This is a genomic window from Legionella sp. ST3F1 (assembly GCF_048553315.1).
In the GTDB taxonomy this organism is placed as follows: Bacteria; Pseudomonadota; Gammaproteobacteria; order Legionellales; family Legionellaceae; genus Tatlockia; species Tatlockia donaldsonii.
In genome coordinates this window covers 1-57,671 of sequence record NZ_JBLZIO010000003.1, presented here as the reverse complement: position 1 = coordinate 57,671, position 57,671 = coordinate 1, and the positions used below count along the sequence as shown (strand labels likewise).

Below are 57,671 nucleotides of genomic sequence, written 5' to 3'. Positions count from 1 at the left end.
ATTCGCGCTACTTCCTGCCATTGCACGGGTTCAATATAGGTTGCATCAGCAAGTTCAGGGTCGGTCATGATCGTTGCTGGATTAGAATTCACCAAAATGACTCTATATCCCTCTTCTCTCAACGCCCTGACGGCTTGTGTCCCTGAATAATCAAATTCACAAGCTTGGCCAATGACTATCGGACCAGCACCAAGAATGAGGACGGATTGAATATCAGTACGTTTTGGCATATTAACTACAAAATGGATTAAAGTGGCTTATTTTACCGATTTTTGCTTAAAGTTTATACCCATGCATTGCGATTTTTCCTCTAATCCGCCATGAAATCGCGCTCGTTGAAATAACTTTTAGTTGCAGTGAGCCGTTAATCATTATCAATGACGTTATGAATTGTATCGATTGAAAGAACGATCATGGGGATTACAACATCCGTTTGGAAAAGTTGTATTCTGTTGTCTTTCCAATCATTTTATTTGTAATCACCATGTAGTTTTGCCCATAAGCGCCCTAACAGTTCGTGCATGGCAATACTTAAATAAAAAAGATTATGCGGGTTAGGCAAATAGGTTTTCCCCCAACGCTCATCATTCCAATAAAAAGTAAAATCAGTCGGCGCTGCGATAGGATGCATGCCTCTCGCCTGGCAAAGCGCCATTGCGCGTGGCATATGAATAGCAGAAGTGACTAAATAAAATGGTTCTTCATGGACGATTTTTTTAATTGCCTTAACTTGATCAGCAGTATTTATGGAGGCTTTTTCTAAAACAATATGACCAGCGGGAATTGTGCACCAAGACGCTAACTCTGCCATACGCATTGCCTCAGGCAGCTCAAAACCATACCCCCCACCTGAGAGTAATAATTTTGCTTGCGGTAATTGTTTATAGAGCCTTACTCCTTCTAACAATCGCTTGATGCTGGCTGAATATAACAAGCTGTTTACTGCTTGTCCTGGCATTTCTGATTGCCCCCCGCTAAAGACCACCACCCAATGAATGGCAGGATCAACCTGGGTAATAACAGGATACTGATCTTCCAATTGACGGGTAACCGCTTGAGGTATCCAGCCCGTACTGCATAATAAAAGTAACAGCGCGACCACTAGGAAGCCGCAACGCACCAACATACTGTCTCCGTGCAGCCATAGCAGGATCAAAAAAACGCACAATAATACCCAGCACAGGAAAAAAGGGTTAAGTACCCCTTCAAGCACATGGCGAATAATAACCACTATCTAACCCTACCCATCAGATAAAGTCCTAACAAAGCAAATATAAAAGTCGGTCCTAGGGCAGCGATTTCCGGCGGCCATTGAAATACCTGACTTACCGGTCCGAAGAAACGATTGACAATATGGAATCCAAAACCCACCGTAGCCCCAGCCAATAATTTTGACCCCATGGTTGACGAGCGCAGCGGGCCGAAAATGAATGGGATAGCCAGGATCATCATCACGACCGTTGTCAATGGTTGTATAAGCCGTTGCCAATAAGCCAATTGGTAATTACCTACATTTTGATGGCTGTGTTTCTGGGCGCGCAAATATTGACGTAATTCACGCAAAGTCATTTCATCCGGTTCACGACTACTGACACTTAAAATATCCGGTTTCACCGGGACATCCCAGGGCATTACTTTAATTTTGCGAGTCTGTGTACCCTCGTCATTAATGATGGTTTCCGCTATATCATGGGCTTCCCATTGACCATTCACATACTTAATTCTGTCGATGTGACGGGCAAAACGCATTTTATGAGATTCATCGAAATGATATTGAAACACTAATTCCAAGGTATTGTTAGGTAAGATAGTTCCGATGGAAATAAAATCATTTAGATGGCGCAGCCAAACGCCATGCGCTGTACGTAAAGTCTGACCACCGCTCATAGCCTGTATTTTTTGATCATTGGCATAAGAAGCCAGCCTTGGCACGATGGTTTCCCCTACCAAAGTGACAAAAAGAATAAGGAATAAAGCAGCCTTAAGTACAGCCAGTGTGACTTGACCAATAGACATTCCGGCTGCGCGCATTACAACTAATTCGCGATGATTAGCCATAATACCTAAACCAATCAAACAGCCCAACAAACTAGCCATCGGAAAAAACAAGTAAACCTGGTAAGGCATCTGTAAAAAAACATAAAGGGCTGTTTGGACGATACCATAATCCCCCTTACCCAAATCATCTAACTGGTTCACAAAGAGAATAAACACTTGTAACCCTGCAAGCATCAAGGTCACCAAAGCAATGGCTGCCAAAACCGTTTTTGCGATGTAACGGTCGAGCAATTTCATGACAATTTCACCTGATTACGCCAAATCAACAGTAACCCTATTCCTGCAACAGCAAGGTGTAACCACCACATGCCAAACCACAGCGGCACTTTGCCAGCTATGATCCAGTCGCGGGAAACAAATATAAAATTGGCATACACAATATAAAGAACTATCGCAGGTAACAATTTTGCATATTTACCTGCACGTGGATTAACCCGACTTAAGGGAACGGCCACTAAGGTTAAAGTCAACACCATAATCGGTACCGATAACCGCCATTGCAATTCTGCAGCTTTCCGTTTATCTGGGTTATTGAAGGGCAACAAACTGGCCGTATCCGTCGTACGAATGTCTTTTTCTATTTCAATTACCGGATGGGGCAACCGTGCTTTGTATTGATCAAATTCTGAAACCTGAAAATCGGCCTTTCCAGGCATCCCTTCATATTCACTGCCCTCTTGCAAGACAATATAGTTTTCCAGGGTATTCGGATCAGTTTCAGCGAAAGCTCGCTCTGCCAACAGAATATCCCATTGCAAATGATTATCTTTAACAACCTGGCGCGCCAGAAAGACTTGCTGTGCTTTTGAATGCTCTCGATTCATTGATTCAACATAAAAGACTTGCTTGCCTTCCGATAAAGCCCTAAATCGACCTGGCACAATCATTTGAATGGCAGTTTGAATACCGGTTGTACGTAATAATTTTGCTCGCTCAGTGGCAATCACCGGACTTGCCCATATCATGATAATCCCTACTAATACACTCACCACCGCGGCCATCACAAAACTATGGCGCAGTAATTGAGAAGGTCCATAACCACAGGCTTGCAACACCGTCATTTCACTTTCAGCATAGAGACGGCCATAAGCAATCAACAAAGCCACATAAAATCCAAGCGGGAGCAATAATCCCATAAGGTTTGGCAATTCCAGCATCATTAATTTCATAATGATCATGCCAGGAATTTGTCCACTGGCAGCACGATTAAGATAACGTACAAATTGATTAGACATGAAAATCAACAACAAGATTGTTGTTAACGATGCTAAAGTAACAAAAACTTCTTTGGCTAAATAACGAAAAATCAGCACGGCCTGTCCCTATTGATCAGGACGTATTAGATAGATTTTGGACAAAATTAGTTTCTCCTGAATCGCTCACGATACTTATACGTAGATTCTTTAACAGCACAGCATAACATAAGAAGATGGATTGCTTAACGTCTTCCCAGAAATGGCAGTAGAATTACGAACCGACCCTAGGTAAACTAGCAGTTTTTGCGCATGATAGGAAGTAGAAATGAAGTATGGGTTAATTGCAACACCATCACTTAAAACCAATGAATGCCTTGTTCTTGGCTTCTTTGACGACTGCGGCTTGTGTGATTTTGGCAAAACACTGGATAAGCAATGCAATCATCTTATTTCCCGTTTATTTAAAAAATTAAATGAAGAAGGCGATTCTATATGGCAGGCTGATATTGATGGTCACAGTCTAATGCTTCTTCATTGTGGCAAAAAAGCCAAATTTTCTGCAAAAAATTTGCGCAAACGCCTTGGTGACGTCGGTGCCGCGCTGATTAAACAACGTATCGTTACAGCCACGATCTGTTTACCCCAGGTCAATGAGCATCATGCCGATTGGCAAGTCCAACAAATGCTGCTGCAGTTAGATGCACAGTTATACCAACTTTCTGATTTTAAAACCAAAAATAAAAAACCCAATCGACTCGAAGCAATTGATTTTTATCTGCCAGGGGCATCCGGCACTGTTATCGAAACCAGCAAAGCAATCGCCGCCGGCGTACAGCTCGCTCGCACCCTAGCCGACTTACCGGCCAACCATTGCACTCCCACCTACCTGGGAGAACAGGCTATGGAGCTGGCACAACAGCACGAAAATCTATCCGCAAAAATAATGTGCCCTGAGGATATGCAAGCCATGAACATGGGCGCATTGCTTGCGGTTGCCAAAGGCAGTGCAGAACCCCCCCGTTTAATTGAGATGCAATATTGTGGCGGTGGTGATACCCAACCGGTTGTCCTGGTTGGCAAAGGGATCACCTTTGACTCTGGCGGCTTAACACTAAAGCCAGGTAATGCCATGGATGAAATGAAATATGATATGTCTGGTGCTGCAGCCGTCTTTGGAACCGTCAAAGCCTGTGCAACATTAAAATTACCGATTAACCTGATTGGCCTTGTTGCCAGTGCAGAAAATATGCCCAGTGGCACGGCCATAAAACCGGGCGATATTGTTACCAGCATGTCCGGTCAGACGATTGAAATACTAAATACTGATGCCGAAGGGCGGTTAGTGTTAGCTGATGCCCTAACTTATGCAGAACGGTTTCAACCCGATTGGGTTATCGATCTTGCGACACTTACCGGGGCGATGATTATAGCACTTGGCCATGTCAATACAGGGTTTATGACGGAAGACGAGGAGCTGGCTAATAGGATTCTTGCTGCCGCCAATGAAAGTGACGATAAGGCCTGGCGCATGCCACTGGATGAGGCGTATCAGGAGGCCCTTGATAGTCCCCTGGCTGATATGATCAATGCTTCTTTTGATCGCAGTGCTGGTGCAATTACCGCTGCCTGCTTTCTCTCACGCTTTGCCAAAAAATACCGTTGGGCTCACATGGATATAGCAGGCACGGCCTGGATCTCAGGTAAAAAACGCAATGCGACTGGCCGCCCTGTCCCTTTATTAATTGAGTTATTACGCCATGTCATCAGTACGCGTTGATTTCTACTTATTAAATAGCAATGAGCTGTCTTCTCGTTGGTTACTGGCTTGCCGTTTGCTGGAAAAAGCCTATCTACGCGGCCATCAGGTTTTCGTCTACTGCGATACAAAACAGGACGCGGAACAACTGGATGAGTTACTGTGGACTTTCAAAGACAATAGTTTCATCCCTCATAATTTGCAAGGAGAGGGACCAGAGCCGCCGCCCCCCATACAGCTTGGCTATCAGGGAGAGCCACGCGGGTTCAATGATATTTTGCTAAATTTGGCTGCTCCAATTCCCAGCTTTTATGCACGCTTTCGACGTGTTATGGAAATCGTTGTCAACGACGAGTCAGCCAAGGAATTAAGTCGCGCCCATTACCGCGAATACCGTGCAAAACAATGTGAACTGCATACTCATAACATTGAATTGTAGCCGGTAAAATGCCGAGGGTCACTTACCCATGTCTTCATCAAATTTTCGCTAAATTGCGTTTAGGTGTCACCCAGACGGTTATATAAGAGGTGGAGTCCAAGGCCAGTCCGTCCGGGTGAAAGCCAAAGGCTATAACACCACCTTTAACATTATAATGAGGCCCTTTATTTCCCATACGTTTTTAACAAATAATGCGCCACCGCACGCAACGCCATCGCTTCGCCACCTTCTGGTTTTCCTGGCTTGCTGCTGACATTCCAGGCCATAATATCAAAATGGATCCAGGGAATAGAGGAGGTAACAAAGCGTTGTATGAATAGCGCTGCGGTGATGGCGCCGGCATAACCGGAAGAACTTGAATTCACCAAATCGGCAATTGATGAGTCAAGCATCGAGTCATAACCGGCAAAGAGTGGTAAACGCCACATCGGATCATCAACAGCCCTTGATGATTCAATCAATGCGTGTGCAACATCATCGTTATTGCAAAACATGGCAGCGATCTCAGTCCCCACAGCAACACGGGCAGCCCCTGTTAAGGTAGCAAAATCAAAAAGCACTTCAGGTTTTTCTTCACACGCTTTGGTGATTGCATCCGCCAAGATTAGTCGCCCTTCTGCATCCGTATTATCGATTTCCACCGTTAAACCATTACGCATGGTTAAAACATCGCCTGGGCGAAAGGCATCAGGGCCTACTGAATTTTCAACAGCCGGAATAAGAACTTGTAAACGGATTGCCAATTGCTGGGTCATGATCCATTGCGCCAAGCCAATCACATGTGCAGCACCACCCATGTCTTTTTTCATCAAACGCATACCACTTGATGGTTTGATATCCAGGCCGCCGCTATCAAAGCAAACCCCTTTCCCCACCAGGGTTACACGTGGATGTTTCTCATCACCCCAGGTCAAAGATAATAAACGGGGTGCTTTTGCCGATGCTCGACCAACGGTATGAATCGCAGGAAAATTAGCAACTAGCAACTCATCACCGACCCATTGCTCAAAATGCGCGTGATTTTCCTTTGCCAAATCAGCCAATACCTTGGCTAATTCCTCTGGCCCCATATCATTGCTCGGCTTGTTGATTAAATCACGCACCAGGAAGATGGCATTACAGTCTGCCAAGATTGCCGTCAATTGCGCTTTATTGACGATGAGAACAGTAGGAAGCGTGTCTTGTTTTTTATAATCGGCAAAACGATATTGTGCTAGTGCCCACGCGATACAGGCTTCCTGTTTTAAATCCTGTTGTGGAATATAATGGCCGGGCGGCAAGGATTTAGCAGCTTGAGCAAGTGCTTGACTTTGATTATCGTCATCACCCGTGCCGAGATAGACCTTGTGAAGAAGACCATCCTGCGTATTGAGCAGACAAAGATCACCCGCTTTACCTTTGAATTGCTGCCCAAAAAACGCATTACGCTCTGCGGCATTTAAAGTTTCCAAACCCTTTTCCCATTCGGCTTTAGTCACTAAAAACAAAGGCACGGCCTTTTCAGAATGAGTATCATAAAACAGATCTGCGCGCATCATTACTCCTTCATATGACCACGAAATTGCGCTGGACGAATGCCAGTCACATATAAACTTACAAAATAAATCAATACTGCAACCGTCACATGGGCCAGTAACCAGGTTAATCTTAATACAGGCGATTGGGCTAACCAAAAACTCATACTACCCGTCATTAACAGCAAATAGACTGCCACTGCGGTATTGGCAACGCCTAACTGCAGAATATACTTAAGCCAACCTGTCATTGGTTGATAAATCCCTCGTCGCTTTAATAGGAACAACAAGATCGCACAATTAATATAACCTGCCAACGCCGAAGCCAAAGTAAGGCCTGCGTGAGCAAGAGGCCAAATAAACACCAGACACAGTAAGCTATTGATTAACATGACCAAAGCACCTACTTTGACCGGTGTTTTGATGTCCTGGCGAGCATAAAAACCTGAAGCAAGTACCTTAACCATCATGAAAGCTGGTACACCAGAACCCAGGGCAATAAGACTTTTTTGGGTTTGAATGACATCATCAGCCGAGAATGCACCATAGGCAAAACAACCAGCAATTAAAGGCATGGCAAATAAAGACAACCCTAAAGCGGAGGGAATCCCTATCAACAGTAACAAGCGCAATCCCCAATCCAGTGCGCGAGAAAATTTCTCGTTGCTTTGTTCCGCATGGCGTCGGGATAAATGAGGTAGAATAACCGTAGCAATCGCTACTCCAAACACACCTAAAGGAAAATCGGTCAGCCGATCCGTGTAGTACAACCAGGTCACACTACCCACTTTCAAGAAGGATGCAAAAATAGAATCAACCATTAAATTAATCTGCGCAATCGACACACCAAACAAAGCAGGGATCATCAATTTTAAAACGCGTTTTACACCCGGATCGCTCCACACCAATTTGGGTTTAACCAGCAATTTTCGTTGGTAAAGGAAAGGGATTTGAAACAATAATTGAGCGATTCCCGCGATCAATACCCCCCAAGCCAAGCCAACGACGGGCTGGCTAAGCAATGGGCATAAATAAAGCGCCGCCAGAATCATACAGATATTGAGTAACACGGGTGTAAATGCTGGAACGCCAAAATAACCATAGGTATTTAAGATAGCGCCAGCCATGGCAGTTAGGGAAACCAGCATTAGAAAAGGAAAAGTTAAGCGCAACATTTCTGTCGCAAGCAATGAACGTACACTGTTCTCGCCAAAACCTGGTGCAAAAATAAAAATAATCACAGGGGCTGCCAAAACCCCGATTACTGTGACTATTGAAAGAATCACTCCTAATTGCCCCGCAATACGAGCAATAAAAGTCCGTACTTCATCAACCGTCCGTGTTTGTTGATATTCGGCGAGTACCGGCACAAAAGCCTGTGAAAAAGCACCCTCTGCAAATAAACGGCGCATAAAATTGGGGATTCTAAAAGCAACATAGAAAGCATCCATCCCTGCCTGCGCACCAAACAGTTGCGCCAGTATCATATCGCGTGCAAATCCCACAAGCCTAGACATTAGCGTCATTATCGACACAAGGGAGGTAGAGCGCAGCAGGCTTTGTCGTTTTGGTACCATGGTTTCAATCGCAGACATAGTTTAATTAATTTTTAAGGCGTGCTCTATGATATACCGAGAAACCGGTTTTTATTGATTTTTAGCAAAGATTTTTTATCTTTTTAAATTTGGCTGTTAACTTTCTGTTACAGTAACTGAATTGCAGAAATAAAAGGATTTTCATGATAGTCACTTCACTCCCTACTATCGCGTTATACTCCCTGGCACCAGCGTTTGGTATGATCCTCGGTGGTGCAATTGCCAGTGTCTATCAGCCCAATGATAAATTAACCGCTGCCACGCAACATTTTGCAGCAGGTGTCGTATTTGCCGCGGTTGCGAAAGAGTTGTTACCCAAACTTGGCGCTGAAAATGAACCTATAGCGCTCATTATCGGTTTTTCTTTAGGCGTCATTTCGATGCTGTTGCTTAAAAAATTTTCAAATAGGCTCATGGAGAATGAAGAGCAAAGAAAAGGAATTTCACTGGGTCTAGTAAGTGCAGTGGGTGTTGATTTATTCATTGACGGTATCTTAATTGGTGTTTCCTTTTTGGCAGGAGCCAGAGGAGGCATTCTGATTGCCATCGCCTTGGCAATGGAAATTCTGTTTTTAGGGTTATCAACCACAGCAACCTTAGGCAGCCGCTCGGTGGGAATTAAAACTCGTTTACTGCTAAGTTTTTGCCTTGCTTTATTGATCCCCATTGGCAGTATTGTTGGTGCCACTTTACTATCGCAATTACCCATTGTTATTACCGATGGTTTCCTGGCTTTTGGTGTAGCAGCCTTGCTTTATCTGGTCACAGAAGAATTGTTAACCGAAGCCCATGAACAAGAATTTACTGAAACACCCGTCATTACAGCCTGCTTTTTTATTGGATTCCTTTGTATTTTGCTGTTGGAAAATCTTGCCAGCTGAATAGTACTCAGTAATTAAATCGGACACCGGCATAGGCACGTTCACGGGCGACAATTTGTTCGGTGCTAATCTTTATACGCACAACGCTCTATTTCTTTGGGTATATTGACAAATTCTGGCGCATTGTGCATGATCAGCATCTTTTGTGACATCTGAAAATGAGTGGAGATTCTTAAGTGGCAAATATTAAATCAGCGATCAAACGTGCGCGCCAAAACGTCAAACTGCGCCAACATAATGCTAGTGCACGTTCCATGTTCCGCACCTTCGTTAAAAATGTTCTTAAGGCTGTTGAAGCTGGTGATAAAGAAGCTGCCAGTGCTGCCTATGCTAAAGCACAACCCATTATTGATAAAGCAGCTGGTAAAGGCTTGATCCACAAAAATAAAGCTAACCGTATTAAAAGCCGCCTGAGCGCACGTGTTAAAGCCATGGCAGCTTAAACCCAGTGTTTCCGTCGCTCTAAGTCTGTAACGTAAACACCGAACCGGGTTTCCCGGTTCGGTTCCTCTTTCTCACAACAGTGCTAACCTTTCTCAACGCTCTTTTTAGATAAAATAAGGCTCCCTGCCAAACATCATTCTTACGGAAAATTGATTGGGAAAGAGCCCACGTAAAGGAGCAATAATTATCTGCGAGGATCAGAACTTGCGTTTAATGCTTACCACTGGAATCTTAATATCGCGCTATCTTGAATGATAGCGCGACTCCTTCAATTACATTTTGATTTGAGTCAGCCCGAGAACGCAATATCCTGCTGATTCAATTGTTCATAAGCACGTTTGGCTGGCACATATTGCGGGAATTGATTCCTTAAGCGATCCAGGATCATCCGTGAATAAGCCTCATCACCACTGTTCCATTCACTTAAGGCATCGAAATACATTAAATCAGCTGATTTATCAGCTAAAGACGGCACCTTGTTGATGGAGATAGGTTCAATGAAACTAAAGCGCTCTTGCTGCTGGGCATCCATCCATCGCAACAATTTACTTGCTTGTGGACTACCATTTGCACTGGCTTGTTCCAATAATTTCTTGCCCAATTCAGGTTTGCGTTCGCCCAAGAGACCATCTAAATACATTTGAGCTAGTTGATATTGGGCATAGGCGTTATTGTTTGCAGCTAATTCCTCATACAAACGTGCTGCTTGTTCATTATCTTTAGGTATGCCTAAACCATACTGATACATCCTGGCGAGTGCAAGCTTGGCCTTTTCATTCCCTTTCGCTGCTGCTTGCTGGTAATAACTAGTCGCATCAGCAAAATCAAGTTTCGTAGCAACCCCTGTTTCAGATAATAATCCTAATTGATACAGTGCATCTCCATCCCCTAAAGCGGCTGATTTTTTATACCAGTGCAGGGCCTGTTGTTCATCTCTGCTACCTAAGGCACCCGAAAAATAGAGATCGGCAAGCTGTGTCATTGCTTTACTATAGCCAAGTGATGCTGCTTTGGTATAAAAATCTTTTGCTTTGACATAATCAACTGGCAAGCCCTTACCATCCTCATACACCAGTCCGAGGTTATATTGGCCCACTGCATCATTCTTTTCCGCAGCCAATTGGTAATTTTCTAATGCTTTCAAGTAATTATCATCAACCGTATCATAGATAAAACCAAGCGCTACTGATGCTCTGGGGTAACTGGTTTGCGCAGCTGCGTACCATTTTTTAGCAGCAGCATAATCGGGTTGAGTACCTATACGACCCAATTGATAAAGTTGACCAAGCAGATATTGGGCTACAGGCTCTCCTTGTTCTGCAGCCAAACTGTACCATTTTGCAGCTGTTGCCCGATCGATTTGGCCACCAAAACCTTTATCGTAAAGATAACCTAACTTCAGTTGCCCCTCTTTATCGCCTTTTTCAGCAAAATGCTGGTAAATATCACGAGCCTGTTGCATTTTTTCAGGATCACTGGCTTGAGCCAGATAATAATCAGCAAGCAATAAACCCGCTTTACTGTTGCCTAACTCACGTGCCTTATCTAAATCAGCGAGGAAGGTTTCTCCTGATTGTTGTTTCAATACCGCTAAATTCAGGTTGGCATAGGAAAAATTCGCATCAGCTGCTTGTTGTAAAAGCGCCCTCCCCTTTTGCAAATCCTTGGTAAGCCCAATGCCTTGGCTGTAATAAGTACCAAGAATGAAAGCAATGGCTGGATTCATCGCAGTTTGCTGATACCAATATAAGGCTTCCACTTGATTGGCCGCTACCGATAAACCTCTTTCAAACATCATTCCTAATAACAAAGCAGCACGACTATCACCTGTATTCGCTTCTTCCTTGGCTACAGCAAACGCTTGCGCTTGCTTTTCTGGGTTATCATCCATCGCATTATAAAACGCCAGGGGTAACCGGGCTTCGGCGACACCATCTGCCACTGCTCCTGCATAAAGTCGTTTAATTAGTTTTGTACGATTTCTCTTCGCAGCAACACTTAAACCATTCTTCGATTGCTTAACCAGATAATCCGCCAAATGGTATTCCGCCAAACCATAGCCATTGGCTGAAGCAAGATAATACATCGCCATTGCTTGCTGCATGTCAGGCTGAACAACCACGGTACCATTAGGCTCAGTGAACCCTTTTTCATAAATGGAAGCCAACACATACTGAGCATAAGGATTTCCTTTAAAAGCTGCATCAGTCATCCAATTTATTCCCTTTTGATAATCAACGGGGGTTGTTTGTCCTTCCAGATATAAAATACCTAAATTGTATTCAGCCCGTACATCTTGTTGTATAGCAGCTAACTCATAGTAAACAATTGCCTGCTGTGGATTTTTAGCAACGGCAACCCCATATTGATAAAGCTGTCCTAACTCAAATTGGGCATCAGAATCGCCAAGAATTGCCTGGCCATATAGTTGGCTAAGAACTGCTTGGTAATTGGCTTGATGCTCCCATCCTTTCGTGATTTCATCAAAATAATCAAAACGTTGCGGCCCAGCTTTATCAGGATAAGGCAAGCCCTCATTAATCATGGATACACGTGCTTTATGCTTTAAAACTAACGATTCATTTTGCTGTAACGCCTCTATCTGTTGATCAAGAGGATAACGGGGGAAAATTAACGCTGTTTGCTGATTACTGCCCATGCTTGGCGCAAGGAGGTCAAAATAATCATTAATAGCAATATCATTGGGCTTAACCATAACAAATTGGGGTTTATATAGTTCAGCCCGAGTGACTCCTTCCATTTGTGGAGCCTGATTATAATTATTCTCTTTTAATGCAAGGGGATTTTTCCAGGCACTATAGATACCCCCTAAACGATAGGTTTCATCCTCAGTGAAAGAGTTTGTTTTATCATTACTTAACCAACGGGCAGCTTCGTTCAGCGCGGTCACTTTCGCTTCGTTGGCAGCCGTTTCTTTAGCTTTTAGCTGCCATTGCTCTGCCAAACGCTCATCAGCAGCGACTCCTGTGCCCTCTTTATACATTAAAGCCAAGGCTTCCTGCGCCTCGCTAGAACCATTCTGCGCTGCTTGCAACATCCACATAAAAGCAGTTTGTGGATTATTAAAACTAGACTCTGGTATTAAATACAAACGCGCCAGAGCCAGCTCTCCATGAACATCATTTTCAATAGCTGCTTTAGTAAACCAATCTTTGGCAACTTGGAAATTTTTTTCTTTTACCGCCATTTCACCGAGCATGAGCATAGCTGGCACGTACCCTTGTGTTGCCGATCTTGTTATTAAATCTTGTGCCTTGGCCTTGTCAAGACCGACTACTTTACCGGCAAGGTACAGTTCACCCAGGGCTAATTGGGCTTTAGGATTCCCTTGATCGGCCGCTTTGGTTAACCAAATCACACCAAGCTTTTTATTTTCGCCATGACGACTATCAAGGAAATGATCTCCCAAAGTATATTGCGCAATCGCATTACCACTTTTGGCAGCATCAATATAGTAACGTCTGGCTATATCGGGATTCTCTTTTGTGCCAAGACCAAACAAATAAGCAGCTGCACAGTACATTTGTGCCTGTATATCCCCTGCTGCCGCCGATTTTTTAAACCAATACAAAGCCTGCTCGAGATTTTTTGCCTCTACGAGATTATAACGGGCAAGAAATTGCTGGGCTGGCAAAACGCCTTTCTCCGCAGCCTGATTGAAATACCGCAGAGCCATAGCATTATTTTTTAATTGACCATAGCCATAGAGGCGCATGCGGCCTAAATAATAATCTGCAATGGGGTCTTTACCCGCCTGATTAATAAGCGTCTGTGCAGCCAATGGATAATTCCCCTGACGATAAGCATCCAAGCCATTAATCGCAAAGGCAGCTTGACCTCCAGTAGCAGCAACCAGATAAAACCATGGTACGAATGATTTCATGGTAATTCCCCTCTTTATTTGTTTACCACAATAATTGCGGTTTACTGCGCAGGAATAATGCCGTATCGCACTACTTCCCTTAATGCCCCATTTCTTGTATTGGAATTGACTATCCAATAGTTACCCCGATTATTCATACCATAGCGGACGTTCGTGTATTCACAGACGGTAATACTTTCCGAGCAATCCACAATTTTGCCATAGCGTGATTTCTTATCAGGTACCGTACAAATAAATTTTACCTGTTTCTCACTCGTTGATAACACCGCCCATTGACGAGGGTTAATGGCATGATTTAAATACATACTACGCGAGCTTTCTTCATCTCTCATTTGATAAAGGCTCACGGGCTGCCCCAAGGTATTAAACAAGAAATACATCGATTGCCGATCGCCACTTTTTCCAGGCAATAAATGCAATGTCTTCAGTTCAAACTGATACCCAGTATCCCGACACCCCAGTGGGAGTTTATTATTATCTTTTTCTTCCGCCTCAGCGAAAACTGATGCCGAAAATACAGAGAAGAACAGTGCACCAGTTAGACTCAGTTGAATTATTTTTTTCATTGCTGTTTCTCACTCATCATAACTGGACGAACAATCACTTTTGTTCCCAGATAATTATTTTTCTCAGTAGAGGTCTCAACAAAATCATGATTGAGCCATTCAGCATCACGAGTAAATAATCTCACGCAACCGTGACTGGCACGATAGCCTGGTATGTCAAATGAACCATGTAAAGCAAACCCTTTGTGGAAATACATGCAATAAGGCATCTTCGCTCCACCACGTCCTATTGGGTAAACATTGGAACGGCATTTTTCATTTTCTTTGCTGAAGAAACGAAATATACCTGTCATTGTTTTGCAGGAATGAGCGCTATCGGGACATTTATCCCTACCAGAAGAAATAGGTCCCCATTTTACCAACTGTCCTTGCGCATCATAGGCACCCCAAGCCAGTTTATCCTGGTCTACAATCACTTGTTTTTCACCTTCCGCATCAATTCTTAAAGGGAATGGAGAGAAATCCAGGAGCGTTTTTTGAGCCAGGTTACGTGGTACAACAATCACCTTCCCTGCCCATAAATAATTATAAGACCGATTTAAACGCTGGACGATATCGCGTTGCTGTTCATCAGGAAACAATTTCTCCCAGCTTTGTCCACTCCCAACTTTGATACATTGGTATTGCGGGTAAGCACAAAGCCCTGTACCATAATAACTCACTGCCTTGGCTTGAAAAGCCACCATCATCAGTGTAATCACTCCGGCAAATTTTCTCATGTCGTGATTCCCCTAATTAACGTAATCTTTGTAATGCAAGAAGTGTGCTTAAATGCAATTCCACCTTCTAGCTACTATTTCGGTCATGCAATTAAAAAGTTTAGTTACACAGCAAATATAATATAACCAACTGTTTATATTGGATAAAACTGAAATTCCAACGCTTAAGACAACAAGATTAAATGTCAAAAAATTAACTACTTAGAAAATAAAAATTTCTTTTTATTCTTTTTGTGAACGGGAAAAAGTCTATAAATTGCCGCCGGCAAGGTGTCAGGTATCCATCCAATGCAGATCTCATGACTTGGCTAGAATGTCCAGATTTTGCCAACTTATTGGTGAAAATGTTGAAATATTCGTGTTGCCAACTCCTGGTTAATGCCATTAACCTTGGCTATTTCATCAAGAGGGGCTTTTGCTAGCTCACGTAGACCACCAAAACGACGCAATAACGCTTGTCGTCGTTTTGGTCCAACCCCTTCAATGGTTTCCAGAGATGAATCAAGCCTCGCTTTCTGTCGTTTTTTTCTATGTGCACTGATGGCAAAACGATGGGCCTCATCGCGAATATGTTGTAAAAGATGCAAGGCAGGGGAATCAGCAGGTAAAGTCCTTTCCAGTTCATCCGTCGCTAAAATCAACCGCTCCCACCCCGCTTTTCGTTCGGGTCCTTTAGCAATACCAACCAAGGTTACCCCCTCTATTTGCAAGGCAGCAAAAACACGTTTTGCCACAGCGACCTGCCCCTTACCACCATCAATAATCAGGACATCGGGCAAATGCTGTTCTTGTATCAGTCGCTTAAACCGCCGGAAAATAGCTTGCTCCATAGCGGCATAATCATCACCAGGAGTAATACCATCAATATTAAAGCGGCGATATTCTTTTTTACATGGCCCTTGGGCATCAAAAACTACACAGGAAGCAATCGTAGCCTCTCCCTTCGTATGACTAATATCAAAACACTCCATCCGTGTAATAGGAACGTCTCGCTCTAACAATTCATTCAGGGATTGATATCGTTTTTTCATCGTTGCTGATGAAGCCATGTAGTCGGCTATAGCCAACCTTAAATTATCCCGGGCAAAATCTAACCAGCGTGCTTTAACACCACGTGGAGTAATTTGAATTTGGCAGTTTTTTCCGCGTAATTCACTCAACATTGATTGCAAAAGATTAAGTTCAGCAATCGGTTCATGCGTAATGATCAAGGCAGGGATTTTCTCCGGCGCATCAACATAATAAAAAGCGATGAATGCTTCAAAAACTTGCTCCCACAATGCTCGCTCATCATTTTTTTCGTCAAAACTCAGCTTGGGTACAGAAGGGAAAAAACTTTGGCTCGTTAATACATGCCCATCACGTACTGTGACACAGTATATACAAGCGAAACCAGGCTGTGCTTCAATGGCAATCACATCCGCATCCCCACGTAATTGCACGACACCTTGTTGTTCTTGTACAAGGCGCAGACTCTTGATCTGATCACGCAAAACAGCAGCCTCTTCAAAAGCAAGACGCTCTACAGCCTGCTCCATCCGTTTAGCCAATTCCTCCAGGATTAATTGAGATTTTCCCTGCAAAAAACGAATTGCATCATTAACTGACTGCTGATAATCCTTAGCGGAAATATAATTTGTACAGGGCGCACTGCAACGTTTGATTTGGTATTGCAAGCAGGGCCGTGAGCGAGTGCTGAAATAGCTGTCCCGGCAATTACGAATTTTAAAAACCTTCTGAATGGTATTTAAAGTTTCCCGTACTGCCGCCACACTTGGATACGGACCAAAATACTCGCCTTTTTGCGGTTTTTTCTTACTGCGATACAATTCCATGCGTGGGAACGGGTGGTTAGGAGTAACGTGAATATAGGGGTAAGACTTATCGTCCCGCAGCAACACGTTGTATTTGGGACGCAATGCCTTAATTAAATTACTTTCCAGCAAAAGTGCTTCGGTTTCACTACGTGTCACACTCACTTCAATCGACGCAATCTGATTTACCAAAGAGCGTGTTTTAGCACCCGCATTTTGCTTAGTAAAATAGCTGTTAACCCGCTTTTTTAGACTACTTGCCTTCCCTACATATAACACCGTACCTTCGCTATTTAGCATACGGTAAACACCGGGCTCATTAGTGAGATTGGCTAAAAATTTATTCAAAGAAGCTGGAATTAATTTTTCATTCATGCGCTGTACCCAATCCAGTAAAACAGGCTTGTGGGCTATCTAATTGCTGCAGAAATGCCTTTTACGATGCGTTATTACTTTATTATTATTCATCATGTAAAGCATCATTAGGCTGTTCAATGACTCGATGCTTCATTGCCAGGAAGGTAAGTTCTACATCATTTTTTATACCCAACTTATCAAACATACGGTATCGGTAACCATTGATAGTTTTACTGCTTAAAAACAACCGATCAGCAATATCCTGTACAGTCATACCACTCGTGATCATCAGCATCACTTGCATTTCTCGTTCAGACAACAAATCAAAGGGAGAATCCTGTACTGCTTCCAAACTGTTAATTGCCATTTTCTGCGCAATTTCGGCACTTAAATATTTTTCTCCCTTCGCTACCTTACGAATTGCTGCAGCCATTTCTTCGGCACCAGATTCCTTTGTCAGATAGCCCATAGCACCAAGTTGCAGAACTCTTGTAGGCATTGGCTCTGCACACACAGCAGTTACAGCAATGACTTTCACTTGCGGATTCGATTTCTTGAGCCGTCTGGTTACTTCCCAGCCGTCAATTCCCGGCATTTTCATGTCGAGTAAAACCACATCAGGTTTATGAGATTTAACCAACGTTAATGCCTGTTCGCCGCTTTCTGCATCAGCAACGACATCTACATCGGGTAAATCCTCTAGTAATCGTCGAATCCCCATTCGTACAAGAGCGTGGTCATCAACAATTAGAACTTTAATCAAGCGTTGCTCCTTGACTGTATCGCCAATGAACATGAGATATGCTCTGATATTAACAAGACTGACCAGGCATTACAATTGGAACTGATTTTAATCATTTCTTTCACCATCAATTCTTGAATTATCTTGCAATAGCACTATAACCACAGCCATTTTAAAACCTCATCGCTCCACATTTAGCATAAACTAACATTCTACGCTTAAGCTTTGTAAATTTTTTAACAAGCAAGAATATGAACATTAGGATTATCTTTATCCACTGGAAACAGCGGCGGATATTCACCTAATTCTCTTGCGCGTTGAATATACTTATTAATATCAGACTCTACCAATTTATACAAAATTTGGTAATCGTCGATCACAAAATAGACTGGTTGCAACATATCAATGCGATAAGGCATGCGAAAGGCGACGACAGGATCAAATAACACACGCATTGCTATATCACTCTCAACACTGTAAGCCGTTTCACTGATAGAGGACAAAATTCCCCCACCGTAAGCACGGATACCTTGTGGTGTTTTAATCAAACCAAACTCAACCGTAAACCAGAATAGACGTTGTAAAAGAGGCCATTCTTCTTCCGGCAACTCCAAGACTCTACGCGCATAGGTGCAAACAAAATCGGCATAAACAGGATGCGTTAACATAGGACAATGCCCGAATATTTCATGAAAAATATCAGGCTCTTGCACGTAATCGATTTCTTCTTCACAACGAATAAAAGTGGCAGCAGGAAATTTTCTCTCAGCCAATAATTCAAAGAATTCACGGGCTGAAATCAACGCAGCAACTGGGGCTACTTGCCAATCAGTTAGTTCTTGAAGACGGCCACTCACATCAGGCAATTGGGGAATTTGTTTAGCAGTCAAACCAAGATTTTGCAAACCCTGGATGAACTGCTCGCAAGCTCTTCCTGGAATGATTTTCATTTGGCGCTCATAAAGCGTTTGCCAGATACGATGCTCTTCAGGGGAATAGGATACCAGACCTTGGGCATCAGGCTGATGAGAAACGTAACGGCTAACAAATTCCATAGTGACTCCTAACACAAACAAAACCTAAGGGCTGTTAACAATTCTACTCTCTTCGCACGTAAGCCTTGATTTCTGTGTTCCAGAAAATCAAGGCCTACGTACTCAACTTGGCGAATTGTTGACTGTCCTTATAAACTCAGATGACTTAAATTATAGCGCTTTGCTCAATTGTGCAAGACTTGTAAAAAACATTAGCATAAAAGCTTCAACTGGATTTTATCAATATTGCACAAAGTTTATCTTCCAAGGCTTTGTATTTTTCTGGGGAATCAACAAAACCATTAATCATAATGGAAAAAATAAGCGTTCTTTTCGTCTTGGTTTCAAGGTAGCCCGATAAAGAAGAAACAGCCGACATTGAGCCCGTTTTTGCATGTACTTTTCCCCGTGTTAAAGGGTCTTTCATTCTATCTTTAAGGGTTCCATCCACCCCTGATACAGGCAGAGAAGAAATAAAATAAGCAGCATAATCAGAGTAGAATGCTTTCTGTAATAACGCAACGACTTGCTCTGGAGTAATAAAATTATAACGAGAAGCGCCCGAACCATCGATGAGTGTTGTTGGTGGAAAATTCAAATGCGCTGCTTCAGCCAGAATAGCCCGCACTGCATTATTGCCATTGGTGAAACTGCCCGCTTCATGAGTATAGAGAGCACCTATGGTCTTGAATAGGGATTCTGCAATACCATTATCAGACTCTTTTAACATGGTTGTAATTAAAGCCTTAAAGGGTAGTGAATCCTGCTTTGAAAAAACCTCAACTGGAGAGGGGCTCATTTTTCTAAACTCTATTTTTTTACTCACTTTAATATGATTTTTCTTTAATAAATAATTCACCAGTAACCGAGTATTCTCACGGGGTCCGCTAATGGCCATCGTTACATTTTGAGGCTGTGCGTTTGTTTTAATACAACCACTGATTGCATAGGTTTTATCCCCTTCTGGTTTGACTTTGATAGCACAATCTTTCGTTGCTGGCGCCTGAGTAGTCACTTGATTAATGAAACGAACAGGTTGAGGATAAGCAGGCAGTTTAAGTGTCGCCGGCTGCCCTGGTCTGGCAGCGGGAACAAGGGTCGCATTAGCACAATTCTGATTAATAATCAGAGCACTAACTGGAGCTCCCCAACAGAAATCCTTATCATCCCAGGTCGTGCCAGGGCTCATCGCTTCATTATCAAAAGCGGTATCATCAATGATGACAGCACCCTTAATTTTTTTTATCTCAGCTTGAGCAAGGGAACCAAGCAATTGCTCGAGTTGTTCACTTGTCAACCTGGGATCTCCAGAAAACTGGATGTATATATTATCCTGTAAAATGCCGTTTTTAATTTTAGTTTTATCGACAAAAAGGCGTGTTTGATAGCTAAAATCAGGACTGAAAGACTCTAATGCTGCAAGGGCGGTAAATAATTTTTCATTACTGGCAGGCATAAAATAACGATCAGCGTTTCTTTTATAAAGTACTTTCGCAGTTTTCGCGTCTTGAACAAGAATACCGATATTTATATTCTCACCAAACGTTTTCAACGCTTCATCGATATTCTTGCTTATTTGTCCTGAGGTCACGTTTTTATTTGCAAAGCCAGTACAAGACATAAAAGAAACAAACAACAGTGTTAGCCAATAGATTTTTTTCATCACTTAGAACCCATTATTTTAGGTCAGTTGACATTTCTACTAGAGATCACATCCTAACCACCCCGGCTAGCGAAATGTTAACCTCCCTCTGGTTATTTGCCTAAACGCCGAATTTGCGAAACGGGTATGAATGTTTCCGTACCGTCATTGATTCGTCGTTGCTCTCCTTTCCAAGCATGCCCGTAAACGACTTCATAGCTGAGCGGATATTTAGCATCGGTGGTACATAGTGTTTTATACCCCGCTTCAAAACGTTGCCAACTACCTTTTCCTGTTAATCCTGCATTACGTGCCTGATTAATATTACGTACACCTTGCGCTTTCAAACTACGCACCAGTTGTTTTAAACTGGTATAGTGTACTTTCAACACTTCCATATCCACAACTGGATCAAGAAAACGTTCACCCAACAAGCAATCCCCTATATCGTGCATATCTATGAAATCATTGGTATGAGCATAATTATCCGCTTTGAGCCAAGCTTGTTTTAATTCTTTAAAGGTATCAGGACCTAAGGTCGAAAACATCAAGCAGCCCTCGATATTCATGACTCGATTTAACTCTCGAAGGACAGTTGATAACGGTTGAATCCAATGAATCACTTGATTGGCAAAGACCAGATCAAAGAGGCCACTGGGGAAAGGTAGCGCGGTCATATCCGCATTGACTAAATGCCATTTGCGTCTCCAACCTTGTTTTTTATTGGCCAAGGTTAGCATCTCATAAGCCAAATCCAAGCCGATAATCTGTGCTTGCGGATACTGTTTTTTAAGCAACGCAGAAAAAATACCTGTGCCGCAACCCAAATCAAGTACATAACGCGGATTAATCTTTAAATAGTGCAAACGCTCAAATAAACGCTCACCAATTTCATGTTGTACTTTGGCTGCCTGCTCATACTCAAAAGCATGCCTGTTAAAGGTATTGCAAATTTCTATTTTCAGATTCATCATGGACAATGGAAAGAGTTTATAAAGGAATCCAACGCTCGTGCGCCAAAAAATTACCAGTATAGCACAGTTACTGCGTTTGCCTTCGGTTTGCGTGCTGTGTCAGCAATATCATCGCAACCCATTTGCTGTTTGCCAACACTGTAATGATTTATTCAAGCGAATCAATCATGCCTGTTATTATTGTGCTCTTCCCTTACCGGATGCAAAATTTTTAGTATGTGGTCATTGTTCCCAAAAAAAACCAGCCTTTGATCACACCATTACCCGTTATTATTTCGAGGAACCACTACGGACTTTGATCCATGAATTCAAATATCGTGATGCCTTCTATTTACGTACTTTTTTAACCAAACTCCTATTAGATGCTTTACCGGAGAAAACTGTCTCAACACAATGTATAGTTCCTGTTCCACTTCATCCCAGGCGATTACAACAAAGAGGGTTTAATCAAGCAGCTGAACTCGCTAAGCTATTGGCAAAACAACTCAAAATTCCTTGCGAACTCAACCTTTGCAAAAAAATTATTCACACCATCCCCCAAGCCAACCTAGGCAGTCAACGGCGTCGTAAAAATTTACATCAGGCTTTTCAAGTTAAAATAAATAGCTATAGCCATATAACGCTAATTGATGACTTATTAACGACAGGCAGTACTGTGAATGAATTAGCAAGGCTTTTCAAACAGCAGGGAGTAACGCGTGTGGATGTTTGGTGCTGTGCCCGCACCAGCAATTAGGGACTGTCGTATTTCTATTATCCAGGCGCTTATGGCCTGATTTTTTGTGCTTCGGTGCTGGAATAGCAAGCCATCAACACTCAAGCTAAGGAAATGTAAACAGTCCCTTATCATTAACTGGTCAAATAACGTTGAAGATCATTCAAAATAAGTTGTACTAACAAGACACAAAATACAATTACCACTAAACGATGAAGAAGTAATTCCCAAGCAACTGGCACTGGTTTCCCACGAATTTTTTCCACAAGCGCATAAATAATTGAACCGCCATCAAGTCCTGGAACAGGAAATAAATTGACCAGACCGACAACGAGGCTCAAACTAGCAATAAAATACAAAAAAACTGCAAATCCCTGCATAAAAGAATTTGCTGATGCAGCCAATAAACCAATCGGTCCCAACAGTACGGCAAAAGGAATCATTCCCGTAAGCAACTGCTTTAATATAACTAAAAAGAAAATCAATAACTGCCCTATCTTTTCAATGGAATACCACATCGAGCTTAAAATAGACTGTCCTTTTACCTGATAGCGATGTTGTTTTAACGAATCGGGTTCAATGCCAAGGGTTGTTAATAGAGTTCCTGCTCCACGTTTGTAAGTCCATTTTTGTAAATCAAGTGTGAGGGAACGCGATTTTTTTTCGCTATCAAGAACATTTATCCTGACCTCAGCCTTACCAAGTACCATGATAAGGCGCATACCTACCTCTTGCCAGGAAGAGGTTTCCTGAGCGGCTATTGAGGTGATCTGATCGCCTGCTTTAAAACCCGCTTTAGCTGCCAGACTTTGTGGAGCTACTTTTTGGATAACTGGAGCAGTCTGTTGATAGCCTATGGTAAACATGATGGTTAGCATAAGCCAGGCTGTTACCAGATTTGCGCCAGCACCAGCTAGTAAAATAACACAACGTACCCACACGGGTTTTTTATCAAAACAAACGTTATATTCTTTTTTGGGAACAGGCTGAATCCGCGAATTCAGTAATTGTACATAGCCACCCAGCGGCCAAATGGCCCAGACCCATTCACAACCTGATTTTCCTCGCCAGGTTAATAGGGGCTTGCCAAATCCAATGGAAATTCGTTGAATTTTTACCGCAAACCATTTTGCCGCAATTGCATGGCCAGCTTCATGAATACCCACAACCATAACCAGAGTCAATACAATGGCAAGTAAAGCCAGAATCATCAAACCCTCCAGTTAACGTGTGTTGTCGACTACTAATTGCAACATGGGCTGTCCACGGCGTCCAGTTAATTCATGCCCTTTTCTATACACTTCGAAAGTGCGATAGGCCTGTGCAGTTTCGCTATCAACCAGCTCCACATCATCACCTTGATCATCGACCAACGTTACTGTTAAATGCATTTCACGAAACTGACTGATATGGTAACGCTCTTTAAAGAGGCGCAATACACTTAATAAGCTTTCAGCAGCTTCCTCACTATTATGTTTGCCTTGAAAAATAATATCCATCTATTACTCCTATCAGGATAATCTTCCTGTGCAAAACCTACTTACCTCTATTAGCGGCGAAAATGAACGTTACTTGAGTGAAACATGAAAATATATTCATCTCAGTTGCAATCAATTTTACACATAATATTTCGTTAATATTTTCATAATATTTCTTTAAGACTAAATCAGTAATATATGCCGCACGAACCAATTATCAGAGTTGCATTTATTTTTCAAAGATACGAAAAAATATTGCAGATAATTTTTTATATAACAATTAAGGATAGTTAAAAAATGAATAGAGAGTTGTAAAAATGTTGAGTAAAAACGTTGTGAAAAGATTAGTTGAAATTGAAAAACGAGTCAGCGAATTAAATGAATTACTGAAGAGAGTAGAGCTAGAAAAAGAAGCGCTTGCGCGATTTAAATTAAAAATAGGCGATAAACCCTCTGTAAAACAATTTGAGCAATTAAGAGTACTCACCAATATAACTCTCGGACGAGAAGCACGAGCAGAACAAGAGCTGAAATCACTTGCTTTAGAGGAAGCCATACTAACTCAAACAACACCTATAACCTATGAGCGCATTGTTATTGGTGCAGGTGTCGCTGGTACCATGCTGTACGGCGAACTACCCACCGAACTACGCGCGAAAAAGAATAAAGATGGTACGCCTGCAGTGATTGTTCTTAATGATCCATTAAGCTGGGATCAATGGCGTAAAGATGGCCATACCCTCATGGGACAACCAGCAAAAGTACAAACTCCGCAAATATATAGCACTCGTTCTGAAGATTTTGCTCGCGATGAGGTTACCAAACGTAATCCCTATCAATACACGATGGCCAATGATTTTTATCATGCAACGGTTTGTACCCAACGTGATTTTGGTATGACTATATTAAATGCAACAGCTATTGCCATCGAGACGAAAGCAACTTATAGCGGTGATATAGCCTGGGAAGAAGATGGTTTTCCTCATCGTATTGCGGTAAAAATCCTTGATATTCAGTTTTACCTCTACACTGCACATATTGATCTTTGTACCGGTCCTGGTCCTACAAGAAAATTAACATCAACCCAAGTTGATTCTGTTCTGTCAAAACAACTATTAAGCACTGGCAAGATGATTTATGGTCAAGATCATGGTGATGCCCGCTTAAAAGGGAATGTTGTTTTTTATGGTGGTGGAGCCAGAAATGCAGCAATGGTTCTCGATATCATCAATGGATGCCAACCAGAGGTTACCTCTTTTGTTTGGGTAGCGCGTGACGGACAGAATTTTGATACCAATAACATGTTCAACCGACAATTTGCTGATTTGGATGACAATCCAAAGGCTAAAATGGCTCTGGGTGATTTAATCAAAATAGAACTTGGCGATACAGGCAGCGTTAATCTTACCTTCGGAAAACCAGTAAAACAGCGTAAAACAAAGGTACTTCCTGAAGTCACAACGCTGGTTTGTGATCAATTAATCGTTGCCATTGGCCAAGAGCCCCATCCTCTAACCAGCTCTCTAAAAGGATTTGTACCTTGCCAGTTGGAAAGAGGATTGAGCGATTTAACCGAAACGGAAGTCCTTCCTCTTGGTACCCGTTCAAGCGATGGCACTATCGTATGTTGGGGGGCTGCTGGTGTCATTGGGACTGGTCTGGATGACAGTCGTTCATTTATTGACATTGGGCTTAAGCATGCACAATCTTTACCGCGGGAAAGCAGGGCAAACGTCGGTATTTTCCGTAGTTCGATTATGATAGAAAAAATGGTAGAGCTACTGCGTGCATTCTATCCAACGAAATTTATTTCAACAGATAAATCCTCTCATCGCTATGATCTACCTGACATTAACCGCGCCAGTCGTAGTGAACTCTATGAAATCATTAGAGAAACAATGAAAGCTACGTTGACTGCGGAAGCCTGTTTGATATTAGCGGATAAAATTCTTGAAATCCGTAGTAAACTACCGACCGGGCTTGAAGATATTGATGTTCTGGCAAATGAAGTTCCAGCACCAGTGCTGAAGGCATTGAAAGAAGCCTATGTTCCTTTCTATATTGAAGAAATAGTAGAACCAAGGGTTAAAGTAGAACTGCCGCAATTAACATCTGTACCAAAATCAATCCTACCTATCAGCGAAGAAGATGGGGTTAGCACCACTGTCATCGCTGAAAAGCCGACTAAAAAACTAAAGTCTACTAAAGTCAAGATTTTGGACAGCTCTGACAGGTTCTTTAGTACAAATGTCCCTGCCCCTAAACCAGCTAGAGGAGAATTCAATGCACTGGTTGAGGAGCTCAGAGATGAAGAAGACGATAATATTCAAATACCTATTATTCCTGTGGGAAGCGGTAAGAAACCTCAACTATTGGATGAAATGGATGGAAGCACGACGGCCAATCTTACCGAGATCTCCGTGTATAGTTGATAGTTTTTGATTGATCTGGTGCTATTTTACTGACTTGGGGTATAATGTGTCCACTATTCTCGACCTTGAGTCAGTTTAATGCCCTACCAGACCTTACAACAATTTTTAAAATTAACGACGGCTGAAAAAATTTCTCTGAAGCCTTTACTTGAACTAAGTGAGGCTCTGGAGCAAGGAGGGCTATCATCTCAGGAACAAGTAGCCTTAGCCAACGAGATTGAAAAAATCGACTTCGCTCTTTTGATTAGGGCGGCGCTTGGTAACCCGAAACTCAATACCCTATGTAAGCATCCAAGCTTGAATGACATCTGGAACGAGAAATGGCGTCTTTGTGGGCTTAACCCACCGCGAACTGGAGAGCCTCCTCAAGCAGGCAAACCCATTCACGAATACAAACCCCAATCTACCCTGCACACCTTCGAATTGTTAAAAGGTATTTTTGTCTATGGCCAATACAAACGCCACCTTAAAGCCGAAGAAGACACAGTCAGGGCTTATGCACCACCCTATCTGCAACTTGCAGGCTATCTGGGCTATTTTCCTGCTCTAAGTGGCTTATGTAAACAAGCCCTGGCTAAAAAATCCCTGAAAGACGCTCTCCACTACGCTTTGAAAGCCGCGGAATTATACTGGACACCCGGTTATTTTTTACTGGCCATTACCACCTATACACTAGCTATGCAGGATAACAATGAGAGCTTCTATCAAACAGCGTTGTTGCAACTGATTATAGCCGAGAAACTAATGCCTCATGCAGACAACATGATAAACAATGCCTACCAGGGAAAATCCGTTGCAAGGGCCTTAGTGGAAGCTGGTTTAACTGATCTGATTGGACTGAAACAAGAGCTTGCTCGCCTTGCAGGCGTATCCATGTCTTGGGTTACGACCACTCTCTACAAGCAAGCAACACAAGAAGTCAATAAAATTGTAGCTGAAACCTCTTCGAGCAACAAAAATGAAGACAGCCCCGGCTCGAAAGAAGAAATGAGTGAGATGGAAATGTTACCACGTCTTTCACTTTAATTTTTCATGTGGTTAGATAGCTATTATATCGCTCTCAAGTCTACAAATTTCCCGGGTAATAGTTTACAATTCCCTGATAATCTGCTGCCTTTAAATTGAATTCTATGGTGTTTGTCGCCTGTGGACTAAATCATGAAACTGCCCCACTGACAGTGCGTGAAAAAATCGCACTGCCTCTTGCTATGCAAGATAAATTACTTAACGAGCTAATTCGTTTACCTGCAGTAAACGAAGCGGCAATGTTATCAACCTGCAACCGTACCGAAATTTATTGCGACACAGACGAGCCAGAAAATATAGCCCCTTGGCTTGCCTATCAACATGAATTGGCACCCGAGTTATTATCACCTTATCTTTATATTCACCACGGCCATCACGGCATTCGCCATACGTTGCGCGTTGCCAGTGGTTTGGATTCAATGATGCTTGGTGAACCGCAAATTCTTGGCCAAATGAAACAAGCCTATCAATATGCCTGTCAGTTAGGAACGGTGAAAACAACTTTACGCTCTGTCTTTCAATATATATTCAGTGCAAGCAAACGGATTAGAAATCGCAGTGGCATTGGTAAAAATCCTGTTTCTGTCGCCTATGCTGCAGTACAGTTAATTGGTCAGTTATTTCCCAATCAAAACGATTTGCAAGTCTTTATTATTGGCTCTGGCGAAACTGCAACCCTCGTTGCCAAGTACTTGCATAAACAAGGGGTTAAGCGCTTTTTAATTGCCAGCCGTACCCGCGAGCATGCTCAACAGCTTGCTAGCGATTTCGGCGGTGAAGCATTAACTATCGGTGATATCCCGCAATACCTGTCTCAAGCGGATGTGGTGATTTCTGCAACCGCCTGTCCACTGCCCTTTATTAATAAAAGTTTGGTTGAACATGCCCTAAGCAAGCGAGCACAAAATCCAATGTTCTTTCTTGATTTGGCTGTACCCCGCGACATTGAAGCAGACGTGGGTGAGCTGGAAGCTGTTCATTTGTATAACATCGATGATTTGCAATCGATGATTACCAAAGGAATGGATGAGCGGCGTTCTGCAGCCCGGCAAGCTGAACAACTCATTGATTGTGAATTGGATAATTATATTCGTTGGCACCGTTCATTACGTGCTAAAGAGGTTATCTGTGATTATCGCAATCAGATGCAAGTAGTCGCGCAGAAAGAATTACAGAGGGCCCAGGACAAATTGTCAGCAGGCCATTGCCAGGATAGTGTACTAAGTGAGTTTTGCGAGCGGCTGGTGAATAAATTAGTCCATCATCCTACTGTGGGCCTTCGTCAAGCAGCATTAGACGGGCGTGAAGAACTCTTTGATTTGGCGCACTATTTATTTAATCCTTTAGTACAGTCTCCTTATGAAGAAATCTCTTGAATTAAAATTGGAGCAAATGCTCGAACGCTTCCAGGAAATTAGCCGTTTACTGTCAGAAGCATCGGTCATAGCGGATCAGAATCAATTTAAAAATTTATCAAAAGAATATGCTCAACTTGAGCCCGTTGCCACTTGCTATGACGCTTATATACAGGCCCGTAATAATGTCGTTTCATTGCAAGAATTACTCGATGGAGAGGATGCCGAGCTCGCAGCGATGGCAGCAGACGAAATGGCCAGCGCCAAAGAAAAAGTCGATGAACTTGAAGAGCAATTGCAGTGGCACCTGATTCCGAAAGATCCTGATGATGAACGGAATATTTACCTTGAAGTGCGCGCCGGTACTGGCGGTGATGAGGCAGCTATTTTTGCCGGTGACTTGTTCCGTATGTACAGTCGTTATGCGGAAACAAAAGGTTGGCAGGTTGAAATAATCAGCGCCAGTCACGGAGAACATGGCGGCTACAAAGAGGTCATTGCACGTGTCAGTGGTAATGCCGTTTACTCAGAATTAAAATTTGAATCCGGCGCGCATCGTGTACAACGTGTACCAGAAACAGAATCACAGGGACGCGTCCATACCTCAGCCTGTACGGTAGCTATTTTACCGGAAGTTGAAGAAATTGATGACATCCAAATTAACAGTGATGAACTGCGTATTGATACCTATCGCTCATCAGGGGCAGGCGGTCAGCACGTCAACAAAACTGATTCAGCCATTCGCATCACCCATCTCCCAACAGGGGTGGTGGTTGAATGCCAAGATGAGCGCTCGCAACATAAAAACCGTGCCAAAGCGATGGCCTTATTAAAAACACGCTTACTTGATGCAGAGCAAAGCAAGCAACGGCAACAGCAGGCACAGACGCGCAAATCGCTCGTAGGAACCGGTGATCGTTCTGAACGGATCCGTACCTATAATTTTCCCCAGGGACGCTTAACCGATCATCGCATTAATCTGACGCTTTACCAGCTCAATGATGTCATTGCTGGTGATTTGTATCCTGTCATTGAAGCCTTACAGCGCGAATACCACGCCGAATTACTTGCTGAATTGGGTCATCATGATTGACATTAAAAACGCTCTGTTACAAGCCATAACCAAGCTTGAAACACAGAGCACCAGTGCTCGCCTGGATGCAGAAATTCTTCTCGCCTATGTCCTGCTCAAAACACGCACCTATCTTTATACCTATCCCGATGCAAACTTAACTCAAGCCCAGTGGCAAACCTATCAACGCCTCGTTGATCAGCGTTCGCAAGGCGTTCCTGTCGCCTATTTAACCGGTACACGTGAATTCTGGTCTCTACCGCTAAAAGTCTGTGAGGATACGTTAATACCGCGTCCGGAGACAGAGCTTCTCGTTGAACTGACCTTAGCTCAGCTGGCTGATAAACCACAAGCAGAAATTCTTGATTTAGGAACAGGTAGTGGTGCTATTGCACTCGCTTTCGCGTCGGAATGCCCTGACTGGCAAATTACTGCCTGTGATTTTAGCCAGGGAGCCTTACAGACTGCCGAAGAAAATGCGGCGCGTTTGGGATTAGGCAATGTCTGTTTTTGCCATTCTGATTGGTTTGAAAAGATATCAGCACAACAACACTTTGATGCTATCGTATCTAATCCGCCCTATATAGCAGCCAATGATCCCCATCTTGCTGAAGGCGATGTACGCTTCGAACCAAGTTTGGCTCTGGTTAGTGGTGAAGATGGATTAACTGCTATAAAACACATTATTAAACATAGTATTGCTAGGCTTAAGCCTGGCGGGCTATTATTATTAGAGCATGGCTTTGATCAAAAATTTGCGGTAATGTCTATGCTTAGTGAATATGGATATGTACAGGTTCAATGCTGGCAAGATTGGCAAGGTAATGACCGCGTAAGTGGTGGCAAGCGAATTATTAGTTGATGACTAGAATGATTTTTGGTATACCTAGCGCTTTTCAATCGCATGCCATAATGGCTTGTTGAACAGGATGCAACAAGGAGGCATAGATGCCAGAGCAATTAACCGATTCAACCAACGAGAGTGTACGAAACGTGAAAAATGACGCCGTTAGCAGTATGGGAATAGCCCCCTATCAGGAAACTGAAGGCGAAGAATATATGAATGACAAGCAATTAGCACATATTGAAAAAATATTGCTTGCTTGGCGTCAATCGCTGATGGAAGAAGTTGATAGAACAGTAACTCATATGAAAGATGAAGCTGCCAACTTCCCTGATCCCTCTGATCGAGCTAGCCAGGAAGAAGAATTCAGTCTTGAGCTCAGAACCCGTGACAGAGAACGTAAATTAATTAAGAAAATCGAAGATGCCCTTGAAAGACTTCGTGATGAAGATTTTGGCTATTGTGAAGCTTGTGGTATCGAGATTGGTTTACGGCGCTTAGAAGCACGTCCTACTGCAACTTTGTGCATAGACTGTAAGACCTTATCTGAAATTAAAGAACGTCAAAACCAGGGTGGTTAATGTGAACAAGCAGGGCTTTAAGCTCTGCTTGTTTCTTACTTCGACGTCCCCAACAAGGCTAGTAATCTATAATCCGCCTTAACCATTGAGAATAGATTGTGCCTTGGCTACATATCGTGCCACAGCTCCCTTGTTCGCTTCGAGAACCGTCGTTGCATTAGTCACCAGATTTCTTTTTCTATTTCCATCCTGATGCAAAGCAATGATTCGCTCGATCAACATATCTGCATTTTCCACCAACTCGATAGCCTGTGCCTCCTGCAAATCACGACAGATGGTTTTAAAATTATGAACCTGCGTTCCACTAAGGACTGGGACTTTCATAGCAATAGGCTCTAATACGTTATGCCCGCCCACCGGCACCAAACTACCACCAACAAACGCATAATCACTGATCTGATAAAAGCCTAATAACTCGCCGAGAGAATCCAGAATAACCACCTCGTTCTCTTTACTTAGCGTTTCTTTCTGACTACGCAAACCCGTGTTAAAACCAAGCTGGACACTTAATTGATGTACTTTCTGAAAACGTTCTGGATGGCGAGGAGCAATTAACAGAATCATGTTATCAATACCGGCCTGCAATTTTTTTAAGCGCGATAACACCAACTCTTCTTCATCTTCATGGGTACTTGCCACCATGACTACAACACGCTCAGCGCCCCAGCTGGCTTTTAACTCTAAAAAGAGCTCTGTATTAATGTTTTGTGTTTGCAAATCAAATTTCATATTACCTAAAACAATCACCTTGGACGCCACTGCACCAAGAGCTTTAAAACGTTTAGCATCATCCTCACTTTGCGCCAAAATAGCATTAAATTGATTTAGCACCGGTTTGAATAAAAATTTAACTTTGCGATACCCCTGATAAGAACGCTCTGATAAGCGGGCATTAACCAGAAAAAGATCCATCTGTGCTTTATAGGCATAATGAATTATATTGGGCCATAACTCTGTTTCAACGATCAGTCCTACACGAGCTTTCGTTCTTTTAAAAAATCGCTTGGTTACACCAGGGAGATCATAAGGCATATACTGGTGAATCACTTTTTCACCAAAACGCGCCCGTACTCGTTCCGCACCAGTAGGCGTCATTGTCGTTACTAAAATCGTCCATTGCTTCGCAAGCAAGGCATCAATCAAGGGTGTAGCTGCAATCACTTCGCCTAAAGAAACAGCATGAACCCAGATATCAACCTTAATATCCTCTCTGTCGTTTAAAACAAAACGCTCTAATATCCGCTGTCGATAAGCCGGTAATTGACGTCCTTTCCACCATAGCCGTAATAACATATATGGTGTCATCAAATACATTAAGAATGAATAAACGTGTCGCATAAACTACCCTATTGAAAAAAGCAAAGTATATATTTATTTTACTCTTTTGGGTTAATAATTTAAGAAAAAGTACAAGACATCATTATCGAAGTAAATTTCTTAAAATAACTACACACTTTCGTAGTGTGTAGTTATTTGATACGAAAAAATTAAAACACCCCTGCTCTCATTAAGCAAAATTAGTCAGCACAATTTTTCCTAGAGCGTTTCCATTTTCAAGATGGGCATGCGCAGCCTCTACTTGAGTAATGTTAAATTTTTGCTCATCGATTAAAGGACGAATAAAACCTTCATCGACTAGGGTCGCTATTTTAGCTAGTATTTCTCCATAATGAGCGCGCTTAATACCGGTGATAAGAGGTAAAGGCTGCAATACCAGATGAATGGATAACCCTTTGAAAAATGCGGAGGATAAATCATAATTGCCAGCAGCAAGAATGGAGATCACTTGACCAAAAAGAGCGGCCGCCTGAAAACATTCACTAAAATTTTCTCCGCCTACCGTATCAAAAACAATCTCAAAGCCTGCGCCATTAGTATGCTCAGCAACATACGATTCGATCGTTGTCTTTTTATAATCTATTGCAAAATCAGCACCCAATTGCTTGGCCATCTCTAATTTTTTAGCCGATGAACCCGTTGCGAACACTTTGGCACCCAGCCATTTAGCTAGCTGTATCGAGATGTGACCAACACCGCCTGTACCACCATGAATGAGGACTGTTTGTCCTTTTTTCACCTTAGCATAGGTGACTAAACCTTCCCACGCCGTGAGAGAAACCAAAGGCAAGGAAGCCGCCTCAACCAAGGATAGCGTTTTAGGCTTAAGCGCAATTAAATCGGCATCAGCAAGTACGTATTCAGCTAAGCCGCCTCCCATATCAAGAAGCCCCCCAACACAGCCATATACTTCGTCGCCCACAGAAAAGTCAGTAACACCCTCCCCCACTTCCTCAATAATACCTGCGACATCGCCATGCAAAACCATTGGAAAAGATTTTACCAAATCAGGGAAATAACCTTTACGCATTTTATAATCAAGTGGATTAACGCTGGTAGCAACAACCTTAATTAATACATGGCCAGGTTTAATCTCTGGTTTTGGTAAAGTAGCTTCTGCAAAAACATCTATATCCCCAAACTTGGTTAAAACGATGGATCTCATCTTTTCTCCTGATCGCGATTAATGGACGGACGTTGCTAAATTTAAGCCGAAATATACTTTTTTTAATCAAAATTGTCAAAAAATTCTTAATCACCCATTGCTTCGGATATTAAAATTTAAGGTTCTTCCCTGCCACTGCATACTCATGAATTGACTCATCGCCTAAACCCTAAACAACAAGGATTGTCATCCTTATCCTTAGGGAGTAATACCAAAAAATTGCTCGTAATCTTTCTTCTTTACTAAACAGATGGATTAAAATCAAAGGTAAAGAAAGGCTATTTTTTATTTTTTAAAAGACAGATTGATAAATATATAAACTGATTAATGGGTCGATTTCAGTCTTTTTTAATAATACAAAGCGTATAATTACACTTATAGTTATAAAACTTATTTAACATGAATGGAAAACAGGGCGAAATGAATTTTCGGCAATTTTTTACTAATCATCAGTGGTGGGGGAAAATCCTCGGTGCTTTTTTTGGCTACCTGATTGGAGGCTCGGCCGGGGCACTCTTTGGAATTCTCATTGGCAATTTTTTTGATCGTGGTATGGTTAGCCACTATACCCGCCCCCATTGGTATTATCATTCAGAAAAACGGCAAGCCGTACAGAAAATTTTTTTTCAAGCGACCTTTTCTGTAATGGGGCATCTTGCCAAAGCGGATGGGCGTGTTTCTGAGCAAGAAATCCAAATGGCTAAGACCCTTATGGATGAAATGCGTTTGAATCATGAACAAAAAACACTGGCCAAGCGTTTCTTTAACGAAGGAAAAGCTGCGAATTTTGATTTAAGTCGCATTTTAACGCTTCTCCAGAAAGCATGTCGGGATAACCCTGAACTATTAAAATTATTCATGGATATTCAATATCGCTTTGCACAAACAGATGGCTTATCTAACATGAAGTTACAGGCTCTCGATGTCATCTTCAGGCAGATGGGGTTTGCCCCATTGAACCAACAATACCGCTTTTATGAGGATTTTGGCTATCAGGGTTCCAGGCAATCATCTAATCAACACTCTTCTTCGCGTCAATATAATGATCACTATCAAGCGCCACCACAGAATACACTCATGCAGGCTTATGCCATTTTGGAAATCAACCACACTGCCAGTAAACAAGAAGTAAAAAGTGCTTATCGGCGCTTAATTAGCCGCAATCACCCGGATAAACTGATTGCCCAGGGCTTACCTGAAGAAATGATAAAAATTGCCAATGATAAAACACAAAAAATACGCAAAGCTTACGAACAAATTTGTACCAGCAAAGGGTGGTAAAAGATTAACTATCTTGACGCTTTAAGTAATCGACTATCGAGAATAATCGGGGGTTTTGCCGGTGATGCAAATTGCAATTTTTTCATCCATCCATGTAAATAAGCGACTAATAATTGCTGTGCAAAATAATAATTATGGTCTGCGCCAGGGATTTGAGTAGTCATATAAGATTTATTCTGCATCGAATGGTGGCGGGTAGCTGCTTGCTCCAAAACCAACTGATAATCAAACTGACCGGTCAGATCAACCACAGGAAACGTTAGTTTATGCAATAATTCGGGTAACTCTTTTTTTACAGGCTGATCAAAGGCAGAAAGCAAAATCAAGCCATTTACTTGTTTTGACTGGAGTTTGCTGAAATAGTCTACTGATAGTTGCAATTGGTCACCATAGTGCAACAGCACCAGGCGTTTATTTTCTTTCTGCCGTAGAGCGGATAAGGCTTCAGGAAGCTGCTCAATCCAAGCGATGGAACCTTGCTGTCCCGCTGAGTTTATTAAAAGCACTGCCCACCCAAGTTTGGCAAATTGAATAGCGAGATTATTAAGTAGCAGAAAACCTTCATTAGCCAATTCACCCTGCACCATGACTATACCCCCTTGCAATTGCTTACCAGAGGCAGGCCAATAAGGCAGCATTATTTTTTGCCCTTTGACCTGGATTTCCAGGTCGGCTGCTTTAGCGCCAGAAAAATTTAAAAACAATAATAAACAAAGCCCTAGAAGTAATTGCATCACTACTCCATTGCTATATTGGATTTTAAATTAAGCAAAATTCCTGCCGAGACCAAAAATTGGTTAAACCACTATCTAAGCGTTATCAGCAATTGAATGAGTTGCAACAGAGGGAAAGCGAAATTAAAAGGCCTTGTTTTATAAGGCCTTTATCATAGAGAACGATTAATCAATAAATTGAATCCCTGCCATGTCCAAAAATCCCTTGGCGCGCTCTGCCATAATCTGGTGAGCCGGCAAAGTAGGATGGACCAGATCAAAAAACAAGTATCCTTCGCATACGTTTCTTTTGTTTTTCAATCTTGCTCTTGCTGCCATGCGTAAAACAGACTGCTGATTTGGTTTTTCAACCATGACGTTATAGCAGGTATCCGTTATATTTTTAAACCCATAAGCCTCTGGCGTGATAAGGAGGTCATTTAAAGTGCCATGCACATCAAAATAAAGCCATTGTACATTTTGATAAGTACGTTGCAATTCACTTACTTTTTCTGCCAATTGTTTATTATGCTGCTCACTTAAATAAGTCATTTTCTCTTGGGCATCGAACTCTCTCGCCATGGGTGTTTGCCCTAGATCAGGCAAATTAACCACAAGAATATGTTTCGCGCCAGCAGCCACTAAACGTTGTAAACCGTGTTGAATACCTACATTGACCTCACGCAGGGTTTTCTCCACCATGTCCTCATCTGGCACACCGAGGTAATTATTAGCCCCTATCCAGACTACAAAAAGACTGTATGGATCTGCTTTACCTTGATGTGCATCCAGATAAATCTGGATTTCACGGTTTAGCGTGAATAAAACATCATCATCTTCTTCTGAGATACCCGCACCACCAAACGCATAATCGAGTAAATGTGCTGCACCATTGCCCGGGAAATAAGATTCCACCAAATGTTCAACCCATACCTGACCATCGGTAAAGCGTCCGGCATGATAAGGTGGTGACGGCGGCACTTTATGCTCCAAGTGCTCATATAAATTCCCGTTATCCGACAAACTATCACCAAAAACAACGATATTATGCAAAGGTTCATGCAAAGTCTTCGCAGCTACCAATCCTGAAAACACCAGGACAAACACGGAAAATAAGACCTTCATCGTGCCACCTTAAATCAATTGATTGCCTGTCAAAAGGGTTCAAATTATAATATGCAAATTCATAAACAATCAATTTTTTTATCTACTATAACCTCTTGAAAATAGGCCTGTAAAATGCCTGGACGATCAATCTTTTCTTGTACGAAAAAAGCATACTTCGTAAAATGAGGAACCCGAAGAGGAATCTTCAATTAAAGTAAAGGATTAAAATCGTTTGAATGCTCATCGAATCCCCCTGGAGTCTTTCCTCACCGTTTTACTGGCTGTGCTTATTTTACTGCAATTAGTCAATGCGCTATACCATGCGTGGCCTTTTACCACCGATGATGCATTTATCAGCTGGCATTATGCTCAGACCATGGCTAATGGCTTAGGTTTTCGCTGGTATGCCAATACGCCTCCGGTTGAGGGTTACTCTAATTTTCTCTGGGTTCTGCTTGCCTCACTATTTATCAAGCTAGGTGTACCTTTAATTCCAGCCATTAAATGTTTTGCGAGTGTAAGTTTATTGGCTGCCTTCGTTTTTCTTTACCAATTCGCGCGAACTTTTTTGTCGCCTTTGCTGGCTATGCTACCTGTTTATCTGTTTAGCCATTATCAAGGGGTTAGTTGGTGGACTGTAAGTGGATTTGAAACCAGTTTTTTTGTTGCTCTGGCTTTACTCATGAGTTGGCAAACTGCATCAGCCCTGGGCTTCAGTCAATGGCAGGATTCTGCAATCCCTTTCAAAAAGAATCGTTACCACGCCAGAGCATGGTTAATCGGTTGCTTGAACTTGACTTTACTGGCGCTAACACGGTTTGAGGGATTGTTGTGGATCATTGCGCCCATTGTTTTCCTACTCTGCTGCCATTCTCACAATAAACTCCCATCCTCTCAACTACGCAGTATGTTTATTATTTTTGCCCTTGGTTTTATCCTGCCCTATAGCATCTATTTTGGCTGGCGTCTTATTTACTTTGGCCATCTGCTCCCTAATAGTTATCGCTGTAAGGCCATTGTTAGTACTCACAGCTTTCATCTAGTCATTGATTATTTATACCTTCTATTTCCCTGCTTGATTTTAAGCCTTCCTTATTTATTGGCCCGTAAAGACTGTCGGCATCTACTACTTTGGCTACCATCACTATTGTATTGCCTGCTTTTATGTCGCGCTGATCCCGTTATAGCTTATTACAACCGCCTTTTTTTAGCCGCTTTTAGTGTTTTCAGCCTCTTACCTGTTTTAGGGGTGAAAGAATTTTTAACTAATTTTCATTTTTCAGCCAAAAATAACACCTTAGCCAGTCTGTTAATCATCGTGCTCTTTACTCATCTTTTTATTCCCACCGGAAAAATAGTGGACATCGATACAGAGGTTAAACACTATCAACAGCGTTCAGCTATACGTATGAAAGTTGTGGAATTTTTAAACCGCTATGCAACACCCAATGCAAAAATACTCTTGGCTGATTGTGGAATCATTCCCTTCTTTGCGAGAAAAGATCTTCAATTTATCGATAGTCAATGTTTGACCAATGCTGAAATGACAAGTACCAGGATTCATCTCTCACTCCCTTTGTATGCACAAGATTTACAACAAAAGATAAAGCCTGATTGGGTTATCCGAACCTATTACCCTCAATGGCAACGTGGCAATGACCTCACCGAAGTGTTACAACAGCATGATTTTTTTAAAAATTACCACCTCATTGTAACCTATCAATCTCATCGTTTTGACTCGCTGCAAGGTAAACCTCAAGAACGGGAAGCCGATTTTATCTATAAAATATATGCTCGAAATGAACTGGCAAACTATTTAATGCAGAAAATTGATCACTAATTCAAAGAAGAATCGTGGAGAATCAATGAACTCTCCACCATCAATGGATCCTTTGCTATTGCTGTGCAGGAAAAGAATTGCCTTCCAAATTTCTATAATCAGGAAAAGAAGCATGCATATGAGCAATTTTCCAAGAGTCTTCTTCTTTCTCTATAACCATTGTTCCTCTTAAATGGGAGAAAAGATGTTCCTTACCGGCTATAGTCACCTTTGCTTCACAAAGAGCGGCAGACCATAAACCCTCTTTTTTGTTACCGGGCACAAAAGATAGAATTTGAATTTCACCTGCCTCTGATTGACCCCAATCACGCAATAATTGCTCTTCGATTTGTTTTAGGCCGACGCGGTATTCATCAATACCTGAGCCCCACATAGTGCTGTTTTTAGTAAACAGACTAAGCAAATAAGGCAAATCACGCGCTTTGTATCCAGCACAAAAGTTCTTAAATAATTCTTCTGCCCATGTTCTTTCTTCAATTTTCATAATGAATCCTTCTTTAATAACAGCCCATAACGGCGATACCTGAAAACTACAAGCGGTAGTATAAAAGGTTGTTAATAAGAACGCTGTCCGTGCTTACTACGGACACAAAAGAGCGCGCTCAATCTCGGAGCGAGAAAAAAAACCGGTGCGCTGTTTTATTCTATCTATATAAGTCTCGACGGTACGGGAAGATAAATGGAGTAACTTCGCGGCTTCTTTATAGGAGGCGCCTTGTAATAACAAACGTAAACAGGCTAATTCCTGGGATGTAATATAAGTTAAGCCTTCTTTACCTGTAACCGTGATACGTCCTTTTGTTAAACAAATTTTTTGATAATTAACATCGCGATAGGAACTGGGCAGGATTATTTTATTATTATTGATAAGCGTAATTAACTCTTTATTTTGTTTATCAAAATCATTGATATAGTGTTCAATAATTTTTAATTTATTCAAATAAAATGATCCCGCGTTGGCTTGTTCTGCAGATAAAGCAACAGCAATCATATCGTAATAATTTCTTGAGCGCCTTACTAAAGTAATTCCATTATGAAAATGAAATTTCTCTCGTGCCAGTTGCACCGGGAATTTTGGCAAAACCTCATCCCACAAAAACCAATAAGAATGTGAATTTTCATAGTCATTATTAAAGGAAGAAAAAACAACCGGCGAATTATCTACGTGCTGGAAATACTCTATCAGACCTGTGTTATTAGTTAGCAAACTTATAGAACCATCATCAAAACATCTCAAATATTGAAAATAACTAAAACCATAATCAGCTAAAAAAGTTTTGTTAATTTCTTGAACTTTCTCTCGTAGAGTAAAGGTTGGATGATCCAGTGAAATTTTTATTGCCATCGCCTCGCTCCAATTTCATTTCTCGATGCCTTCTTTGACAACCATCTCTAAGCAAACTATTGTTAAATTAGATTAAATAAAGGACTATCTCTATGCGGTTTGTTGCACTAATCCTTCTATTGTGTAGCATGACCTTTTCACGCGCCGAAACACTGAAAATTGCCATTCTATCTTATGTGCCTCCATTCAGTGTTGTCGCAGATAATAATCATTTTTTCGGTTTTGATGTAGAACTGATGGATGCTGTATGTAAAAAAATACAAGCCGAGTGTCATTATGTCCCCGTTGGTTACGCACAGTTACTCACTATGGTCAAAGAGCAAAAAGTCGACTTGGGTATTGGTGCGATTTCAATTACTCCTGATATTCAATATCAATTCCTGGTTAGCTTACCCTACCTCACTAGCGACGGCCAATTGATGACCACTTTACAAAACCCCATTAACTCGGAAGCTGATATACACGGCAAACGAATTGGCACCTGGTCTAACGCATTATTTACATCCATGGTTGAAAAAAAATACCGCGATGTAGCAAAAATTAAGCAATATACGGAGCTACCGGAATTACTGCAAGCCCTGGCTGAAAAAGAAGTCGATGTCGTATTAATTCATGAACAAGTAGCCAAATTTTGGTGTGCAGGAGAGGAATTGAAAGCTCAATTCAAATTGGTTGGTGAAAAAATCTCTCTGGGAAGCGGCTACGGCATCATCACCGCTCACGGAAGGCAAGCGTTAATTGACCGTATTAATCAGGCTTTAATCCAGCTTGAGACCGATGGGACTTACGTCAAGCTCTACAAAGATTATTTTGATTGATAGCCCTCCATTTCTCAGGTTTCACAAGCAGAAAAATCATCGTTATGACGATAATAATTAAGGTTTTTTTCATTTTATTAGCCTGAAATTAGGCTGGGAAATCGATTCGCACCAAGTGTAGTGCAAGGGAGAGGCAGCAGATAGCCTTTTTTCTTGGACAATCAGGATTACAATTAACGTTGGGAATAAATTGAATCGTTCATCAGGAAAGAATTTTGCCGAGGCAATCCAGGTTAACCTTAGTGATTGCCTCAACAGCCCTTAGCTAAAAAGCGAAAACTGATTACTAGCGTCTGAAGCTGCTGCACCGGGGTTTTCTTCGGCTTTTTGAGATAAGAAGCGATAACGATCTGTACTCAAACGGTGCTGAGATTCTGCTGTCTTTTCTGTCTTGACTTTTTCAGTACCCTGTGAAGAAAAGAAACAATAACGATCCAGACCTAATTGTCGTTGAGATTCCGAAAAATTAAGGGCATCGGCTAATAATTTTTCAGGTGAATCTGACCTTTCAATGGAAGCACAACTATCTACCAAATATTCGTATTTGGCTTTAGCCTGAGAAAGATAATTAACAAACATCTTATTTTTTGTATCTTTGATATATAGATCATCTGAAAAACTGCTTTCCAGCAAATTTAAATAATTTTCTGCAACATCTAGAGATGCCTGAGCCAAATCATTGCGGCCACGATTTAACCTTATCTCTGCCATTCTTAGAGCTGCATCAAGTCTTTTCAAATATCTTATCAACATAAATACTGCTTCTATCTTAATACCATGCAGATATAATAAGAAATAAAACTTAAGAAACTATTAAGAATTTGGATAAAAAATTATCTTTTTGATAATAATATTAGTGGAAATTTCTAATATTATTTAATTTCTATTGCCCAAAATTACTATTGTTAAAGGGTGGAAGGTGCTCTTTAGATTGAAATTGAGAGCTATTAAAAATAATTTACCGTTTAGCAGCGATATATCGTCTTCTGAAAACAATTACTGAACCGGTTATCTTTAACGGTCTATGATTTTTCTCAATTAATGAAATTAATTGTATATGATTTATTTTAAAACCGGCTGCCATGCGACAGCCGTCTCTGATAAGGCTTACGCCATCTCTAGGGAAGTTAATTTCAATTGCCGGCCGCATACCCAAGCTTTATTCAACTCCTGAAATACTTCTTTGGGCATTCCTTTGGGTAGACGTACAGTGGAGTGATCATCATGAATTTTGAGTCCGGTAATAAAACGGCTTTGTAATCCGGCTTCATTGGCAATAGCACCAACAATATTACCCGGTTTAACGCCATGCACACGACCAATATCGATACGGAATAATTCCTGTGGATGATCATCACGGAAATGCTTTCTATCTTTACCTTTATCGCTCTTACGCTCAGCATTACGACCTGCTTTAAAATCCCCCTCCCTAACTCGCGCCTCTTTAACAGAACGCGCAGGCTTTGGAAGAGAGAGTTCGCGTTGCCACGGCTTATCCTGATTTAGTAATAAAGCAAGTGCAGCTGCTACATCAGTCGCAGAGACCTGATTTTCTTTGACAAACTCTTCAATGATACGTTGATAGGCAGGTAAATTCTCATGTTGTAACCGCGCCGTAATAGTTGCCATAAAGCGCTGCTGTCTCGCCACCTGGATCATGTAATCATTCGGCACTACAATTTTTTCGATACGCTGACGAGTATGACGTTCTATTGTATTTAGAATACGTGCTTCTTTCGGTGTTACAAATAAAATCGTTACACCACTGCGACCGGCGCGACCTGTACGGCCAATGCGATGGACATAAGTTTCACAATCATGCGGTACATCATAATTAATTACATGGGTAACACGTTCAACATCTAACCCGCGCGCTGCAACATCAGTAGCGACTAAAATATCAATTGTCCCTTGTCTGAATTGCGCAATAATTCGTTCACGCAAAGCCTGGGTGATATCACCATGGATTGCCATAGCGCGATATCCCTGTTGCTGTAAAACTTCTGCCACTTCTTCTGTACTGCTTTTGGTGCGCACAAATACAATAACACCTTGAGACTCTTCTACAGCCAATACACGCAGTAAAGCATCTGTTTTTTGTGCCGGTGAAGCAAACAAAAAGCGTTGCTCAATACTTTTTACGGTAGCTGTTTCTGAACGAATCTCAACAGAAACCGGATTATTCAAATAACTGTTGGCAATCTGGCGAATACGGTGGGGCATCGTAGCCGAAAATAGGGCCATTTGCTTTTCAGCCGGCAATTTGGAAAGAATAGTTTCCACGTCTTCGATAAAACCCATTCGCAACATTTCATCGGCCTCATCAAGAACAAAAGTGCTTAAATGGCCTAATTGTAAAGTACCGCGATCGATGTGATCGAGAATTCGCCCTGGCGTACCTACCACAACTTGCGCGCCTTCACGTAGTTGTTTTAACTGACGGCGATATTCTTGTCCGCCGCAAAGCACAGAGACAGTGATGTTTTGATGGGCACTCAAGGTTTCAAATTGTTCAGCAACCTGAATGGCTAATTCGCGTGTTGGAGCTAAAATTAATGCCTGGGTAGCCTGCGATTTCTGCACTAATCGTTGCAAAATAGGTAAGGCAAAAGCAGCCGTCTTTCCAGTTCCTGTTTGTGCTTGCGCGATTACATCCCGTCCTTCCAACAAGACAGGTATAGTTTGTGCCTGAATAGCTGATGGGACTTTAAATTTCATATCTTCGAGCGCTTTCAGTAAAAGATCCGATAAATTGAGCGCTGCGAAGCTTGCTAATTCTTGTGTCATAAAAATTCCAATAGATTAAAGCGTAATGCTTAAAGGGGTAAAGCGATATAAAAATTGCTCAGTATTATAACAAAATAAGCAGGCTGATGCACGAATTTTATTTTCCCCAACCTTCCTAAAACAATAAAAGATCAACAATAAACTTAACCAAGATGGATTCAAGTCTATAAATAGTTTATTGTTTTTAAACCCAAAATAAAAATTTAATGGCCTATTGGAAAATAAATCCGTTTAAGAATTTCTATTTGATTCACAGATTTTTTCCTTTTATAGGCGTCTGAAACTTGTAGCTCAGTGATCTTATTTTCATTTTTCCATCTATTTTCTCTTTCAACGGCTAGTTGACTGCGTTATCTACCTTTCACCGTTTAACTCCGATGATTTTTACAACAAGGCTGCCAAACGACAAGCTTGATCAATGGCATGACGTGCATCCAATTCCAACGCTTTAAAAGCACCACCAACCAAATGCACCGATTGCTTTCTTTGTTTCAAAGGTTCAAACAGATCTCGCAATTCATCCTGTCCGGCACAAACCACGATTGAATCTACCTCTAAAACCTGTGCTTTATCATCAATTCGAATATGCAAGCCCTGATCGTCTATCCGCTCATATTCTACACCGGCAAGCATTTTAACCTGTTTGTGTTTTAAGCTTAAACGATGGATCCAGCCGGTAGTTTTTCCCAACCGCTTTCCATGCTTTTCCTTTTTGCGCTGTAATAAATACACTTGTCGCGGACTTTTACTGATCTCCGGGGGCTTTACACCACCGCGATGTTCAGTTTCGATATCAATACCCCACTCATCATAAAATTGTTGTGGATGCTCGTTAACATGTTCATGGGTTAACCATTCAGCCACATCAAAGCCAATACCACCTGCACCAATAATAGCTACTCGCTTACCAGGAATTTTTTGCTGTTGAATCAGTTCCACATAACTCATGACTTTTTCATGATCTATCCCGTGAATATCAGGTATCCTTGGCTTAATTCCTGTTGCGAGCACGACCTCATCAAAATCACACAGTAAATCCACATTGGCGGCGGTGTTTAACCGAATATCAACTTGAAATTTTTTCAATTGATGCATGAAATAATCAATAGTATGCTGAAATTCTTCTTTACCCGGGATGTTTTTTGCCAAATTAAACTGCCCACCCAAAACGTCATTTTTTTCAAACAAGGTCACTTGATGGCCACGTTCAGCAGCCACTGTTGCAAATGCAAGACCCGCTGGCCCGGCACCAACAACAGCAATTTTTTTGGAATGATGTACCGCTTGATAAACTAACTCTGTCTCATTGCCAGCACGCGGATTGACTAGACAGGATGCTGTTTTATTCACAAATACCCTGTCCAAGCAAGCCTGATTACAGGCAATACAAACATTAATTGCTTGACTCTCCCCTATCCTGGCTTTTTCAGCGAACTGCGCGTCAGCCAAGAACGGCCTTGCCATTGACACCATGTCAGCAACCCCTTCCCTAATTAAACGGTCAGCCAATTCTGGTGTATTGATTCGATTGGAAGTGATCACCGGAATATTAATTTCTGGTTTGAGCCGTTTGGTCACTGAAGTAAATGCTGCCGGAGGAACCATGGTGGCAATTGTAGGGATACGTGCTTCATGCCAACCAATACCGGTATTAATCAAACTGGCCCCGGCTTGTTCGATTGCTTTCGCCAGAGTAACCACTTCTTCCCAACTGCTGCCATCGGCAATCAGATCGAGCATTGATAAACGATAAATAATAATAAAATGTTCGCCCACTGCCTCACGCACACTCCGTACCACTTCTATCGGAAAACGCATGCGGTTAGTAAAATCACCACCCCACTCGTCTTGGCGCTGATTGGTATGGCTCACAATAAATTGATTAATGAGATACCCTTCACTACCCATAATTTCTACCCCGTCATAGCCTGCTGCTTTTGCAAGACGGGCACAACGGGCGAAGTGGTTAATGGTTTTTGCGATACGACGCTTACTCATCATCCAGGGTTTAAACGGACTGATCGGTGATTTTAAAGCACTGGGAGCAACGATAAAGGGATGATAACCATAACGGCCAGCGTGTAAGATTTGAAGAGCGATCTTGCCGCCCCCCTCATGAACAGTGTGGGTCACAATCTCATGACGTTGTTGCTCCTTAATAGAGGTCAATTTTGCTGCAAACGGAGCCAAACGCCCGGAGCGATTGGGCGCAAACCCTCCCGTTACTATCAAACCGGCACCACCTTGTGCCCTCTCGCGGTAAAAAGCCGCTAAACGCTGCAAGCCCTCTTTATCTTCTTCCAAACCTGTATGCATGGATCCCATAAGCAACCGGTTTTTTAACTGGGTAAAACCTAAATCAAGCGGTTCGAATAATGCCTTGAAGGGGGTATTATCAATTCTCAATTCCATGAGTACTCACAAAAGGACAGAAAACAAGAGTATAATGCTTTTAGCGCAATCTAACAGCCTTAGATCTTAACCCGTTTCATGCCGTAATTTGCATCTCAATCATTTTTTGCATTACTCTCCCTATTGTGTGCAGCATTTAGGAGGGAGTCTATGCAAGGGAAATTTTTATTTCTTATCGTCGAAGAAGGAACGTTCAATTTCTTCCATGGTGACTTCTCACCAGCAACACCAGAGGAATTAAATGGCCTTTTCGCCTACGGGGCCTATGAAACCGCAAGCGGTGAAAAAATATTTTTTTTGCAAAGATTGCTCGGCTACAACAGTAATCATAGTGGAATAAAATTAATTTTTGATGGATTAAAAAAAATAGACCGGAATACTTTTTTTGCAACGCCTGAAAAACAAGAGCAATTTAATAAATACAAAAAAAGTGAACCTCAATTTGGTGGTGAAATGCTACTACTTAATGCCGAGTTTATTTTTTGGAACTTCAAAAGCACCGTCTATTCACGCAGCAAACCAGAATACAACGATGCCAACCCTGAACTTGAACAGACAGTTAAAAACAGTTTATTACCCCCCGATCGCTTTGTTAAAGCCTCTGCAGCAGAAGCTTTTGCCCAAACATCAATGACTCTGTTCTTTGAATCCAATGGACAATATAAAACGCCTGAATTGGCTTCCGAGCATGCATTAAGGATCTCCAATCTCCTGCAATTACCCCCTATTGCAGCATTTTTGGCGGAAGACGATGCAACACCCCCCACGCCTGTCGCAATCAGAGCAAGCGGCTAGGTTTACTCAAGATTTTTTCTGCGTTCAAACTCGATAATTTACTTCAGCCATTTTTCGGGAGTGTCTCAACCTGGGCCAAGACAGGTTGAGACACTCGTAATCGAGTAGCCAGCAAAGCGCCTGTTAAAGAAATAACACCACCGCATAGCGATAAAACTGATGACTCTTCATGCAGTAAAATAAAACCCATGAATGTCGATAACAGCGGTAAAGCATAAAGATACATGGACGCTTTGTAAGCAGACCAATGGTGCAAAACATAACTCCATCCCACATAGGCAAAAGCCGCAGGAAAAACTCCCATATAGACGGCAGCAAAAGTCGCCTCTTGGCTAGCGATTTTGATTTCTTGCCATAACTGAGGGGAAAAAATAAGCAGCATGAAAGTGCCGCCCCATATTATCCAGGCGGTTACCGCTACGGGGTGATAATTTCGCAAGTAACGCTTTTGCGCCACAGTATAAAAAGCCCCCATAAAAGTAGCAATTAAAATAACCAATGCACCACTTATCATGGAAGCAGAACGCTCTTCTTCCCCTAGTATCAAAAACAAAAGTCCCATAAAACTGATCAGGATACCCACCCAAACAGCAGAACCTGGACGCTCATGCAAAAATAGAACTGATAAAACAATAGTAACAACTGGAATCAATCCGATAATAAAGCTGGCCACCCCTGCAGAAACACTTAGTTCCCCATAATTCAGACAAATGTTATAGATACCAATGCCCGCCACTCCCAGCAACAGCAACTGTAAGCGCTCTGACCAAGAGATTTTTTTCTTAGCGGGAAGATAGAAATAAATTATTGCCATAGCAAAAGAAGCGACCAGAAATCGTAATAAAGCAAGTGCGCCTGGAGAATAAGCCGTCAACCCAACTCGAATTCCGACAAAGGCTGAAGCCCAAAATAATAAGGTAAGGACCAATGCACAATGTACTTTTAAAGAGCCCACAAGAAAAACCGGCTAACAAAAAGACTAATATTTTAACAAGATAAATGCGTAGTGGTCTAGCTCCAATTGGTTACTATTTACCTTCATTCCCCGGATCTTATTTCTTAAAATTTGACTAACAAACCTATTAAAACATTTGCAGGCAAAGTAGAATTGACCATCAAGAACTGAATTATTTAATAAGCAGGAAGCACTATGAAAAAAATCGCTGGCTTCGTTCTATCTACACTCCTGATTGCGACAGGTCATGCCGGACAAATCACAACAACCATTTATTCTACTGCAGGCGACAAAAAGGACATAGGACACGTTGTTTTCACAGACACCGAGCTTGGCCTGCTAATAGAACCTAGTCTCACAACGCTGCCCCCAGGTTTACACGGCTTCCATTTACACCAACACCCTGATTGTGGTGATACTGGCATGCATGCTGGCGGTCACTATGATCCTCAAAATACAAATAGCCACCAGGGTCCTTATGGTAAAGGGCATCTGGGTGATTTACCGGTCTTGTATGTGATGGAAAATGGCAATGCTAGTGTACCTATTCTGGCTCCCCGTCTGAAAACGAGCGATCTTAAAGGATTGGCTGTCATGATACATGCCGGTGGTGATAATTATAGTGATGCGCCCCCTCTTGGCGGCGGCGGGGCCCGAATCGCTTGTGGAATAGTTAAATAACGTTCGCCTAGCGAACGTTATTCTGTAAAAAGACACCGTCTTTTGATTCATTAACCTCTATTGGTTTCGACGCTATCGAACCCACCTAAAATAACAAACCTGATTGCCTGCACTGCTCTTCGCAATCGCAACAAAATTGTTCGGGACAGCAATTAATCTACTGATTACAACTCAAACTAATGTGTACCGCATACACTACCGCAGAAATACGGCCAATACGTGCCAGTGCTGATGTTGAAAAACCATGTTCCTGTAATTGACGACTGTGAGAGCTGATACAAGTACCACAACCATTTAAAGCCGATACTGCCAAACACAGCACTTCAAAAGTAACCCGATCAACACCAGGGTTTGTTATCCCTTGCATACGTAAACCTGCTGGCATTTGGGTTAATTCCGCTTGGCCACTGAGATGAACAAAACGATAATAAATATTCGTCATTGCCATTAAGCTTGTAGCAAGTTTTGCTGCTTCGACAGTTTTTTCATCATTAGCCAGTTTACTTAAAGTGACAATCAATTCTTTATTATTTAGCTGGTAAGCCACAGCCAAAGCAGCACCAGTAATTTGTTGTTCCGTCAAGCCATCCAGCTGAGTGAAATCCAAAACTTTACTCAAATTAAGACGCGTATCTTTGGCAAAATCAGGCAATTGTTGTTTTATTGTGTCTAACATGGTTTTATCCTCAATGAATGGAGTTAATTAGTCCAGATGAATAGTTTGTTCACCTTTTTTCCAATTACAGGGACACAATTCATCCGTTTGCAAGGCATCAAGGACGCGTAGTACTTCTTGCGGATTACGACCAACATTCAAATCAGTGACCATGACAAAACGTGTCGTTCCTTCGGGATCAATGATAAAAGTAGCACGCTGGGCAACACCTTCTTGCTCATCAAGAATACCCAGAGCCTGAGTTAATTCCCGTTTAATATCAGCCAGCATTGGGAAAGGTAATTCGCGCAAATCAGGATGTTGATTTCTCCACGCCAAATGAACAAACTCACTATCAGTGCTAGCCCCTAAGACTTGGGCATCGCGTTCATTAAATTGGCTATTAAGCTTGCCAAACTCCGCAATTTCAGTGGGACAAACAAAGGTAAAGTCTTTGGGCCAAAAAAACAAAACCAGCCATTTACCTTCATAAGTTTCATTGGTAATTACTTTAAAAGCATTATGGATATCATTCGTGACAGTCGCTTTAAGATGAAACTCAGGAAATTTGTTGCCTACAGTAATCATAGTCCTCTCCAATTTGTGGGGTTTACATCTGTAACTGTAGGCAAAGGACGATTATAAGTAAAATCGAATATATTGATAAATTTGATAGATTTTAACTATCATAAGCAATATCCGTTTCGGTCTCGGTTTCGCGATTAGATAAGACTAATACACTGATACCAATAAGACTAAATAAAACAGCGGGGATTGCTAAAGGCAAGGTAGAGGTCACGGTTTTATTAATCAATAAATAACCAACAAGTCCTGCAAATAAAAAGCGTAATGCCCCTCCAGCCGCTGCAGCAGCTCCTTTTGCTTCTTCAAAGGGTGCCATAGAACCGCCTGTACCAGCTCCCATACAGAAGGTGCCACCCGTGCCGATAAGTAACATCGGATAAATAAAATTGTGAATACTTAAGCCCTGGAGCAAATACCAGGTAAGCATCCATAATCCCCCAACAAGGGTTAGCAAATAACCCAAGAGACAGGTTTTTAAAATACCCAGGCGCTCAACAATCGAACCGCCAACAAAACTGCCAAACAGCAGAGAGATCCCCATAAAACAAAAATAAAATCCATAATGAGTTTGTGGAATGTGAAGAGCACGAAGAATCAGATAAGGAGACAAGGCACAAAATAAATAGAGATAACAATGGCCGAAAGCCGAGGCCATCGTATAAACAGCAAAATCCTGATTGCGTATGACATGGAAATATTGGACAAAGATTTTTCCGGTTAAAGGAGTTCGCTTTGAGACAGGTAATGACTCATCAAGCCAGATGCCTATTGTATACAAAGCAGGTATGGCAACCAGCAAAAGAGCCCAAAAAGTTGCCGACCATCCCAGATAAAGATCAAGATAACTGCCTATAAACGTAGCAAAAATGGGAGAAAAGGAAATCATTCCATTTAAAAAACTATACGCTTTGGCGCTTTTTTCGCCCGTATAATGATCTCTTACCATTGCAAAACCAAGTACGATCATACCGCAGGAGCCTAATGCTTGAATAATGCGGTAGCCAATCAATTCGTAGACGTTCTCTGCCAAACCACAACAGATTGACCCAATAGCAAAACACAGAATTACCACGAGTGAAACTTTCCGACGACCATAATGGTCAGAAATAGGCCCAATCACTAGCTGCATAAAACCTGCACTGAGCATAAATAAATTCAAGGTCATCAACATTTGGGTGTCACTAGCGTGAAAATCCCGTGTTAGATGAGGGATAGCAGGCACATAAATATCCATTGCCAAAGGCAGAGCCAATACCATAGGAGTTAATGCGAGGATTAATTTGGCAAACATCTGAGTTAGTTACCTGGATATTTTAGATACAATCTATTCTAACTCAGAACAATACCTTTGTTCCAATAATTCTAATTAAAATTAGGCTGTTTTAATTTATCATTCTCAAGCAGTTAGTTATTATTTTAGCCCACGCTTGGTTATAACAAATTTAGAATTACAACGTGTTCGTAAACAAGGCAAAATAATGATTGATTTATAGCTATTATGCTGTTCAAATAATCAATTTAACGATTCCGGAGATTGAAAATGTCCAAAAAAGAAATGATATGCCGTATCGTTCGTCATATCACCAAACAACCTGACTGGCAAAAAGCCTGCTGTCGCTAATGAGATTACCGCCCCTTACCGAACTACTAACTTATAAAAACGAGCGGGTAGTTCGCTATTTCTGCCACCTATACCCCGATTTTTCACATGAAAAAAGTACCCAGTTATTTCAGGACCTCTTGGCTTGGATGTGGCTTAATGCCTATCGTCAAACCAACAAACGCTCAACTTATCTGTTCGGTCCTTTACTAATTGTGGATAAAATGTGGCATACCTTCATCTTGCATACACGAGATTATGTCGATTTTTGTTATCGCCACTTCAATGATTATTTTCATCATCATGTCGAACCAGCTGGTTTTGAGCACCATTTAACAGCAGAAGAGCTAGCCGATTTCCTTCAAGACTGCTTTGAATATCTTGGTGAAAACTGGGTTCTTCGTTACTTTAACGATGCGCTTGATGAAGATTGACTGCTTTTAACACAACTTATCGACAAGGCTTTATAGATAACGTATTATCGTTAATACCTTTCACATTTTTTTAGAACAATAGTAACTGCACCCTCAATCCTTGGATGACTCCAAAACATCTGAATTGTGAATAAGGTGAAAAGTTACAGATAATTAATCCTATTTGGAGTAAAACCATGGCAGCCGAACGCTTTTCGGCCTCTTTTGTCAGCCGACTGTCATTATCTAACGCGCAACAAATGCCCCAAGGATATTATCGTTCTAAATTATTTATTGCACCTTTTACTACCAATCCGCTTGTAGCAGCAGCAGGACCATTGCTCTCTCTTTTGGAGCGTTTATGTATTACACCTTCTTTGCCGCCGATAACAAGTATCCGTGAAAATATCGAGCATGAATTACGTGCTTTTCATAGCCGGGTCAATAGCAAAACATCTACTGAAGAAATCGATGCTCTTGCGCACTATATTCTTTGTGCCACTATTGATGAGCTGTTGGGAAAAAATTATCTGCGCCTTTATGGCAAGGTTGCTGAATTTAAAGCCTTCACGCCCTCGTCACATGATGAGATAGGCCCACAGCAGCGTTTTTTTGACATTGTTAATTATATCAAACAACAACCCAATCAATATCTGGATTTAATCGAACTTGCTTATTATTGCTTGATTGCAGGTTTTGAAGGGGAGCAGCATGGACGTCCAACTGGCAGACAAGTCCTGGATAATTTAATCGAAGACTTGTATCAATTAATTCAACAGCACCGTGTCAATAAACCACATCGTTTATTTCATGAACAAAAAGTGATTGACAACTTTCCCCAAAATTACAGGCCGGTCATTGTTACAGCTGTCTCCGCCTTGGTAATATTGGTCGCCGGTTATTTTATTAGCCATACCTTATTAGAAAATCAGGCCAAAATCGTTCAATTTGGGCATACTGTAACCGCTAAACTGGATGATTAATGGACAAATCCTTAACCGTACTTTGTGATACCTTAAAAAAAATTCTGGGTTACTTAAAACCACAGAATAATGCTATTTCTTTTGTCTTGATTACAGGCAAAGTAAATCAAGGCAAAACGGCTTTGCTACGTCAGAGTAATCTGACTCATTATCCCGTTGATACCGAAGGTCGTGCTAACTTTTTCTATAACCAGCATGGGGTGATTTTAGAGCTTGGAGAAACCTGGCTTAATCAAAGTGAAAATTTACTAGCCTATACTCTGAAACAACTTAATCGTTGCCACAATAATGTCAGAATCAGTGGCATCATTTTATGCATTAATAGTAACGAGCTATTACTCGCAGAACCCGTACAACTTGTCGAACAATGTAAATCACATGCACAACTGCTCGAGCGTTTTGGGCATGCCTTAGGCTACAGTGTTGAAGGCTTCATCCTGTTGACTAAGCTCGATACTCTCGCCGGGTTTTGCGAATTTTTTCAGTCTGATCATACCAGTGAACTTGCAAAACCACTCGGATTTTCCCTGGATTATACAAAACAGAGAAGTAAGGTACTTGTCAATTACAGGCAACAATTTGATCAAATGCTGGAAGTATTAAGTCAGCAAATTATCAATAAATTACATCCTGCCCGTTCCAGTGCCAAACGTACTTTAATTAGAGAATTTCCTCTGCAACTTGCTAGCTTGCGTGTACCTGTACAATCCTTATTACAAAATTTGCCGATTCAATTGTTGCGCATACAGGCCATCTACTTTACCAGTGCAGAACAAGGCGGTCACAGTATTGACCGACTAAATAAGAAGATTCAACACGAATATGCGCTCACTGTTCAGGATAAATTTCCTCAATCCAACAATTACCGGCCTTATTTTATAGAAGGTGCTTTGAAAGCTTGCCAGGAACAAACCAAACGCCATATCAGGCAGACAAGTACCATTCAGAAATTACTAACAGGGTTAACCGCTGGAATACTTGGTTTATCGTTTTTGGGGATAGTTCATCAACATTTCAAAACATCCAAACTATTAGATGAAGCGAGTAAGGAATTACTAGCCTATGAATCAATGCTTGGACAAGTCAATGATAAAACTGCTGCGCTCTACCATTTGTCATTGGCTGCGACCAAATTGCAACAGATTCCCTCTAATGTACTTTCTGTACCAATCATTGAACAATTAAAAATTCAATTGCATAGTAATACCAAACATCGTTTACGCGATAATTTCTTACCTGAATTACTATCTCATGTTGAGCAAACCATTTCCGATCCTGCCCAAACACAAATAGCACGGTATCAAGCCCTGAAAATTTATCTGATGCTTGGTGAACCGGAGCATTACTCAGAAAGCGAAGTAACCAATTGGTTCTCTCAGTATTGGCAAACCAATAACCAATCAAGTAATTTAGCTAAACAGTTGTTATTGCTTAAAGATGCTTTAAAACAACCCATGCAACCTGTGGTTATTAATAGACAACTGGTTAGTGACGCGCGGAATTACCTCAATGCTTTACCCGCAACCTATCTTTATTACTCACTGGCAAAAAGTAACTTTTCTACCGAGAAGCAAAATCTTGAAATGAATGGCTTTGAATTAGCCAGTAAAGAACTGCCTGTTTACTATACAAAGGCTGGCTTTAAAGAAGTCATTATGTTGTTGCCAAAACTGGCAACCCAGCTCCAACATGAAAATTGGGTTTTAGCACGTCAAGATCTGAATAACTTGCCTGCACTCCTGGAAGAGGCTTATTACTTTGAATATGTAACCTGGTGGCAAAATTTCATTCGGCGCACAAAACCACAACATTACCAGGATTATCAACAAGCACGGCAACTCACTCAAACCTTGCATCAAAATAATTCAATAAACAAGCTTATTGAGTTGATTCAACAGCAAACAAGCCCCGAATTGGCTGAAGATGACGCTTTATTTAATCAAAAAGTAGCTAACCAATTCATGTATTTAAATTTGCTGAGTCATTCTGCCACTAACGAACTTTCACAGAATATCAATGAATTGGAAAAATTCCTTACTACCCTTTCACTAATCAATGATCAGGGTCGTACAATCTTTGATTTAACCAAAACGCGTTTTCAAGGGGGTACCTTATCCGACCCGCTCAGTACTTTGTACAATAGAGCGCGTCAACTCCCGGAACCTGTCTCTACCTGGGCAAAACAGTTAGCGGACGATACCTGGTTCATTTTCATTAACGAAAGTAGAACTTATGTAAATAAACAATGGCAGCAATCTGTTTATAAAGCATACCAAACCACCATAGCCAATCGTTATCCCCTTGATCCTTCAAAAAAAGATGAGGTGGCTCTCGGTGATTTTGATCGTTTCTTTGCACCCCATGGTGTGCTTAATGTCTTTGTTAATAATTACTTGAAACCCTTTTTAGATACGTCTACACCACAATGGCAACCCAAAGAATTAAATGGCTATGTATTGCCTATTTCAAGTGAGATCACGAATGAGTTAATCCGTGCCAATGTCATTACCAATATGTTCTTTCCTGAAGAAACCGAAACAAGCAAAATTGAATTTAGTCTCCAAAAAATCAATTTGGATCCTGTCGTATCCAATTTACAGTTAACTATTGGTAAAACGACATTAACGGATAATCAAAGTAGTGACTCCTATACTCTCTTTAGCTGGCCGCAAACGGATGCAAAATTAACGTTATATTCCATTGAAGGGAATCATTACGAACTGGAAGAGGCGGGCCCCTGGGCATTCTTTAAGATGCTGGAAAAAGTCAATGTACTTGTTGATAGCAATGATAGCGCCAGCTTACAAATCTTATTTGAAGTGAATGGCAATTCTGGGCGTTACCTGTTGAAAACTCAAAATCAAATCAACCCATTTAGCCCCGGCATCTTAACAGGTTTCATACTGAAATCAGATGTTGCCTAGAACTTAGAAAAAAAATAAGCAAACACCAGGTTTGCTTATTATCCATCGACTAAACGATTAGAAACCTGTCGTAGCAGTAACAGAGCTGCTAGTGTGTTCTATGACAAGTTCTGCTAACAATCCTCTTTCTTTTGTCGATACCATATCGGCAGTATTGTAGTGTATAGAAGCAGTTTCGACTTTCATAAAATGTTGTTGTGGTAATTTATAGGGCTGTGGAACCAGGCGAATCACCGCGTCTATTTCAGCAATCGGAACCATGTCATTGACAGTACTTCCATTTAACTCGGATTTAGCCCGTTGCATAATATTTTCAACCGCATCAGCATCCACGTCTAATAAAGAGTGGCCGTCCGCAGCAATCGCATAGAGTTTTGGTGCTTCTTTCTTGTTTTGATGATTGACATAACTACAAGTTAACACTTCAAGTTTTACTTGTGCAACAAATTCACCCGTTGTTACATCCTTAGTCCAGTTAATCGCGCCTTTGGTATAACCAGACTCGAGTCCTACAATTTTCTTACCCACTAACATGGCTGTACTACAAAATTCTTGTAAAAGGGTTCCTTGCAAAAATTGACCACCGAAGTTAAATATTTTGTTAGCATTCGAACCTGGCGTGGTGATTTTATCACCGGTCAATGATTCAATTGCAGCAATAATAGCCGAAGGATCAGAGGAATCCTCAGTTAGTATTTTTTGCCCAGCGATAGTGACACTACCCCTAGCCACATCTTTAACAATGGTTGCCCCATCAGGTAACACTGCCTGTTTAGTCGTCAAACTCATTTCATTAAATTTTTGCGACTCCTCTATCATTACTTGATGATAATCAACTTGATTGACTGGCAATTCACCGCGAGCGTGAAAATAAGCTAATTCGTAGGCAGAAAAAAGACAATCATGGATTTTTGTCAACATAGGGAAAAGAGCCGGAGAAACCTTAGATCGACCAGAAAAAACAGCCTGTTTAGGAATATCAAGTTTCAAACTCTTTAAATCATCCAGGGTACGATATCTCTCTTTATCTAAATAATTTTTAAACGCTTGAATACTCTCTAGTATAGCGATTGCTTTCAGTAAATCATGAATGGCCATATCATTACTTAAATTAAGCTGCTTATGGAGAGCACTGAAAAAATCAGACTCTGTATCACTAAACAAGGTAAATGATTTCTTAGGTTTTACTCTCCCTAAGAGTTCATGATTAATTTGATCCAGTACTGTTGTCATGATTCTATGTATGATTTAATGAGAATAAGACTGTACTATACAGGTGAAACATGAATAAAATATTAACAGGCTGTTTCTTTTAGATTTCTTTACAAAAATGAATAAACCTCAAGATGCTGATACAGGAGAAACTCACCATGCCTTCGTTTTTCGGACTAAAAAATAACAATCGGGAACTAGTATTTTATACACCTATCTTCGAAGCAATTGATCCTGGCCACGACCTTGGTGAATACAACAGTTGGAGATGGATTGAAAAACCGACAAACGTCTATAGAAATTTTTACCAATCCCGTGCAGATTTACATGCGGATACAAAAGCTCATGGCTGCTATAAAATTACTCTCCCCACTACTTCTGAAACTGGAAGCACCTTAAGTGAAGCAGACTTGAGAGACAAATGCCATACACTTGCCATCTCGTTGCCAGCCGAACAAATAATTAGCTATATCACCAAAAATGGAACTGAATATGACAATCCATTTTATGCACAAGCATCCATTCCTGCTCCATAAAAAGGGAATCAACTAAAATCCAAGATCGGGGCATTTAATGAAGAATCAGAAGCACGAACGAAAAAGTGAACATAGCTGATTAGTTATTAAGTTAAAAATTTAAAAATTTTCTATTATTTAACAATTGATCTATTGCCTCCTAATAGGCATTAAGGTTATTTTATAATCAATAGAGCGTATTTCTTGTCCGGCTTACAGGGCAAAAAGAAGGAAGCCAGGTTAATGATGTGGTGTGCATGCTTAACTCATTTAAGAAGCCTGAAACATCTTACGAGGCATCCACCTAAAAACAAGAACCGTGACAAGAATACTATGGCAATCGCACTCAATCTAATCTGAATTTTTCATCATTTCACTAGCCTTAAACTGTTCATCTGCGAGTAAAACC

The 57,671-nt window shown here is 41.5% G+C and carries 50 protein-coding genes and 1 other RNA gene (1 of these 51 running past the window's edge); 21 read left to right on the top strand and 30 right to left on the bottom strand.

Going from position 1 to position 57,671, the window contains the following annotated elements; genetic code table 11:
- The 4 genes from carB to lptF all read right to left on the bottom strand — a co-directional run.
- Positions 1-230 carry the 5' portion of a carbamoyl-phosphate synthase large subunit gene (gene carB / locus ACN4Z1_RS03510; protein ID WP_228363219.1) on the bottom strand. 2,974 nt of this gene lie to the left of the window's left edge, so only the first 230 of its 3,204 coding nucleotides appear in the window; it begins with the start codon at positions 228-230; its stop codon lies beyond the left edge, outside the window.
- Between the two features lie 239 nt (positions 231-469).
- Positions 470-1,231, bottom strand: coding sequence for a YdcF family protein (locus ACN4Z1_RS03505; protein WP_181879317.1), 762 nt, complete (start codon positions 1,229-1,231; stop codon positions 470-472).
- The gene (gene lptG / locus ACN4Z1_RS03500; RefSeq protein ID WP_228364067.1) at positions 1,231-2,301 is read right to left on the bottom strand and encodes an LPS export ABC transporter permease LptG; all 1,071 of its coding nucleotides are present in this window, start codon (positions 2,299-2,301) and stop codon (positions 1,231-1,233) included. Before lptG ends, ACN4Z1_RS03505 begins: the two co-directional genes overlap by 1 nt.
- Positions 2,292-3,371, bottom strand: coding sequence for an LPS export ABC transporter permease LptF (gene lptF, locus ACN4Z1_RS03495; RefSeq protein ID WP_228363220.1), 1,080 nt, complete (start codon positions 3,369-3,371; stop codon positions 2,292-2,294). Before lptF ends, lptG begins: the two co-directional genes overlap by 10 nt.
- A 208-nt stretch (positions 3,372-3,579) precedes the next feature.
- Between lptF and ACN4Z1_RS03490 the strand changes: the two genes are divergently transcribed.
- Both ACN4Z1_RS03490 and ACN4Z1_RS03485 read left to right on the top strand, forming a co-directional pair.
- Complete coding sequence (locus ACN4Z1_RS03490; protein WP_228363221.1) at positions 3,580-5,031, top strand: leucyl aminopeptidase; 1,452 nt, start codon at positions 3,580-3,582, stop codon at positions 5,029-5,031.
- Positions 5,012-5,449 carry a DNA polymerase III subunit chi gene (locus tag ACN4Z1_RS03485; RefSeq protein WP_228363222.1) on the top strand — a complete coding sequence of 146 codons (438 nt, stop codon included), beginning with the start codon at positions 5,012-5,014 and terminating at the stop codon, positions 5,447-5,449. The genes ACN4Z1_RS03490 and ACN4Z1_RS03485 overlap by 20 nt, the downstream gene beginning before the upstream one ends.
- Before the next feature lie 164 nt (positions 5,450-5,613).
- On the opposite strand, the gene ACN4Z1_RS03480 is transcribed toward ACN4Z1_RS03485, so the two are convergent.
- Together ACN4Z1_RS03480 and murJ are read right to left on the bottom strand one after the other, a co-directional pair.
- Positions 5,614-6,984 (bottom strand): leucyl aminopeptidase family protein, encoded by a 1,371-nt coding sequence (locus ACN4Z1_RS03480; protein ID WP_228364068.1) that lies wholly within the window; start codon positions 6,982-6,984, stop codon positions 5,614-5,616.
- 2 nt (positions 6,985-6,986) lie between these two features.
- A complete protein-coding gene (gene murJ, locus ACN4Z1_RS03475) occupies positions 6,987-8,540 on the bottom strand; it encodes a murein biosynthesis integral membrane protein MurJ (RefSeq protein WP_228364069.1) in 1,554 nt (517 codons plus the stop codon).
- Between the two features lie 161 nt (positions 8,541-8,701).
- Between murJ and ACN4Z1_RS03470 the strand changes: the two genes are divergently transcribed.
- Together ACN4Z1_RS03470 and rpsT are read left to right on the top strand one after the other, a co-directional pair.
- The gene (locus ACN4Z1_RS03470; protein WP_228363223.1) at positions 8,702-9,439 is read left to right on the top strand and encodes a ZIP family metal transporter; all 738 of its coding nucleotides are present in this window, start codon (positions 8,702-8,704) and stop codon (positions 9,437-9,439) included.
- 176 nt (positions 9,440-9,615) lie between these two features.
- The gene (gene rpsT, locus ACN4Z1_RS03465; RefSeq protein WP_115220638.1) at positions 9,616-9,882 is read left to right on the top strand and encodes a 30S ribosomal protein S20; all 267 of its coding nucleotides are present in this window, start codon (positions 9,616-9,618) and stop codon (positions 9,880-9,882) included.
- Positions 9,883-10,172: 290 nt separating this feature from the next.
- On the opposite strand, the gene ACN4Z1_RS03460 is transcribed toward rpsT, so the two are convergent.
- The 8 genes from ACN4Z1_RS03460 to bioC form a co-directional block, all read right to left on the bottom strand.
- A complete protein-coding gene (locus ACN4Z1_RS03460; protein WP_228363224.1) occupies positions 10,173-13,787 on the bottom strand; it encodes an SEL1-like repeat protein in 3,615 nt (1,204 codons plus the stop codon).
- A gap of 41 nt (positions 13,788-13,828) precedes the next feature.
- The gene (locus ACN4Z1_RS03455) at positions 13,829-14,353 is read right to left on the bottom strand and encodes an endopeptidase IV (protein ID WP_115220636.1); all 525 of its coding nucleotides are present in this window, start codon (positions 14,351-14,353) and stop codon (positions 13,829-13,831) included.
- Positions 14,350-15,072: a L,D-transpeptidase gene (locus tag ACN4Z1_RS03450; RefSeq protein ID WP_115220635.1), complete on the bottom strand. Its 723-nt coding sequence runs from the start codon at positions 15,070-15,072 to the stop codon at positions 14,350-14,352. The genes ACN4Z1_RS03455 and ACN4Z1_RS03450 overlap by 4 nt, the downstream gene beginning before the upstream one ends.
- A gap of 332 nt (positions 15,073-15,404) precedes the next feature.
- Positions 15,405-17,261: an excinuclease ABC subunit UvrC gene (gene uvrC / locus ACN4Z1_RS03445; RefSeq protein WP_228363225.1), complete on the bottom strand. Its 1,857-nt coding sequence runs from the start codon at positions 17,259-17,261 to the stop codon at positions 15,405-15,407.
- An 85-nt stretch (positions 17,262-17,346) separates the two neighbouring features.
- Positions 17,347-18,006, bottom strand: a complete 660-nt coding sequence (gene letA, locus ACN4Z1_RS03440) for a two-component system response regulator LetA (RefSeq protein WP_058446837.1) — start codon at positions 18,004-18,006, stop codon at positions 17,347-17,349.
- A gap of 215 nt (positions 18,007-18,221) precedes the next feature.
- On the bottom strand, positions 18,222-19,040 hold the full coding sequence (phhA, locus tag ACN4Z1_RS03435; protein WP_228363226.1) for a phenylalanine 4-monooxygenase: 819 nt from the start codon (positions 19,038-19,040) through the stop codon (positions 18,222-18,224).
- 205 nt (positions 19,041-19,245) lie between these two features.
- Entirely contained in the window at positions 19,246-20,682 is a 1,437-nt protein-coding gene (gene dacB, locus ACN4Z1_RS03430; protein WP_228363227.1) for a D-alanyl-D-alanine carboxypeptidase/D-alanyl-D-alanine-endopeptidase, read from the bottom strand.
- A 92-nt stretch (positions 20,683-20,774) separates the two neighbouring features.
- Positions 20,775-21,632, bottom strand: coding sequence for a malonyl-ACP O-methyltransferase BioC (bioC, locus tag ACN4Z1_RS03425; RefSeq protein ID WP_228364071.1), 858 nt, complete (start codon positions 21,630-21,632; stop codon positions 20,775-20,777).
- Between the two features lie 40 nt (positions 21,633-21,672).
- Here bioC and ACN4Z1_RS03420 point away from each other — a divergent pair, with 40 nt between their 5' ends.
- Positions 21,673-22,371, top strand: a complete 699-nt coding sequence (locus tag ACN4Z1_RS03420) for a ComF family protein (protein WP_228363228.1) — start codon at positions 21,673-21,675, stop codon at positions 22,369-22,371.
- 113 nt (positions 22,372-22,484) lie between these two features.
- Here the strand turns inward: ACN4Z1_RS03420 and ACN4Z1_RS03415 are convergent, their stop codons facing one another.
- Entirely contained in the window at positions 22,485-23,561 is a 1,077-nt protein-coding gene (locus ACN4Z1_RS03415; protein ID WP_228363229.1) for a M50 family metallopeptidase, read from the bottom strand.
- A gap of 12 nt (positions 23,562-23,573) precedes the next feature.
- Positions 23,574-23,849 carry a hypothetical protein gene (locus tag ACN4Z1_RS03410; protein ID WP_115220629.1) on the bottom strand — a complete coding sequence of 92 codons (276 nt, stop codon included), beginning with the start codon at positions 23,847-23,849 and terminating at the stop codon, positions 23,574-23,576.
- Between the two features lie 296 nt (positions 23,850-24,145).
- Between ACN4Z1_RS03410 and ACN4Z1_RS03405 the strand changes: the two genes are divergently transcribed.
- The 6 genes from ACN4Z1_RS03405 (at position 24,146) to dksA (ending at position 31,138) form a co-directional block, all read left to right on the top strand.
- Entirely contained in the window at positions 24,146-26,260 is a 2,115-nt protein-coding gene (locus ACN4Z1_RS03405) for a hypothetical protein (protein ID WP_228363230.1), read from the top strand.
- A gap of 78 nt (positions 26,261-26,338) precedes the next feature.
- A complete protein-coding gene (locus ACN4Z1_RS03400) occupies positions 26,339-27,286 on the top strand; it encodes a DUF5630 domain-containing protein (protein WP_228363231.1) in 948 nt (315 codons plus the stop codon).
- Between the two features lie 104 nt (positions 27,287-27,390).
- Positions 27,391-28,662, top strand: coding sequence for a glutamyl-tRNA reductase (hemA, locus tag ACN4Z1_RS03395; protein ID WP_228363232.1), 1,272 nt, complete (start codon positions 27,391-27,393; stop codon positions 28,660-28,662).
- On the top strand, positions 28,646-29,734 hold the full coding sequence (prfA, locus tag ACN4Z1_RS03390) for a peptide chain release factor 1 (protein WP_228363233.1): 1,089 nt from the start codon (positions 28,646-28,648) through the stop codon (positions 29,732-29,734). Before hemA ends, prfA begins: the two co-directional genes overlap by 17 nt.
- Positions 29,727-30,575 carry a peptide chain release factor N(5)-glutamine methyltransferase gene (gene prmC, locus ACN4Z1_RS03385; protein WP_255673132.1) on the top strand — a complete coding sequence of 283 codons (849 nt, stop codon included), beginning with the start codon at positions 29,727-29,729 and terminating at the stop codon, positions 30,573-30,575. The genes prfA and prmC overlap by 8 nt, the downstream gene beginning before the upstream one ends.
- 86 nt (positions 30,576-30,661) lie before the next feature.
- Positions 30,662-31,138 carry an RNA polymerase-binding protein DksA gene (gene dksA / locus ACN4Z1_RS03380; protein WP_019218097.1) on the top strand — a complete coding sequence of 159 codons (477 nt, stop codon included), beginning with the start codon at positions 30,662-30,664 and terminating at the stop codon, positions 31,136-31,138.
- Between the two features lie 78 nt (positions 31,139-31,216).
- On the opposite strand, the gene waaA is transcribed toward dksA, so the two are convergent.
- The gene (waaA, locus tag ACN4Z1_RS03375; protein WP_228363234.1) at positions 31,217-32,476 is read right to left on the bottom strand and encodes a lipid IV(A) 3-deoxy-D-manno-octulosonic acid transferase; all 1,260 of its coding nucleotides are present in this window, start codon (positions 32,474-32,476) and stop codon (positions 31,217-31,219) included.
- Positions 32,477-32,645: 169 nt separating this feature from the next.
- A complete protein-coding gene (locus ACN4Z1_RS03370) occupies positions 32,646-33,641 on the bottom strand; it encodes a zinc-dependent alcohol dehydrogenase family protein (RefSeq protein WP_228363235.1) in 996 nt (331 codons plus the stop codon).
- A 420-nt stretch (positions 33,642-34,061) separates the two neighbouring features.
- Between ACN4Z1_RS03370 and djlA the strand changes: the two genes are divergently transcribed.
- The gene (gene djlA, locus ACN4Z1_RS03365) at positions 34,062-34,922 is read left to right on the top strand and encodes a co-chaperone DjlA (protein ID WP_228364073.1); all 861 of its coding nucleotides are present in this window, start codon (positions 34,062-34,064) and stop codon (positions 34,920-34,922) included.
- 8 nt (positions 34,923-34,930) lie between these two features.
- On the opposite strand, the gene ACN4Z1_RS03360 is transcribed toward djlA, so the two are convergent.
- Entirely contained in the window at positions 34,931-35,656 is a 726-nt protein-coding gene (locus ACN4Z1_RS03360) for a DUF3530 family protein (RefSeq protein WP_228363236.1), read from the bottom strand.
- 165 nt (positions 35,657-35,821) lie between these two features.
- Positions 35,822-36,760, bottom strand: coding sequence for a GDSL family lysophospholipase PlaA (gene plaA / locus ACN4Z1_RS03355; protein WP_228363237.1), 939 nt, complete (start codon positions 36,758-36,760; stop codon positions 35,822-35,824).
- A 214-nt stretch (positions 36,761-36,974) separates the two neighbouring features.
- Between plaA and ACN4Z1_RS03350 the strand changes: the two genes are divergently transcribed.
- Positions 36,975-38,582 (top strand): protein LphB, encoded by a 1,608-nt coding sequence (locus tag ACN4Z1_RS03350; protein ID WP_228363238.1) that lies wholly within the window; start codon positions 36,975-36,977, stop codon positions 38,580-38,582.
- Between the two features lie 55 nt (positions 38,583-38,637).
- Here ACN4Z1_RS03350 and ACN4Z1_RS03345 read toward each other — a convergent pair whose 3' ends face one another.
- Positions 38,638-39,066, bottom strand: a complete 429-nt coding sequence (locus ACN4Z1_RS03345) for a nuclear transport factor 2 family protein (RefSeq protein ID WP_228363239.1) — start codon at positions 39,064-39,066, stop codon at positions 38,638-38,640.
- Between the two features lie 96 nt (positions 39,067-39,162).
- A complete protein-coding gene (locus ACN4Z1_RS03340) occupies positions 39,163-39,927 on the bottom strand; it encodes a helix-turn-helix transcriptional regulator (protein WP_228363240.1) in 765 nt (254 codons plus the stop codon).
- Positions 39,928-40,019: 92 nt separating this feature from the next.
- On the opposite strand from ACN4Z1_RS03340, the gene ACN4Z1_RS03335 reads away from it, so the two are divergent.
- Complete coding sequence (locus tag ACN4Z1_RS03335; protein ID WP_115220617.1) at positions 40,020-40,745, top strand: transporter substrate-binding domain-containing protein; 726 nt, start codon at positions 40,020-40,022, stop codon at positions 40,743-40,745.
- A gap of 261 nt (positions 40,746-41,006) precedes the next feature.
- Here the strand turns inward: ACN4Z1_RS03335 and ACN4Z1_RS03330 are convergent, their stop codons facing one another.
- From ACN4Z1_RS03330 to ACN4Z1_RS03320, 3 genes are all read right to left on the bottom strand, one after another.
- The gene (locus ACN4Z1_RS03330) at positions 41,007-41,498 is read right to left on the bottom strand and encodes a hypothetical protein (RefSeq protein ID WP_228363241.1); all 492 of its coding nucleotides are present in this window, start codon (positions 41,496-41,498) and stop codon (positions 41,007-41,009) included.
- Positions 41,499-41,852: 354 nt separating this feature from the next.
- Positions 41,853-43,532, bottom strand: a complete 1,680-nt coding sequence (locus tag ACN4Z1_RS03325) for a DEAD/DEAH box helicase (protein ID WP_228363242.1) — start codon at positions 43,530-43,532, stop codon at positions 41,853-41,855.
- Positions 43,533-43,916: 384 nt separating this feature from the next.
- Positions 43,917-45,944: an NADPH-dependent 2,4-dienoyl-CoA reductase gene (locus ACN4Z1_RS03320; RefSeq protein ID WP_228363243.1), complete on the bottom strand. Its 2,028-nt coding sequence runs from the start codon at positions 45,942-45,944 to the stop codon at positions 43,917-43,919.
- A gap of 150 nt (positions 45,945-46,094) precedes the next feature.
- Between ACN4Z1_RS03320 and ACN4Z1_RS03315 the strand changes: the two genes are divergently transcribed.
- The gene (locus tag ACN4Z1_RS03315) at positions 46,095-46,739 is read left to right on the top strand and encodes a hypothetical protein (RefSeq protein ID WP_228363244.1); all 645 of its coding nucleotides are present in this window, start codon (positions 46,095-46,097) and stop codon (positions 46,737-46,739) included.
- A gap of 43 nt (positions 46,740-46,782) precedes the next feature.
- Here the strand turns inward: ACN4Z1_RS03315 and ACN4Z1_RS03310 are convergent, their stop codons facing one another.
- A complete protein-coding gene (locus ACN4Z1_RS03310; protein WP_228363245.1) occupies positions 46,783-47,694 on the bottom strand; it encodes a DMT family transporter in 912 nt (303 codons plus the stop codon).
- A 195-nt stretch (positions 47,695-47,889) separates the two neighbouring features.
- On the opposite strand from ACN4Z1_RS03310, the gene ACN4Z1_RS03305 reads away from it, so the two are divergent.
- The gene (locus ACN4Z1_RS03305; RefSeq protein ID WP_228363246.1) at positions 47,890-48,375 is read left to right on the top strand and encodes a superoxide dismutase family protein; all 486 of its coding nucleotides are present in this window, start codon (positions 47,890-47,892) and stop codon (positions 48,373-48,375) included.
- A gap of 157 nt (positions 48,376-48,532) precedes the next feature.
- Here ACN4Z1_RS03305 and ACN4Z1_RS03300 read toward each other — a convergent pair whose 3' ends face one another.
- The 3 genes from ACN4Z1_RS03300 to ACN4Z1_RS03290 all read right to left on the bottom strand — a co-directional run bounded on the left by ACN4Z1_RS03300 (position 48,533) and on the right by ACN4Z1_RS03290 (position 50,906).
- On the bottom strand, positions 48,533-49,051 hold the full coding sequence (locus tag ACN4Z1_RS03300; RefSeq protein WP_228363247.1) for a carboxymuconolactone decarboxylase family protein: 519 nt from the start codon (positions 49,049-49,051) through the stop codon (positions 48,533-48,535).
- A gap of 27 nt (positions 49,052-49,078) precedes the next feature.
- On the bottom strand, positions 49,079-49,618 hold the full coding sequence (locus ACN4Z1_RS03295; protein WP_115220610.1) for a peroxiredoxin: 540 nt from the start codon (positions 49,616-49,618) through the stop codon (positions 49,079-49,081).
- Between the two features lie 91 nt (positions 49,619-49,709).
- Complete coding sequence (locus tag ACN4Z1_RS03290; RefSeq protein ID WP_228363248.1) at positions 49,710-50,906, bottom strand: multidrug effflux MFS transporter; 1,197 nt, start codon at positions 50,904-50,906, stop codon at positions 49,710-49,712.
- 329 nt (positions 50,907-51,235) lie between these two features.
- On the opposite strand from ACN4Z1_RS03290, the gene ACN4Z1_RS03285 reads away from it, so the two are divergent.
- From ACN4Z1_RS03285 to icmF, 3 genes are all read left to right on the top strand, one after another.
- Entirely contained in the window at positions 51,236-51,649 is a 414-nt protein-coding gene (locus tag ACN4Z1_RS03285) for a hypothetical protein (RefSeq protein WP_115220608.1), read from the top strand.
- Positions 51,650-51,825: 176 nt separating this feature from the next.
- Positions 51,826-52,611 carry a type IVB secretion system protein IcmH/DotU gene (icmH, locus tag ACN4Z1_RS03280; protein ID WP_115220607.1) on the top strand — a complete coding sequence of 262 codons (786 nt, stop codon included), beginning with the start codon at positions 51,826-51,828 and terminating at the stop codon, positions 52,609-52,611.
- On the top strand, positions 52,611-55,535 hold the full coding sequence (gene icmF / locus ACN4Z1_RS03275; protein ID WP_228363249.1) for a type IVB secretion system protein IcmF: 2,925 nt from the start codon (positions 52,611-52,613) through the stop codon (positions 55,533-55,535). The genes icmH and icmF overlap by 1 nt, the downstream gene beginning before the upstream one ends.
- Before the next feature lie 57 nt (positions 55,536-55,592).
- On the opposite strand, the gene ACN4Z1_RS03270 is transcribed toward icmF, so the two are convergent.
- Positions 55,593-56,768, bottom strand: coding sequence for a hypothetical protein (locus tag ACN4Z1_RS03270; protein WP_228363250.1), 1,176 nt, complete (start codon positions 56,766-56,768; stop codon positions 55,593-55,595).
- A gap of 137 nt (positions 56,769-56,905) precedes the next feature.
- Here ACN4Z1_RS03270 and ACN4Z1_RS03265 point away from each other — a divergent pair, with 137 nt between their 5' ends.
- Positions 56,906-57,283: a hypothetical protein gene (locus ACN4Z1_RS03265; protein WP_228363251.1), complete on the top strand. Its 378-nt coding sequence runs from the start codon at positions 56,906-56,908 to the stop codon at positions 57,281-57,283.
- A 209-nt stretch (positions 57,284-57,492) separates the two neighbouring features.
- A non-coding RNA gene (gene ssrS, locus ACN4Z1_RS03260) (6S RNA) lies at positions 57,493-57,568 on the top strand.
- Positions 57,569-57,671: the final 103 nt, after the last annotated feature.

Bases quoted from the DNA above. Each gene is read 5' to 3' on its own strand.
- ACN4Z1_RS03490 (WP_228363221.1), top strand. From the start codon at position 3,580: ATGAAGTATGGGTTAATTGCAACACCATCACTTAAAACCAATGAATGC.
- ACN4Z1_RS03485 (WP_228363222.1), top strand. From the start codon at position 5,012: ATGTCATCAGTACGCGTTGATTTCTACTTATTAAATAGCAATGAGCTG.
- ACN4Z1_RS03480 (WP_228364068.1), bottom strand. From the start codon at position 6,984: ATGCGCGCAGATCTGTTTTATGATACTCATTCTGAAAAGGCCGTGCCT.
- murJ (WP_228364069.1), bottom strand. From the start codon at position 8,540: ATGGTACCAAAACGACAAAGCCTGCTGCGCTCTACCTCCCTTGTGTCG.
- ACN4Z1_RS03470 (WP_228363223.1), top strand. From the start codon at position 8,702: ATGATAGTCACTTCACTCCCTACTATCGCGTTATACTCCCTGGCACCA.
- ACN4Z1_RS03460 (WP_228363224.1), bottom strand. From the start codon at position 13,787: ATGAAATCATTCGTACCATGGTTTTATCTGGTTGCTGCTACTGGAGGT.
- ACN4Z1_RS03455 (WP_115220636.1), bottom strand. From the start codon at position 14,353: ATGAAAAAAATAATTCAACTGAGTCTAACTGGTGCACTGTTCTTCTCT.
- ACN4Z1_RS03450 (WP_115220635.1), bottom strand. From the start codon at position 15,072: ATGAGAAAATTTGCCGGAGTGATTACACTGATGATGGTGGCTTTTCAA.
- uvrC (WP_228363225.1), bottom strand. From the start codon at position 17,261: ATGAATGAAAAATTAATTCCAGCTTCTTTGAATAAATTTTTAGCCAAT.
- phhA (WP_228363226.1), bottom strand. From the start codon at position 19,040: ATGGAATTTGTTAGCCGTTACGTTTCTCATCAGCCTGATGCCCAAGGT.
- dacB (WP_228363227.1), bottom strand. From the start codon at position 20,682: ATGAAAAAAATCTATTGGCTAACACTGTTGTTTGTTTCTTTTATGTCT.
- bioC (WP_228364071.1), bottom strand. From the start codon at position 21,632: ATGAATCTGAAAATAGAAATTTGCAATACCTTTAACAGGCATGCTTTT.
- ACN4Z1_RS03415 (WP_228363229.1), bottom strand. From the start codon at position 23,561: ATGATTCTGGCTTTACTTGCCATTGTATTGACTCTGGTTATGGTTGTG.
- ACN4Z1_RS03410 (WP_115220629.1), bottom strand. From the start codon at position 23,849: ATGGATATTATTTTTCAAGGCAAACATAATAGTGAGGAAGCTGCTGAA.
- ACN4Z1_RS03405 (WP_228363230.1), top strand. From the start codon at position 24,146: ATGTTGAGTAAAAACGTTGTGAAAAGATTAGTTGAAATTGAAAAACGA.
- ACN4Z1_RS03400 (WP_228363231.1), top strand. From the start codon at position 26,339: ATGCCCTACCAGACCTTACAACAATTTTTAAAATTAACGACGGCTGAA.
- hemA (WP_228363232.1), top strand. From the start codon at position 27,391: ATGGTGTTTGTCGCCTGTGGACTAAATCATGAAACTGCCCCACTGACA.
- prfA (WP_228363233.1), top strand. From the start codon at position 28,646: ATGAAGAAATCTCTTGAATTAAAATTGGAGCAAATGCTCGAACGCTTC.
- prmC (WP_255673132.1), top strand. From the start codon at position 29,727: ATGATTGACATTAAAAACGCTCTGTTACAAGCCATAACCAAGCTTGAA.
- dksA (WP_019218097.1), top strand. From the start codon at position 30,662: ATGCCAGAGCAATTAACCGATTCAACCAACGAGAGTGTACGAAACGTG.
- waaA (WP_228363234.1), bottom strand. From the start codon at position 32,476: ATGCGACACGTTTATTCATTCTTAATGTATTTGATGACACCATATATG.
- ACN4Z1_RS03370 (WP_228363235.1), bottom strand. From the start codon at position 33,641: ATGAGATCCATCGTTTTAACCAAGTTTGGGGATATAGATGTTTTTGCA.
- djlA (WP_228364073.1), top strand. From the start codon at position 34,062: ATGAATTTTCGGCAATTTTTTACTAATCATCAGTGGTGGGGGAAAATC.
- ACN4Z1_RS03360 (WP_228363236.1), bottom strand. From the start codon at position 35,656: ATGCAATTACTTCTAGGGCTTTGTTTATTATTGTTTTTAAATTTTTCT.
- plaA (WP_228363237.1), bottom strand. From the start codon at position 36,760: ATGAAGGTCTTATTTTCCGTGTTTGTCCTGGTGTTTTCAGGATTGGTA.
- ACN4Z1_RS03345 (WP_228363239.1), bottom strand. From the start codon at position 39,066: ATGAAAATTGAAGAAAGAACATGGGCAGAAGAATTATTTAAGAACTTT.
- ACN4Z1_RS03340 (WP_228363240.1), bottom strand. From the start codon at position 39,927: ATGGCAATAAAAATTTCACTGGATCATCCAACCTTTACTCTACGAGAG.
- ACN4Z1_RS03335 (WP_115220617.1), top strand. From the start codon at position 40,020: ATGCGGTTTGTTGCACTAATCCTTCTATTGTGTAGCATGACCTTTTCA.
- ACN4Z1_RS03330 (WP_228363241.1), bottom strand. From the start codon at position 41,498: ATGTTGATAAGATATTTGAAAAGACTTGATGCAGCTCTAAGAATGGCA.
- ACN4Z1_RS03325 (WP_228363242.1), bottom strand. From the start codon at position 43,532: ATGACACAAGAATTAGCAAGCTTCGCAGCGCTCAATTTATCGGATCTT.
- ACN4Z1_RS03320 (WP_228363243.1), bottom strand. From the start codon at position 45,944: ATGGAATTGAGAATTGATAATACCCCCTTCAAGGCATTATTCGAACCG.
- ACN4Z1_RS03315 (WP_228363244.1), top strand. From the start codon at position 46,095: ATGCAAGGGAAATTTTTATTTCTTATCGTCGAAGAAGGAACGTTCAAT.
- ACN4Z1_RS03305 (WP_228363246.1), top strand. From the start codon at position 47,890: ATGAAAAAAATCGCTGGCTTCGTTCTATCTACACTCCTGATTGCGACA.
- ACN4Z1_RS03300 (WP_228363247.1), bottom strand. From the start codon at position 49,051: ATGTTAGACACAATAAAACAACAATTGCCTGATTTTGCCAAAGATACG.
- ACN4Z1_RS03295 (WP_115220610.1), bottom strand. From the start codon at position 49,618: ATGATTACTGTAGGCAACAAATTTCCTGAGTTTCATCTTAAAGCGACT.
- ACN4Z1_RS03290 (WP_228363248.1), bottom strand. From the start codon at position 50,906: ATGTTTGCCAAATTAATCCTCGCATTAACTCCTATGGTATTGGCTCTG.
- ACN4Z1_RS03285 (WP_115220608.1), top strand. From the start codon at position 51,236: ATGAGATTACCGCCCCTTACCGAACTACTAACTTATAAAAACGAGCGG.
- icmH (WP_115220607.1), top strand. From the start codon at position 51,826: ATGGCAGCCGAACGCTTTTCGGCCTCTTTTGTCAGCCGACTGTCATTA.
- icmF (WP_228363249.1), top strand. From the start codon at position 52,611: ATGGACAAATCCTTAACCGTACTTTGTGATACCTTAAAAAAAATTCTG.
- ACN4Z1_RS03270 (WP_228363250.1), bottom strand. From the start codon at position 56,768: ATGACAACAGTACTGGATCAAATTAATCATGAACTCTTAGGGAGAGTA.
- ACN4Z1_RS03265 (WP_228363251.1), top strand. From the start codon at position 56,906: ATGCCTTCGTTTTTCGGACTAAAAAATAACAATCGGGAACTAGTATTT.